Raw genomic sequence first — 44,910 nt, 5'->3', positions numbered from 1 at the left:
GATGGGTGCGCGGCGGCCCAGTGCCACGGCGAACCGCCCCGTGAAGCGGTCGCGGATCGCCGCGACCCCGCCGCTGTCCTGACCTCCGGACACGCCCAGAGCCCCCCGCAGGTCCTGCTCGTGGATGATCACATCACCGAGCGGCCGCGTGTTGCGGGCCCGCATCCAGTCCTGGAGCGGGCGGGTCAGGTCCTGCCACTCCGCCACGAGCGCCTTGACGTCGTGGGCCTTGCGGGCGGCCACCTGCCGCGCCGTCCAGGCCTCGTTGTGGTCGTCGGGTTCGTCGCCCGCGACGACGTCGGCACCGAGGCCGACCATGTGCGAGAGCAGGTCCCGGACCGTCCAGTCCGGGCAGGCGGGCACGCGCAGTGCCGCCCGCTCCGCCGACAGGTCCGTCACCAGCTCGATCACGCGCTCCTGCGCCCGTGCCCACTCCACGATCTCGTCCACGGCCCCATCTCACCACCTCCGCGCGACCCCCACCCCGACCACACGGGTGAACAGCGAAGGACGTCACCTCGCCGGTCGCTGGACGCCGGCGGGCCCGCGGAGCAGCCTGGACACCGGTCGGGGAGGACCGCGGGAGGTGGCCGATGCCGGGCCGCCTCCGTCGCGCGCTGGTGGTGCTCGTGCTGGTCACCGCCGCCTGCACCGAGGCACCGGCACCGCCGCCGCCCGCGCCGCCGCCCGCGCTGTTCGACTGGCCTACGCTGCCCGCCCCGCCGACCACCGAGCTGCCCGCCGACCACCGAGCTGCCCGCCGACCAGGCCGCGGAGCTGCAGGTCGTCCTGGACGGGGCCGTGGCGCTCGACGCCCGGTTCCCCGACGCGGGGGTGGGGGCCGCCGGCCTCACCGCCTCCGTGATCACGGACGCCGGGGTGTGGGCGGGAGCGGCCGGGCACGACGGGCGCGGCCGGCCGCTGCTGCCGTCGTCCACGGCGGGGATCGCGGACGTCACGACGACGTTCACGGCCGCGGAGGTGCTGCGGCTGGCCGGCGCCGGCCGGCTCGACCTCGACGCGCCGCTCGCCCTCTCCCTCCCGCATCCGCTCACCTCCGGGGGCGCCACGGCCCGGAGTTTCCTGGGGATGCGCAGCGGCCTCGCCGACATGGACGCGGCCGGGGAGCAGGCGCTGGTGGAGGCGATCCGGCGGGCACCGGGGCGGGCCTGGTCCCCGGACGACCTGCTCGCGCGCTACCGCGGGCCGCTCCGGGCCCCCGCCGCGTACTCCACCCTCAACGCCGTGCTGCTGGGCGAGACGGTGCAGCGGATCACCGGCCGTCCGCTCGCCGCCGTGCTGCGCGAGGACCTGGTGGTCCCGGCGGCCCTCCCGCACGTCGGGTTCTGGGACGAGCGGTCGGACGACCCGGTGGCGGACGACCTCGCCCGGGTCCGGGCCGGGGCGTGGGGCATGACCGCGGACGCCCTGAGCGTGGCGCTGTGGGGGTGGCAACTGTACGGCTCCCGCGTGCTGCCGCCCGGGACCGTCGCCGTCATGGCGACGCCGTCCGGTTCCGACCAGGTCGCCGGCGGGCTGCGCTACGGCCTGGGCACCACGCTGTTCAGCCAGACCCTGGGACTCGGCGACGCCGTCGGCCACGCGGGACGGCAGCCGGGGAGCCAGAGCCTGCTGGTGGTGGTGCCCACGAGACACGTGGCCGTCGCGCTGCTGGTGGCCGACGAGGACACGTCGGTGCGCGGCACAGCCCAGAACCTCTTCGCCGTGCTGTCCCGCCACCTGTAGCTACTCGCCGCGGTCGAGGCTCATCTGCAGCTCGTAGCGGTCGCCGCGGCACACCGAGCGGGTGCGCTCCACGACCTTCCCGCCACTGGAGGACACGCGGTCCACCACCAGCGCCGCCCGGGTGGCGGGCACCCCGAGCAGGGTGGCGAACTCCGCCCCCGTCTCCGCGGCGGCGACGGTCTGCTCGGCGTGGTCGAGCGGCAGGCCGTAGTGGTCGCGCAGGATCGCGTAGATGGAGCCGCTCAGGTCGTGGGCGTCGAGATCCGGCACCAGCTCGGCGCTGTACCAGGCGTCGTCGACGGTCATCGGCGAGCCGTCGGCCAGCAGCAGCCGCCGCACGTGCCAGGCCTGCTGACCGGCCCGCATGTCCAGCGCCGTGGCCGTGGCGGCGGGCGGCGGCACGCACTCGACGAGCAGCACGACGGTGGTCGGGGTGCGGCCCAGCCGCTGCATGTCGTCGTGGAACGACGCCAGGTGCAGCCGGGAGCGGGCCGCGCGCTGCGCCACGTAGGTGCCCTTGCCGCGCACCCGCACCAGCAGCCCCTCGCTCACGAGCTGGCCGATCGCGTCGCGGACGGTGATGCGGCTGACGCCGTGGTCCAGGCACAGCTGGCGCTCGCTGGGCAGCAGGTCGCCGGGCGCGAGCGTCTCCGAGACCAGCTCGACCAGCCGCGCACGCAGTTGCTCGTGCTTGGGCACCATCCCGGGGACGATGGGCGTCACCGTGCCCACGCCGGCTTGCGGTCGGCGGTCTCCCGGTAGAAGTCGGCGCGCTCCAGCTGCGACGCGGCCGCGTCATCGAGCACGATCGTGACGTGCGGGTGCCACTGCAGGATCGACGCCGGGCACGACGCGGTCAGGGGGCCCTCCACGGCGGCGGCGACGGCCGCGGCCTTGTGCTCGCCCGTCGCGGTGAGCAGCAGGTGCCCGGCCCGGCCGATCGTGCCCAGCCCCTGCGTGATGACGTGGCGCGGCACCTGGTCGACGTCGTCGGCGAAGAACCGGGCGTTGTCCTCGCGGGTCCGGCGGGTGAGCGTCTTCACGCGCGTGCCGGACGTGAGCGACGAGCCCGGCTCGTTGAACCCGACGTGGCCGTTGGCGCCGATCCCGAGGATCTGGACGCCGACGGACGGCAGCGAGCGCTCGTACGCGGCGGCAGCGGCGGGCGGGTCGGGGTGGGTGCCGTCGGGGGCGTGCACGCTCCTCATGTCGAGGTGGTCGGTGAGTTCGCGGCGGATCACCTCGCGGTAGAACTCCGGGTGCCCCGCGGGCAGGCCCACGTACTCGTCGAGGAGGTACGCGTCGACCGCGGCGAAGGACAGTCCCTCCTCGCGGTGGCGGCGGATCAGCTCCCGGTAGGCCAGCAGCGGGGACGAGCCGGTGGCCAGGCCCAGCACGGCGGGGCCGGACCGCACGGCCCGCTCGACGACGTCCGCGACCACCTGCGCACCCTCCGTCGCGGTGGTGTGGATCAGGACCTCCATGCCGGTACGGCCTCTCTCTCGTGAACCCACCGGCCAGCCCGCATGACGGACCGGGGACGCAGTTCGGTATCGGTGACCACCAGGTCGGCGCGGCGGCCCACCACGAGGTCGCCCACCTCATCGTCGCAGCCGAGCAGCCGGGCCGGGGTGGCCGTGGCCGCGGTGACCGCGTCCGCCAGCGGGACCCCGGCGTGCCGGACGACGCGGCGCAGGACGTCGATCAGCCGGGCGGTGCCGCCGGCGAGCGCGGGCCGGGCGCCGGACAGCCGCGCGATCCCGTCCACGACGTCGACGTCGAGCGCGCCCAGGCGGTAGCGGCCGTCGGCCATGCCGGCGGCGGCCATGGCGTCGGTGACCAGGGCGATCCGGTCCGGGCCGACGAGGTCGAACACCATCGCGACCGTCTCGTCGGCGAGGTGCACGCCGTCGGCGACGAGCTCCACCACCATCGCACCGCGGGCGGCGGCGGCCAGGCACGCGGCCGCGGGACCGGGCGCGCGGTGGTGCAGCGGCGGCATCCCGTTGAACAGGTGGGTGGCGCTGAGCGGTTCGCCCGCCTGCGCGATGGCCGCGGTCGTGGCGGCGGCGGTGGTGTCGGTGTGGCCCAGGCTCGGCAGCACGCCGTGGCGTTCCGATACGGCGAGCAGCTCGCGGTAGCGCGGGGTCTCCGGCGCCAGGGTCATGCAGCGGACGGTGCCGTCGGCCGCGTCGACCAGGCGGCTCAGCAGGTCCGGGTCCCCCGGGACGATCGCGGCGGGGTCCTGCGCGCCGCACTGCGCGGCCGCGAGGAACGGCCCCTCGAGATGGATCCCGGCCAGGTCCCCGGCCGCCACCAGCGGGGCGAGCAGCCGCACCCGCTCCAGCAGCGTCTCCCCCGGCGCCGAGACCAGGCTGGCGAGCATCGTCGTGGTGCCGTGGTCGAGGTGGTGGCGCGCCGCGGCACGCACGCCGGCGGCGCCCGCCTCGGGGAAGCCGTGGCCGGCGCCCCCGTGGCAGTGGACGTCGACGAGCCCGGGCAGCACGTAGGTGCCCGGCGCGGGCGGCCCGTCACCGTCGCGGGCGGGGCCGACGCGCACGATGCGCTCGCCCACGACCTCGACCACGCCGTCGTCGATCCGCGCACCGCCGGCGACGACGGTGCCTCTCACCAGGGTCATGTACTCGCCTCGACCCCTCGTCGCGCTTCGGCCGCCGTGCGCGACGCACGGGCGAGGTCGGCCAGATGCGCGCAGTCGGCGACGGTGTGCCGGGCCAGCCGCGCGTGGACGGCCGCGCGGGAGACGGGCGCCATCGACAGGCTCCCCACCCCCAGCCCGACGAGGACGGCGGCGAGCAGCGGATCAGCGGCCGCCTCGCCGCACACCCCCACCGGACGCCCCCGGAGCCGTCCGGCGTCGCCGACGAGCGCGACGAGGTCGAGCAGCGCGGGCTGCCACGGGTCGAGCAGGTCGCCCAGCTCGCCCGCGGTGCGGTCGGCGGCCATCGTGTACTGGCCGAGGTCGTTGGTGCCGATGCTCACGAAGTCGACCACCTCCATCACCTCGCGGGCCCGCAGCGCGGCCGCGGGCACCTCGATCATGACGCCGACGCGGGACAGCCCGTGGGCACGCGCGCGGTCGGCGAAGCGCTCGGCCTCCTCGGCCGTGGCCACCATCGGCGCCATCACGTCCACCTCCCGACCGGCCGCGGCGGCTGCCGCCGCCAGCGCGGCGAGCTGGTCGTCGAGCACGTCGGGGAACCGCCCCGCGGTGCGCAGGCCGCGCACCCCGAGTGCCGGGTTCTCCTCGTCGCCGAGCGGCAGGAACGGCACGGGCTTGTCCGAGCCGGCGTCGAGCGTGCGCACCACCACGCGGCGGTCGCCGAACGCGCGCAGGACGTCGGCGTAGGTGCGCGTCTGCTCGGCGACGTCCGGGCGGGTGCGGCGGTCCAGGAACAGGAACTCGGTGCGGAACAGGCCCACGCCCTCGGTCGGCGTGGCCGCGGCGGCCCGCGCGTCGTCGACGGTGCCGATGTTGGCGAGCAGCGCCACGCGGTGGCCGTCGGCGGTGGCACCGGGGGTGTCGGCCTCCGGCTCGAGCACACGCGCGGCGGTCCGGCACTCCGCGGGCGGGTCGGGCCGCACCTCACCGCTGGACCCGTCCACGAGCACCATCGTGCCCTCGGCGAGATCCGCGATCCCCGCACAGCCGACGACGGCGGGCAGGCCGCGCGACCGGGCCAGGATCGCCGTGTGGCTGGTGGGGCCACCCTGCTCGGTGACCAGCGCGACGACGTCGGGTCCGAGGCCCGCCGTGTCGGCCGGGGCGAGGTCGCGCGCGGCCAGCACCACCGGATGCCCGGGCGCCGGGACGCCCGGCATCGGCACGCCCGCGAGGTGCGCGGCCGCGCGGTGGCCGACGTCGCGCAGGTCGGTGACCCGCTCGGCCATGTACCCGCCCAGCGCGTCGAGCTGCGTGCAGAACCCCTCGATCGCGAGCGTCACGGCATGACCCGTCGGGACGCCGCGGGCGACGTGCTCCCCGGCGCCGGCCAGCAACGACGGGTCGAGCGCCATGGCCGCGGTCGTGGTGAGGATGTCGGCGATCTCGCCGTCGGCCTCCTCCGCACGGGCCGACAGGTCGGCGGCCACCGCGGCGAGCGCCTCGCCGACACGGACCCGCTCGTGCTCCGGGTCCGCGCCGACGGGGTCGGCCGCCGAGGTGACGACCGGGGCGCCGAGCCGCACGAGCGGCGCGCAGGCCACCCCCGGGCTGACGCCGCGGCCCTGCAACGTGATCATCAGCCGAGATCCGTCGCCAGCAGCTCGACCAGCGCGTCCAGGGCCTCGTCGGCACCCTCGCCCTCGGCCGCGAGGGTGACCTCCTGGCCGTGCTCCACGCCGAGCGTCATCACGCTCAGCATGCTGGCCGCGTTGACGGGGTCCTTCCCGGCGACGGCGATCGTCACGGGGACCCCGGCGCCGGCGGCGGCGCGGGTGAAGGTGGCGGCCGGGCGGGCGTGCAGGCCCACCGTCGACGCGACGGTGACGGTGCGGGTGCTCATGCTGCGTCCTTCGTGACGTCGACGGTCTCGGGCGTGGTCTCCGGATCCGACTCCGGGTCCCGACCGGGGGTCTTCAGGTTCCAGCGCCGGATGACGAACCGGAACACGACGTAGTAGATCGCGGCGTAGACGAGCCCGATCGGGATCAGCCACAGCGGGTTCGTCGCCTGCCCGAAGTTGATGACGTAGTCGATCAGCCCGGCGGAGAACGTGAAGCCGTCGTGGATGCCGAGCACGTTGGTCAGGGCCATCGACGTGCCGGTCAGGAACGCGTGGATGAGGTAGAGCGGCCACGCGACGTAGACGAACGCGAACTCGAGCGGCTCGGTGATGCCCGTGACGAACGAGGTGAGCGCGACCGACAGCATGATGCCGCCGACCACCTTGCGCTGCGCGGGCCGCGCCTCGTGCCAGATGGCCAGCGCGGCGGCGGGCAGGGCGAACATCATGATCGGGAAGAAGCCGGTCATGAACGTGCCGGCGGTGGGGTCGCCGGCGAAGAACCGGTTGAGGTCGCCGTGCGCGCCGCCCCAGTCCCCGAGGATGAACCAGACCACCGAGTTGAGGATGTGGTGCAGGCCCAGCGGGATCAGCAGGCGGTTGGCCACACCGAACACGCCACCGCCGACCACCGCGTTGGCCTGCACGGCGTTGCCCAGCGCGGTGAGCCCGGCGTTGAACAGCGGGTAGATCAGGCTCAGCACCACACCGAGCACCATCATCACGATGGCCACGACGATCGGCACGAACCGGCGTCCACTGAAGAAGCCGAGGTAGACGGGCAGTTTCGTGCGGTAGAGCCGCTGCCATGCGATCGCGGTGAGCAGGCCGACCACGATGCCGCCCAGCACCCCGAAGTTGACGACGGCCTGCTCGCCCTTGGAGTCGAGCTGCCCGGCCAGCACCACCGGGCTCATGGCCGTGAAGACCCCGGACAGCACGAGGTAGCCGACCACCGCGGCCAGCGCCGTCGAGCCGTCGGCCTTGCGGGCCCAACCGATCGCGATGCCGACGGCGAAGATCAGCGGGAGGTTGTCGAAGAGCGCGCCGCCCGCACCGGACAGGACGCTCGCGACGACCTTGAGGGAGTCGAAGTGGCCGAGCAGGTCGTCCTGCCCGAGGCGCAGCAGCAGCCCGGCCGCGGGCAGCGCCGCGATGGGCAGCATCAGGCTGCGGCCCAGCCGTTGCAGGCCGGCGAGGGCGGCCCGGTTCTTCGGTGGTGCGGGGGTGTCGACCGTTGCTGTCATGAACAATCCTCCGGCGCTCGGGTGACCGTTGCCGTGGAGCGTGCACCACCGGTACGGTCCGGTCATAACCAGTGGCGGAAGGATGACCGGGCGGTCCGGTCGTGTCAACCACCCCGATGCGAGGAGAGATCATGTCGAAGGCCGAGGACATCGTCGCCGGGCTCGGTGGCGCCGCCAACATCGTCGAGGTCGAGGGCTGCATCACGCGGCTGCGCACCGAGGTGAAGGACCCCGGCAGGGTGGACGAGAAGGCGCTCAGGGCCACCGGCGCGCACGGCGTGGTCGTGGCGGGCACGATCATCCAGGTCGTGGTCGGGCCCGAGGCCGACATGCTGGCCGACGACGTCAACGACCTGCTGTGATCGTCCGGTCGCCGCTCGCCGGCACCGCGCACCCCCTCGCGGCCGTTCCCGATGCCGTCTTCGCCGGGGAGATGGTGGGTGCGGGCGTGGCCGTGGAGCCCACCGGCGCGGGTCCCGTCCAGGTGGTCAGCCCCGTCGACGGCACGCTGGTCAAGCTGCACCCGCACGCCTTCGTCGTGCTCGCCGCGTCCGGCACCGGGATCCTCGTGCACCTCGGGATCGACACGGTGGGCCTGAAGGGCGAGGGGTTCACCCTGCACGCGGAGGAGGGCGCGGTGGTGGTGGCGGGCGACCCGGTGGTCACGTTCGACCCCGGCGCCGTCCGCGCCGGCGGGCTGTCGGCCATCTGCCCGGTGGTGGTCCTGGACTCCGCGCCCGGCAGCGTCCCGGCCCCGGCCGAGGGCGCCGTCGAGGCGGGCGAAGCACTCTTCACGTGGGGCTGAGCGCCGCGCTCGCCGGTGCCCGGGCCGTCCTGTTCGACATGGACGGCACGCTGGTGCGCAGCGAGCACGTGCACCGTCGGGCGTGGCAGGGCTTCTTCGATCACTGGGCCGTCACGATCGACGACGACGCCTACGACCGAACGGTGAAGGGCCGCCGGGCGCGCGACGTACTCGCCCTCATGCCCGGCCCCTGGCCGGACGTGTCCACGGCCCTCGCCGTGCTCGAAGCCCAGCCCGCCGGCGCCATCGAGATCGTCGGGGGGGCGGTGGCGGCCTTCCGCGCACTCGACGCCGCAGGGACGCCCGCCGCCATCGTGACCAGCGCGGGGTCGGCCTGGGCCCGCGAGGTGCTGGAGGACGTGCTCGACGTCCGCGCCCCGGTGCTGGTCACCGCGGAGATGGTGAGTGAGGGCAAGCCCTCCCCCGAGGGGTACCTGCTCGCCTGCAGGCGTCTCGGGATCGCGCCGGCTCACTGCGCCGCTGTCGAGGACGCGCCCTCGGGGGTACGCGCGCTGGTTGCCGCGGGGGTGGGGACGATCATCGGGATCACGACCACATCGGACGCGGCCGAACTACGGGCCGCCGGCGCACACCACACGGTCGCCGATCTCACGGCCTGATCGAAGGCGGTGATCACCGGTCCGCAACCGGGCGACGACCCGCTGTAACGACGGACACGTGTGGCGCGAACACGCTGCCGTGTGCAGTCCTCATCCGAGCGACGACGCCGGTGCGACGGAGGCCTTGGCGGATCCGAACCGCCGCGGCGTGCTGGTAGCCGGCCTGCTGGCCCTACCCGCGGTGTCGGTGGCCTGCTCGGCCCCCGCCGCCCGCGAGAGTCCCGCGCCGACGGTCCTCGCCCACACCTCCGACGTGCCGATCGGTGGGGGGTTGATCGTCCCGGAGCACCGGATCGTCGTGACACAACCGACGAGCGGCACCTTCACCGCCTTCAGCTCCGTCTGCCCGCACGACGGCTGCCTGGTCAACCTGGTCGTCGACGGCACCATCGGCTGTCCGTGCCACGGAAGCCGCTTCGCCGTCGCGGACGGCGCCGTCGTGCGTGGCCCGGCCCTCCGAGCGCTCTCCCCACGCTCGATCGCCGTCGACGGCGACTCCATCGCACTCGGCTAGTACCGGACGTTCGTACATCTCGTGATGATTCGATCTGAGTAGGGGAGAAGTTGTGACATACGGCCTCGGTGTCGACATCGGTACGACCTTCGTGGCGGCGGCCATCGCCCGCCCGACCGGGCCGGAGATGGTCACCCTCGGCGACAGGGCGCTGGTGTCGCCCGCGGTGGTCTACCTCCGCGAGGACGGCAGCATGATCACCGGAGACGCCGCCGACCGCCGTGCGGTCAGCAACCCGGACCGGGTCGGGCGGGAGTTCAAGCGGCGACTGGGCGACCCGACGCCCGTCATCCTCGGTGGCGTGTCGTGCGCGGTTCCCGACCTGCTCGGAGCCCTGCTCAACGACGTGCTCGAGAAGGTGGCCGAGTCCGAGGGCGGGCCACCCGCGCAGGTGGTGCTCACCTACCCGGCGAACTGGGGTCCCTACCGGCGTGAGCTCTTCGACGAGGTGGCCCTCGCGTCGCGCCTGACCGGGCCGCAGATGATCACCGAACCGGAGGCGGCCGCAGCCCACTACGTGACCTCGGCGCGGCTCGACGACGGCGAGATGGTGGCCGTGTACGACCTCGGCGGCGGCACGTTCGACGCCACGATCCTGCGCAAGCGCGACGGCGGTTTGGAGATCCTGGGGACTCCCGAGGGCATCGAGCGACTGGGCGGCGTCGACTTCGACGAGGCCATCCTGGCCTACGTCAACTACACGGCCGGGGGCGCGTTGTCCGAACTGGACATGAGCGATCCCACGATCGTGGTCGCGCTGGCGCGGCTGCGCCAGGACTGCGTGCTGGCCAAGGAGGCGCTGTCGGTCGACACCGAGACCGTCATCCCGGTGTTCCTGCCGGGCCGCCACTTCGAGGTGCCGCTGACGCGCGCGGGGTTCGAGGAGATGGTTCGCGCCCCGATCGAGTCCACTGTGGGCGCTCTCGCCCGAACGCTGCGCTCGGCGCAGGTCGACGCCACCGATCTCAGCGCAGTGCTGCTGGTGGGCGGATCCTCGCGCATCCCGCTGGTGGCCCGCATGGTCATGCAGGACCTGGGACGCCCGGTGGTGGTGGACACGCACCCGAAGTACGGGGTGGCACTCGGAGCCGCGTCGGTGGCGGCGACGGCTCTCCAGCATCCGGCCCCGGTGAACCGGACCCCGACGGCCACCGTCCCGGCCCCCACCCGTCCCGTGGACGACGAGACCACGGTCCACATCCCGCACCCGGTCGCGCCGGCGGTTGCCATGGCCGCCGCCAGTGGGGTGCGGTCCGCGCCGCAGCCCGAGGCACCGGCTCCGCTGCACCCGGCCATCCCGATGCCGAGCCCTCCCTCCCCCGCCGGGCCCGCCTACGCCAACCCCGCACCAGGTGGAAACCGGGCCGGGCAGCCCCACCCCCTGCTGCGGCTGCCCGCACCACCCGTTCCTTCCCCGGTGGCCGCCGGGCCTGCTCCGGCCGGTCCCCCGCCGCGGCGCGGGCGGCGACTGCCGCTCCTCGCCGCCGCGGTCGTCGTCGTGCTAGTCGTCGGCGCCGCGGCCGTGCTGGTGCCGACGTGGGCGTCGGCCAAAGATCCGGCCGCCTTGACTCCCCCACCTGCGGTGACGGCCGTCGAGCCCCGGATCACGCTGCCGACCGCCCACGCCGTCAGCATCGACCAGCCGACCGTGACCGGGCTGATCACGGTGGCCGCGGCCCCGGAGGCGGGCGCCGTGACCCACGACGGGAAGTTCGCCTACGTCACGAGCACGTCCACGAACTCGATCTCGGTGATCGACATCGCCAGCGACGCCGTCGTGGCCTCCATCGCGATCCCTGCCGGGCCACCGCAGTTCGTGATCTTCACCCCCGACGACAAGCGGGCCTACGTCAGCATCTACGACAAGGGAGCGCAGACCGGGAACTCCGTGATCGCCGTCGACACCGCCAGCCGGCAGGTGATCGCCTCGGTGCCAGCCGAGAAGTTCCCCTACGCGATCGCGATCAGCCCGAACGGCAAGCAGGTATACGTCCCCAACCACGACGCCAACCTCGTCTCCGTGATCGACACGGCGACCAACACGATCGTCAACAAGATCGCGGTCAAACCCAACCCGCACAGCGTCGCGTTCTCCAACGACGGGCGGCGCGTCTACGTCGCCGACCACGCGTCGAACATCGTCACCGTGCTCGACGCGGGCACCGGTGCCACCGTCGCGGAGATCCCCGTGGGGAGGAGCCCGCACAGCATCTCGATGTCGCCGGACGGCGCCCATCTCTACGTCGTCGACTACGACGGTGACGACATCACGGTCATCAACCCGATCACGAACACAGTGCTCGGCGCGATCCCGGTCCAGAAGAAGCCCCAGAGCGTCGCGTTCTCCGGGGACTCACGGCACGCCTACGTGGTGAACGACGAGAGCAACACCGTGTCGGTGATCGACACCGTGAAGGGCGCGGTGACGGCCACGGTCGGTGTCGGCACCTCGCCGACCAACGTCTTCGTGGCGCCGGACGGCAAGCACGCCTACGTCACCAACATCGACTCGAACGACGTCTCGGTCATGTCGATCGCCGGCTGACCACCAGCGCGGCCCGGTCAGGCGACGGAACTCAGGTTCCGGCCGGGCCGGGCGGGCGAGTCGCGACGCAGCAGCGCCGCGGCCCGCGTCCGGATGCCGGCGAGCGCGGCGAGGTCGTCGTCGATGTCGCGCAGGTCGTCGGGAGCCCGGCCGGCGGCCACGGCGGCGAGCCCGACCCGGTCGCGCTCCTCGGACACCTCGACCGAGTGCCGCGCGACCAGATCGGTCGTCCGGCGGCGCAGGTCCTGCTGCAGGACCCGCGTCGCATCGCGCAGCTGCTTGGACAGCGTCAGCTGGAAATCCTCGACCATGGCGCGCACCATCGTCATCGCTTCGGCGGCCCGCCGGTCACGTTGGCGGGCCCGCTCCCCGCTCGCCGCCGCACCGCCGAGCGCGAGCGCCCCGGCCGCCGCGCAGGTGAGGATCACCCAGGTGGGCAGGTCCAGGCCGAGGAACCGGGACACGACCAGCGCCATCATGATGCCGCCGTACCCCGGCATGAGCACCGTGAGCAGCCGCGACGGCAGCGAGCTCCCGGCCGGAACCGAACGCCGGGCGGGAAGGTCCGACACGAGCCGGCCCGCCGGGGCCGCGGGAAGCAGTGGAACCGGCTGCGCGGGCGCCAGGCCGAGATGTGTGGCGATCATGGCGGACACTCCCCGGACACCGGCGTGCACCTGCTCGTAGGCGAGGTCGGCCTCGGCTTCCAACCGGCCGCGCAGCCAGGCCTCCAACCGGTCGGCATCCCGTGTGCCCTTCCCGGTGCGGACATCGATCTCGGCGTCGGCGACGATCGCCCGCATCATCGCCCGGACGTGGAACTCGCTGTCGGAGGCGACACCCGCGAAACCCTCGCCGAACAGGTGCGGCCACTCCCTCGCCGCGTGGGCGAACCGCTCGGCGCGTGCCTCGGCGCTCAGCAGCTCGGCCTGCAGACGGGCGGCACGCCCGGGGTCACCCAGCGCCGCGCGCCGCGCCCGCAGGTCGATCTCGAGCGAGCCGACCGCGCGCAGCGTCTCGGCGGCCGCCGCGCGCACCGCCCGTTCCTGCTCCACCGGCGCGGTGGCCGCGTCGAGGATGCGGCCGGTGGCGGCGAGCCGGGTGGTGAGGTCGGGCCGGTCGTTGGCCATGGCGCCCTGCTGTGCGAGCTCCAGCAGGGACCGCACCTCGGTGGCGGGGTGCGGACCCGGCCCCTGCGTGGGGTTCATCGGGACTCCTTCTCGATCCTGCTGCAGGGGCCGGGACGCGGTCAGTGACAGACGGGGTGGCACACGGGCGGGTGCTCGTATCCACCGCAGTGCTCGTCGCGCGGCTCCCAGCAGTGGTTGTCGTCCCACCACGTCGGCTCCGGGCAGTGCGGCGGGTTCCAGTCGTAGCAGCCGTGCTCCGGCTGGTAGGGCAGGTAGTGGTGCTCACCGCCGTGGTGGTGTCCGTCGTGGTGCCCGCCATGGTGGTGGGACGGCTGGTGGTGGCTCTTGAACACAGTGGCCTCGTCTCGTCGTGGGCTCCGGATCGTCCGTCCGGCATGGCGAGAACACTGCCCGGAAACCTCGTCGGGCACGATCGAGTGAGCCCCACGCCGGTGCTGTCGAGCCCTACTTCCCGCGGGGTGTCGCCCCGCGCAGCGACGTGGGGTTTACCCCATTCCCCCGACGACCGACCTGCACGACCATGGCCCGATGACGCCGGCGCGCACACCACGCACGGAAGCGCCGCCGAGCGCCGCGCCATCGAGCGCCACCTCGTCGAACGCCACCCCATCGGGTGTTGCACTGTGCGCGGCGCTGCTGCGACTGCAGAGCGAGCAGTGGACGCGACGCCGGCTCCTGCAGCGCCAGCTGCACGACGGGGCAGCGCTGCGCATCTCGGCGCTCACACTGCAACTCGGCCTCGTACGGCACGAGGTCACCGGCCTCGAACCCGCCCTGCACGAGACGATCGTCGGGCTGCAGGACGAGCTGCACGCCGTGCTGCAGGAGCTCCGCGCGGTCGAGCACGACATCTATCCCGCGCTCCTGGACGAGGCGGGCCTCGGACCGGCCCTGACGGAGCTGGCGGAGCGGACGGGTTCGGTGCGCGTGTCGGCCACGTCGGAACGTTTCGACCCCGCGATCGAGGGTGCGGCCTACTTCGCGGTGGCGCAGTGCCTCGGATCGCGCCCACCCGGGGCCCCGTCGGTCTCGGTGGTCGTCGACCGGGCCGGCGACCGGCTCATCGTGGAGGTCGCGGGCACCGAGCTCCTTCACGTCGACACCGTGCGCGGGCTGCTCCAGCACCTCGACGGCACCGTCGACGTCGCGGGCGGACCCGAGGTCGGCACGATCACGGCGAGGCTCGCGTGCGCGTAGCACTCGCCGAGGACGGCGCCCTCTTCCGCGAGGGCCTCGTGATGCTCCTGCAGGCCGCGGGCCACGACGTCGTCGGCTGCACCGAGGACGGCGACACGCTGGTCGAGCTGCTGCGGAGCCAGCCGGCGGACGTCGCGATCCTCGACATCCGCATGCCGCCCGAACCCGACGGCGGCCTGGTGACCGCCGAGCGCCTGCGCGCGGCGCACCCGGAGATGGGGCTGCTGTTCCTCTCCCACTACGCCGAGTCGCACTACCTGATGCGGATCCTGCAGATCGGCACCGACGCGATCGGCTACCGGCTCAAGGAGAAGGTCGGCAGCGTCGACGTCCTCACCGACACCCTCGCCCGGATCGGCGACGGCGAGATCGTCATCGAACCCGTGCTGGCGAAACGTCTCGTCGAGCGGCCGCGAGGAGACAGGAAGAGCGCCATCGGGGCGCTCTCCGAGCGGGAGCTGGACGTGTTGCGCCTGATGGCCGAGGGACGATCGAACAACGGCATCGCCGGTCAGCTGTTCGTCACGGCGAAGGCCGTGGAGAAGCACATCGCCGGGATCTTCGGGAAGCTGGGCCTGCAGCCGGACGCCTCCGAACAGCACCGTCGGGTGCTCGCCGTGCTGACCTACCTCCGTTCGCAGCGCGACGAGGACTGAACCGGCACGACGATGAACCGGACGCTGGCGGCGAAGGTCCTGCGCATCCTGACGACCGCGCTCGTCGTGGCCCCAGTGTTCGCGATCGTGCTCCCCGTCGGGGCCGCGACGGTGGGCACCGGGCCGGTGTCGACGCTGGTGCCCTTCGCCGCAGCGACGGCCGCGACGCTCGTCGTGATGGTCCTGCTCCCCGGGATCGACCACCTCGTGGGGCGGGTGACGGGGCACCGGGAGGTCACTCCGTACTCGGCGCTGTCGGACGCCATGACGCGCACCCGGGCCGGCTCGCTCGAGCAGGCCCTGCCCGGCCTCGCCCAGGTGCTCGCCGGGGGCACCGGAGCGGCCCGCGCGATGCTCTGGCTCGCGGTCGACGACCGGCTCGTGCTGGCCGCGCAGTACCCGAGGCCCGCCGCCGGCTCCGCGGCACCCGGCCAGGCCGACGCGAGCGGCCGGGAGATGATCGCCGGACTCCCCTCGCTGCTGGCCAGGTCCGACGCGCACCACGTCGTTCCCGTGCTCGACGGTGCGGTCCTGCGTGCAGCCCTCGCGATCGACAAGCCCGGGGAGTCGATCACCGCGGCCGACCGGCTCCTGGTGCGGGACGTCGCGAACGGGGCCGCGCTGCTGCTGCGGGGGGTCGCGCTCAACGCCGAGCTGGCCGAGCGGGTCCGGCGGGCCGACGACCTCGCCGCGCAGCTGCGTGGCTCGCGCCAGCGGCTGACCCGGGCCCGGGACGTGGAACGCCGCCGGCTGCTGGGCGAGCTGTCGCACGTCACCGCCGACCGGCTGGCCGGGCTCCGCACGGAGATCACGCTGGCCACCGCCGATCTCGCCAAGCCGTCGCCGACCGGAGCGGTGGCCCAGGAGTCCCTGGCCCGCGCCCGGGGTGTGCTGGACGACCTGCTCGAACGCTTCCGCGTCATCGCCCGCGGCGTGTACCCCGCCGTCCTGCGCGACCACGGACCCGTCGCCGCGCTCGACGAGGTGGCCACCGACGTGCCCCGGCCGGTGCGCATCACCGGAATCCTCCGTGAGCGCCTGCCCTGGGAGATCGAGTCAGGCCTCTACTACGTGGCCGCCGCCGCCCTGCAGGAGCTCGGTACCGGGTCACTCGCCACGGAGCTGGCGGTCGCCGTCACTCGGGAGGTCGACCGCGTGGTCGTGAGCGTGGAGGATCCCGCTCCGTCCGTCACGGTGGAACGGCTCCGGGAGGCGCTCGCGGACGACGCCGAACGTCTCGCCGCGCTGGGTGGGGACATCGAGCTCATTGGCGGGACGGACGGCACGGGCCCCGTCCGGATACGGGCGTGGCTGCCCGTCCGGCTCGAGCCCGTCGTCGACGGCAGCGTCGGCGCCGAGCTGAGAGTGCCGTGACGGGTGTGACGCTCAGCCGGGGCCTCGTCGTGGTGGCGCAGGGCGCGCTGGTGGGCGCCGCCTACCTCGTCCTCCGGTCCGCAGTGGTGGCGGTGCTCGATCCGGTCACCGCGGAGGCGCTGGCCGTCGCTGCCGCGGCGCTGCTCTTCCGCCCGCTGTACGTGCGCGTCGAGCGTCTCGTGGACCGGCTGCTCTACGGGGCCCGTCCGACTCCCTACAGCGTGCTCGCCGGCATCACGGCGACGTGGCGATCCACGACGGGCGACGCCCCCGACATGATGCGGGTCGCCGAGGCCGTCGGCCGCGGCCTCGACGCGACGACGTGCCGGCTGACCGTGCGGCGTCCCGGCCTGCACGACCGGACCTACACCTGGACGACCTCCGTGCGGGCCACGGACGATCTCCTCGAGATCCCGGTCCGCCGGGGTGACGAGCAGATCGGGTCGCTCGCCGTGGACCGCGCCGCGGTCGCCGGCGTGCATGCCCAGCGGGCGACCCTGTTCGCCGACATCGCTGACAGCCTCGGTGTGGTGCTGCAGGCCAGCCGGTTCGGCGTCGAGCTGGAGCGTCAGCTCCGCGCCGCGCTGGCGCACGCCCACGAGATCGCGGTCTCGCGACGGGAGGCCGTGGCCGAGATGGACCGCGAGCGTCGTCGGATCGAGCGGAACCTCCACGACGGCGCGCAGCACCACCTCGTGTCCTTGCGGCTGACGCTCGGGCTGGTGGAGCACCAGGTCTCGACGGGTCGGCTCGACGAGGCGGCGAACCGGTTGACGCGGCTCGCGGAGCAGATCGACGTGGCCGAGTCGGTGATGGCCGAGACCGCGGCGGGCGTGTCCTCGCCCGTGCTGGCCGAGCTGGGACTCGTCCGCGCGCTGGCGAGGGAGCTCGCCGGCGGGGTCCCCTCCGTGGCGTTCGCCTTCCCCGGCCTCGATCCCGACCACCGTTTCCCGCCCGACATCGAGTCGGCCGCCTACTTCTGCTGCCTGGAGTCGGTGAACAACGCGCGCAAGCACGCGGCCGACTCCGCCGTCTCGGTGCGCGTCACCGTCCAGGACGGCCGGCTGCTGCTCACGACCACCGACGACGGACCCGGGTGGGACGCGGAACAGACCGCCGCCGGCCCCGGGCGCGGGCTGCGCAACATGACCGCCAGGATCACCGCGGTCGGCGGCCGGTTGGGCGTGCGCACCGCACCGGGGGCGGGAACGACCGTGGAGATCTCCGTGGCGGTGCCCGCGCCACCGGCGGAGCCGACCCCAGGGCCGGCGACACCCTCCGCGATGGCGCGATCCACGCTGCTCGACCAGCTGCGCGGCGCCGTCAGCGAGGCACTCAACCTCTACCACGACACCCCGCACAGCGCGGCCCTGCGCACGCTCGCGGAGCGCTTCGACGAACCGCTCCGGATCGGCGTCGCCGGGCCCGAAGGTGCCGGCACCACCACTCTCGTCGACGCTTTGGTCGGCGCCTCGAACGCGTCGTCGGGGTCCGCGGTCCGGTTCCGCCGGGCCGGCGACCCTCCGGCCTGGGGACAGGCGCACGAGACGGCGACGCTCGTCGACGTGCACGGCCTCGGGTCCGCCCTGCCGTCGGTCCGGCAGCGGGCGCGCGACCAGCTGGGGGCCTACGGTCAGGCCTCGGTCCTCTGCGACGCCTACCTGTTCCTGCTCCGCGACCGCTGCCCCGACGACCCCCGCGTGTTCTCGGTGGTCCGGCGCGGCCCGGTGCCCCACCGGCCGGCGCACGCGATCGGGGTGCTCGCCCGTGCCGACGAGCTCCCCGGGCCGCAACCGGCCGGTACGGAGCGGGCCCGGCTCGCGGCGGCCCGCTGCGCGGTGGAGACCGAGGTGCGGCAGCTGTGCCGGACGGTGGTGCCGGTCTCGGTTCTCCCGCGACGGACCGCCCCGGACACGGACGGAGGTGGCCTGCCGACGCTCGTCAACGCGATGGCCGTCCGGTTCCTCGCGCGGGCCACCACGTTGCGGGCCCGCTCCACGATGCGGGCGCTCGAGACGCTGGCCCTGACCGATCCTCCACCCGGCGGAGCGGGCCCCCTGCTGTACCGCCTCGACCGGATCCGGTCGGGTGCGCACGAGCTGACCGAGATCGACATGATCGACGGGCTGCGGGACGGTGACCTCGACATCCCCGACCACCTGCGGTCGGAGGCCGAGCGGCTGCTCGGGGCGCACGGCACGGATCCTTCGGTCCGCCTGTCGCTGCCTTCGGGGGCCACCGACCACGACGTCGCACGGGCGGCGGAGGAGTTCCTCCTGCGGTGGCGCACGAGGGAGTCGCATCCCGCGTCGACGCGCGACGTCCGCACGCTGGCCGCGGCACTCGTCCGGACGTGCGAACAGTTCCTGACCGCCGGCCCGGAGTCGAGTGTCAACTTTCCGCACAGCCACGCGGACGTGACGCGGGTCATGCTCGAGACATGAGCAGACTCCGCTTCGGCACGTTCCTCGCCCCCTTCCACACCCCCGGCCAGAACCCGACGCTGGCGATGCAGCGGGACCTGAGGTTCGTCGAGCACCTCGACGCGCTGGGCTACGACGAGGCCTGGATCGGCGAGCACCACTCGGCGGGCAGCGAGATCATCGCGTCGCCGGAGATCTTCATCGCGGCCGCCGCCGAGCGGACCCGCAACATCCGCTTCGGCACCGGCGTCACGTCGGTCAGCTACCACAACCCGCTGTGGGTGGCCGACCGCATGGTGATGCTCGACCACCTCACCCGCGGCCGCACGATGCTGGGCATGGGGCCGGGCTCGCTGCCCACCGACTCGTCGATGATCGGGCTCAACCCCACCGACACCCGCGAGCTGCTCGAGGTGAACCTCGACATCATCGTGCGGCTGCTGCGCGGCGAGTCGGTCACCCAGCAGACCAAGACCCACAACCTGGTCGACGCCCAGCTGCAGCTGCGGCCCTACACCGACCCGTGCTTCGACATGGCCGTCGCCGCCGTGGCCTCGCCGACGGGACCGCGGATGGCCGGCCAGCACGGCATCGGGCTGCTCTCCATCGGCGCCACCCTCACCCAGGACGGCTTCGACGCGCTCGCCCACCACTGGGGCGTCGTCGAGGAGCGGGCGGCGCACTACGGCCAGCCCACGCCGGACCGATCGGGCTGGCGGCTCGTCGGCCTCATGCACATCGCGGAGACCAGGGAGCAGGCCTACCGCGACGTCGAGTACGGCATCGCGCACTGGTTCAGCTACTTCCAGAAGATCGCCGCGTTCCCGCAGATGGCGGTGGGTGACAGCGAGGACGTCAAGGGCATGATCGACTTCGTCAACGAGGCCGGGATCGGCGCGATCGGTACCGTCGAGGACGCGAAGGCGCAGGTCCAGCGGCTGTGGGACCAGTCCAACGGCGGCTTCGGGGCGATGCTGCTCATGGGCCACGACTGGGCCAACCCGGAGGCCACGCGACGCTCCTACGAGCTGATCGCCCAGCACGTGTTCCCCGAGTTCCAGGGCCAGGCCGCCAGCACGGTGGCCGCCGCGCAGCGGGCCGGCGCCACCCGGGAGAGCCACTCGGCCGACCAGCTCAGCGCCGTCGAGCACATGGCGGCCAAGTACGAGAAGGAGCTCGCGGACAAGAAGGGCTGACGCGGACCCCTTCGCCGTGCGAGTGTCGGAGGTCGGCGGCGAAGGGGCCATCGGATGAGCACGGGGATCAGCACCGCGTGGGAGCAGTTCCAGGCCGGCCAGGAGCCGGGCGACGTCCGCGGCGAGGTGCTCACCTCGTGGCGGCGCTCGCGGTTCAGCGGCGTCGATCCCGAGTACGTCGACCCGCCCTACGTCGAGACCGACCTCGACACCCACCTCGTCCGGGTCGCGGTCCCGATCATGGAACGGATGGCGGACCTCCTGGTCGGGGACCGCTCCTGCCTGGCCCTGGCGGACGCCCGGGGCAGCGTCGTGTGGCGGTGGGTCTCCGAGCCGATGCTGCGGACCACGCTCGACCGGCTCTCCGTGGTCAAGGGCCACTGCTTCGACGAGGAGTTCGTCGGCACCAACGGGCTGGGCACCGCACTGGAGACCGGCTCGATCGCCGTCGTGCGGGGGCCGGAGCACTTCGTGCAGCGGTTCCACGACGTCACGTGCGTCGCGGCGCCGGTGCGGCACCCGATCACCCGGCGCACGGTGGGCGCCGTCAACGTCACCTGCCGCGCGGAGCACACCAACCCGCTGCTGACGGTGGTGGTGCGCAAGCTCGTCGAGGAGATCCGGGCCGGGCTGCTGCACGCGGCGAGCACGCGCGAGCGACGGCTGCTCGACGCGTTCCTCGTCGCCCAGCGCGGGGCCACCGGGCCCGTGCTCACCCTCGGCGACGACGTCGTGATCGCCAACGCGGCGGCGCTCGACCTCGGGCTCGACCGCGACCAGATCTGGGAGGGGATCCGCGACCGGGCCGACGGCTCGCTCGTCGGGCTGCCCTCCCACCTGACGGCGCGGCTGCAGCTCGTCAGGGACGGTTCGGCGACCACCGGGGCGGTGCTGACCGTGACCGGCGACCGACCCGAGGTCGCGCCGCGGCGTGCCGCGCCCGATCGCTGGACGCGGCTGCTGGCCGAGACACGGACGCTCGCCGCCCGCGGCCCCGTCGTCGTACGGGGTGAGCCGGGCACCGGCCGGGCCACGCTGCTCACGTCGGCGTTCGAGGACGCGGTGGTGCTGGACGCGGCCACGTGCGTCGTCGACGGGGTGGCGCCCTGGGCCCGCGAGCTGGCCCGGCACGTGCGGGGCGGCACGCCGGTCGTCCTGCGGCACGCGGAGGTGCTGACCGGCGACGCCGCGACGGTCGTCGCCGGCGTGCTCGACGGCCACCCGGCGCTCGGGCTGACCGCCCCCGAACGGCGCGAGGGCCCGGAACCGCTGCTCGACCGGGTCGGCGCCGCCACCGTCACGATGCCCCCGCTGCGCCGCCGCACCGACGAGATCGCCGACATGGCCCGCCGCGAGCTCCGCCGTCACGACACGGCGCTGGCCTTCGCCCCCGACGCGCTCGCGGCCCTGCGCCGCTACGGCTGGCCGGGCAACGGGCGCGAGCTCGCCCGGGTGGTCCGCGAGGCGGCGCGACGGGCCCGGGGCGGGGTGGTGGGGCTCGAGGCGCTGCCGCAGGAGGTCCGCGCCTCGGCCACTCGCCGGGCCCTGACCCCGCTCGAACGCGCCGAGTCCACCGTGATCGCAGCGGTGCTGCAGGAGTGCGGCGGCAACAAGTCGGCGGCGGCGAAGGAGCTGGGCATCTCGCGCACCGCCCTCTACGCGAAGCTCCGCAGCTACCGCCTCTAGAAGTTGCCGACGGACCCGCGAGTCGGGGTCTGCGTGCGACCGAGTCGGGGCCCGGGTGCGCAACAGGTCCGCGACTCGCGCACATCCAGACCCCGACTCGCGGGCGGTGGCTGAGAAGACCGGTCGCGCGGGTGGCTCAGAGCCGTCGGCCATCCGGGGGAACCGGGCACCTCCCGGCGCGTGGAGCGGTACTTCGGGCGTGACCGCGCAACCCGCTTTCTCAGAAGTCTGATTCGTCCCCCGGCCCCGTCCCTACCGTTCCTCCCACGCGCCGACGCGCCCGCTCGACCGGCTGATCGCTCCCCCCTGATCCCGCCGCCCGCCGTCGGCGCCCGGGTCGCGACAGGAGACACAGGACCATGACCACCGAACAACGACATCCCGCGCGGCGACGCCGGGTCACCGTGGCCGCGACGGCCGCCATCGCCGCGGCGATGATCGTGGGGCTCTCCGGCTGCCAGATACCGCTGGTAGGGGTGGCCGACGCGAGCACGCCGACCACCGCGCAGCGGGCCGCCGGCGCCACCACCACGGCCACCGCGGGCAAGGAGCACGGGAAGCACAAGGGACCCGGCACCCGACCCACCGGTGCCCCCACGCCGCCGGCCGACCCGGCGGATCCCGACCCCAACTGCTCGCTCGAGGTGCCGCCCGCGCCGTTGACGGCCGCCGGACTCGCCACGCCCTACCTGCTCTCGGCCACCGACCGCCGGGCCGGAGCGTGCCACGAGGCGAACACGAACCAGTCGGCGTTCGTCGAGGCCACGATCCTCGACCCGGCGACCGGCGCGCTGTCGGTCTACCGGCCCCTGGTGATCGACGCCGGCACCACGCCGGCGGTCGCCCCCGTGCCCCCGAAGCTCCCCGCGAACGCGGTGGTCGGCGTGTGGTTCGGCTACCAGGGCGACACCCTGACGCTGCGCAACGCCGGGAGCTGCGTCAACGGCACGCCGCGGTCGCCCTTCGGCCAGTTCGGCTACTGCAACGCGCCCGCCTTCTTCGCCGCGGCGAACGCGGCCGTGCGGGCGAAGAAGATCACGGTGCCGCCCCTGGGCACCGGGGTCGACGGGCTGCCGTGCCCGACCACGCGCGACTTCGGCGTGGTCGGCCAGGACCAGAGCGACAACCTCACCACCGCCTACGTCGCGCTGCCCGACGGGCGCACGGCGCAGTCGACGCCCGCCGCGAAGGCATTGCCCGGTGCGACGACGCTCACCAACGCCTCCGACAACGGGCTGCTCGCCAACCGGCTCGACCCGGCGATCGGGTGCCACCCGTTCACCGCGCCCGACCTGACCTCGGGCGGGACGCCGTCCCCGGCGCTCGCGCTCAACGAGCTGCAGGCCGCCGCGTTCCAGGGTGCCCCCGTCGCCACCGTCCCGCCGAACGACCCGATGGCGCTGGTGGGTGACCGGCCGAGCGTCGCGAAGACGGACCTCTACCGCGTCGGGGTGGACATGGGGCCGATGAACCCGCAGGTCGACACGGGCGCCGCCTACTGCACGAACCTCGCGGCGGTCGCCCCGAAGCGGCTCGCCCTCGACCGGCCGTTCACCGCCGTGGCATCGTCGCCGGATCCCGGCACGTCGTCGAGCCTGTTCGGGTTCCTCACCAACCGGCTGACGGAGTCCTGGACGAACCTGGGCTGCGAGGCGCTGGTCCACCGGGGGGCACCGGTCGTCGACGGAGCCCCCGCGACCGCCGACCCCGCCGCACCCACCACGACCGCGGCGCCCGCCCCGCCGCCGACCACGCCGCCGACCACGCCGACCACCACGCCGACCACCACCCCGGAGCGGACCCGCACGCCCGCGCCCACCCCGGCCGGCACGGGAACGGGACAGACCGGGCCCTGACCGACGAACCACCCCCACCGCCGGTCGCCGGGAGTGCCCGATCCCGGCGACCGGCCTACGGTGCGGGCATGCCCATCGCGCACCCGCCGTCGGAGACGAACGGCCACCGGCCGGAGCTCTCGGTCAACCCCGTGTTCACCAGCGAGCCGGTCCGGATCCCCCGCTTCGAGCTGCCCGCGGACGAGCTGGACCCCGACGTCGCCTACCAGGTGGTGCACGACGAGCTGATGCTCGACGGCAACGCGCGGCTCAACCTGGCCACGTTCGTCACGACCTGGGCGGAGCCGCAGGCCCGGCAGCTGATGGCCGACTCGTTCGACAAGAACATGATCGACAAGGACGAGTACCCCCGCACCGCCGACCTCGAGGCGCGCTGCGTGCGGATGCTCGCCGACCTGTGGCACGCGCCCGACCCCGCCACGGCCATCGGCTGCTCCACCACCGGTTCCAGCGAGGCGTGCATGCTCGGCGGGCTCGCGCTCAAGCGCCGCTGGCAGCTCGCGCGCCGGGCGGCCGGGAAGCCCACCGACCGGCCGAACATCGTCATGGGGATCAACGTCCAGGTCTGCTGGGACAAGTTCGCCAACTTCTTCGAGGTGGAGCCGCGGCTGGTCCCGATGGAGGGCGACCGGCTGCACCTGGGCGCCGAGGCGGCCCTCGCGCAGTGTGACGAGAACACCATCGGCGTGGTCGCGATCCTCGGCTCCACGTTCGACGGCAGCTACGAGCCGGTCGCGGAGATCTGCGCGGCCCTCGACGACCTGCAGGAGCGCACCGGCCTCGACATCCCCGTGCACGTCGACGGCGCGTCGGGCGCGATGATCGCGCCGTTCTGCGATCCCGAGCTCGCGTGGGACTTCCGGCTGCCCCGCGTCGCGTCGATCAACACCTCCGGCCACAAGTACGGGCTCGTCTACCCGGGCGTCGGCTGGGCGGTCTGGCGCGACACCGCGGCGCTGCCCGAGGAGCTCGTGTTCAAGGTCAACTACCTCGGCGGGGAGATGCCGACGTTCGCGCTGAACTTCTCCCGGCCCGGGGGGCAGGTCGTGGCGCAGTACTACAACTTCCTGCGGCTGGGCCGCGAGGGGTTCCGGCGGGTGCAGCAGGGCTGCCGCGACGTGGCCACCTCGCTGTCGGCACAGATCGCCGAGCTCGGCCCGTTCCGGCTGCTCACCGACGGTTCGCAGCTGCCGGTGTTCGCGTTCGTCGTGGCGGACGGCCAGCCGTTCTCGGTGTTCGACGTGTCGGCGGGGCTGCGCGAGGAGGGCTGGCTGGTGCCCGCGTACACGTTCCCGGCGCACCGCGAGGACATCGCGGCGCTGCGCATCGTGGTGCGCAACGGGTTCTCCCACGACCTCGCCGAGCTGCTGCTCGACGACCTGAGGCGGGTCGTCGACCGGCTCGCGAAGCAGACCTCACCGCAACGGGGCACGGAGTCGGCGTCGTTCTCGCACGGGGCATCTCGCAGCGCGGATCACCGCTGAACGAGCAACTCCCCCAGCGGCCGCGGCCGGCCCAGGTGATAGCCCTGCCCGTCGTCGACACCGAGGTCGCGCAGCAGGTCGACCAGCACCGGCCGGTCGACCTGCTCGGCCACGGTCCGCATCCCGAGCTGCCGCGCGACGCCCACCACCGCGGTGACGAGCGCGGCGTCGACCGGGTCGGTGTCGAGCTGCGACACGAACTCACCGGCGATCTTGACGGCGGTGAACGGCAGGTTCTTGAGGTAGGAGAAGGAGCCGAAGCCGGCGCCGAAGTCGTCGAGGGCGAACCCGCAGCCGGCCCGGGTGAGCCGGGTGGCCAGTCCGACCGCGTCGTCGAGGCTCCCGATCGCGGCCGTCTCGGTGATCTCCAGCCCGAGCCGGCCCGGGTCGACCTCGTCGTCCTTGAGCCGCTGCAGGATCCAGCTGCCCAGCTCGACGTCCTCCAGCGACCGCGCCGAGACGTTGACCTCCAGCCGCAGGTCCGTCGCCCGGGCGTGCGGCGCGGCCAGAGCGCGGATCGCCCGCTCCAGCACCCAGCGGTCCAGGCGCAGTACCAGGTCGGTCCGCTCGGCCTCGGGCAGGAAGTCGGCAGGGCCGAGCGCGGGCTCGAGACCGTCGGCCAGCCGGATGAGCACCTCGTGCCGGGTGGTCCCGCCCGTCCCGAGGCAGACGATGGGCTGCGCGACGAGCTGCATGGTGTCGGCGTCGAGCGCCGCCCCGACCCGGTGCAGCAGCGACACCCGCCGCACCGCCTGGTGGTAGTGGTCGGGTGAGTACAGGCGGGCCCGGTTGCGCCCGGCGTCCTTGGCCTCGTAGAGGGCGAGGTCGGCCTGCGCCAGGCTGGTCTCGGCGTCCTGGCCTCCGGGGATCGTCGCCACGCCCACGCTGATCGTGACGCGCAGGGTCGCCGCCTCGGCCACCATCGGGGCGACGGCGACGACGGCGCACAGCTGCTCGGCGAGCGCGACCGCCTCGCTCGCCCCGCACCGCGGCACCACCAGCGCGAACTCGTCGCCGCCGAGGCGGCCGAGCAGGGCGTCGGGCCCGACGCGGGCCACGATGGTGCGCGCGACCCGGCGGATCACGCGGTCCCCCACGGCGTGGCCCCGCAGGTCGTTGATGTCCTTGAAGTTGTCGATGTCGATCAGCAGCAAGGCGCCGCCGAGCGGGTCGTAGGCGCAGTCGACGAGCATCCCGCTGATCCGGCGGCGGTTCGCGATGCCCGTGAGCGGGTCGTTCTCGGCGAGGAAGGCCAGCTCCTGCAGCACCTTGTGCTGTTCGGTGACGTCGCGGACCGTGCACATCACGCGGCTCGGCACGCCCGCGGCGTCGGCGAACACCTCGCCGAAGCACTCGACGACCCGCTCGGTCGTGCGGTCGCCGAGCAACATGCGGTGCGAGACGGAGAACGTCTCCAGCGTCTGCAGCGACGCGGCGAGGGTGGCTTCGAGCCTGGCCACGTCGTCGGGATGGACGAGGCGCAGGTACAGGTCGAGGTCGAGCGGGATCCCGGGCTCGACGCCGATAAGGACCTGCAGCGCCTCGCTCCATTCCATGGAGTCGTCGCGGGTGTTCCACACCCACGACCCCATGCCGGCGACGGCCTCCAGCCGGGCGAGCCGCCACTGCGCGGTGGGCGGGCCGGTGTCGCGACCGTCGGCCTCGTACCGGTCGGTGTCGTCGGTGATCTCGATCAGGTGCGCGTCGCTCGGCAGGCGGCTGCTCGTGACCCCCCACCAGCGGGTGCCGCCGGTCGGCGAGGGCCAGCGCACGGCGACGCGCCGGGACCCGGGACGCAGCTCGGCCAGCGGCCCCAGCGGCGATCCGGGGCCGGTCCACCGGCCGCCGTGCGCCTCGACCAGCGCGCGGGCGGCGTCGTTGAGCCAGGTCACCGCCCCGTCCCGGACCACGACCATGCCCACCGTGGCGTGCCGCGCGACCTCGTCCGCTGTCATCGGAAGAGTCTGGCGCACTGGTGATCGGCGGGCCCGCCAACGCCCTTACACAACCCGAACCTCGCCCGGATCGGGGGCTGAACGGGCCCCGGCATCGTCGTCGGTGTCCGGCCCACCCGGCCGGCCCGGAGATCGAGGAAGAGGACGACGATGCGCACGTCTCAGTGGATCGGCGGAGTCGCGGCCACGGCCGCGACGGTGGGTGCACTGGTCGTGGGCGGCGGGACGGCGTTCGCCGACACCCCCGCGCCCACCCCTGCACCCGCGGCGGGATCGAACCAGCAGGTCTGCACGGTCCGGATCCCGAAGCTGCTCACGAAGATCGACTCACTCACGGCGACGATCAACGGGCCCGCGACCACCAAGGGCTCGACCGCCTGGCTGCAGGCCCGGGAGGACAAGGCCCGCGCCGCCGGCCACACCGCCGCGGCCGACCTGCTCCAGGACCGGATCACCGACCGGGCCCAGCGGCTCACCGAGCTGGCCGGGGTGAAGAGCCAGGTGCTGGCGGTGCAGAGCAAGGACTGCGGATCGTGAGGAAGCTCGCGGTCGTGGTGCTCACCGGCCTCGCCCTGACCGCGTGCAGCCACACGTCCCCGTCGTCCCCGTCGTCCCCGTCGTCCCCGTCGTCCCTGTCGTCCCTGTCGTCCCCGTCGTCCCCGTCGGCCGACCAGCTGGGCAGCCTCGAGGCCAGTGTCGACGCCATCGCCGGTCAGGTGGACTCCGATAGCTCCGGCTGACACCCGCGGTGGGACGATCCGCGACGTGCACCCGCCCGACGCTCGCGGGCTCGTCCTCGTGGTGGAGGACGACCGCGCCATCGCCGACCTCGTAGGCCTCTACCTGCGCCGCGACGGCTTCGGTGTGCAGGTCGAGTCCGACGGGGTGGCCGCGCTCGCGGCCGTCCGCAAGCTGGCGCCGGTGGCGGTGGTGCTCGACGTCGGGCTGCCCGGCATGGACGGCATCGAGGTGTGCCGGCGGATGCGCGCCGAGCAGGACTGGACGCCCGTGCTGTTCGTGACCGCCCGCGACGACGAGGTCGACCGCATCCTCGGCCTGGAGATGGGCGCCGACGACTACGTGACCAAGCCGTTCAGCCCCCGCGAGCTGGTGGCGCGGGTGCGCACGGTGCTGCGCCGGGCCGCCGGGACGCCCGGGCGGGACGAGGTGTTCGCGGTCGGCGGTGTGCAGGTCGACGTCACCCGACGCCGCGTCCGCGTCGGCGCGGCCGAGGTGGCGCTCACGTCCACCGAGTTCGACCTGCTCACCCACCTCGTCCGCGCGCCCGGGCGCGTGTTCTCCCGCGAGCAGCTGCTCTCGGCCGTGTGGGGGTACACGGCGTCGGCGGGTACCCGGACCGTCGACGTGCACGTGGCCCAGCTGCGGGCGAAGCTCGGGGCGGCGAGTCCCATCAGGACCGTCCGTGGTGTGGGCTACGCGGCGGACGCATGAGATCCCTGGCCTGGCGGGTCACGGCGAGCTGTCTGCTCGTGGCGCTCGTGGCCGTCGGGGTGGCGGCGCTGGTGTCGTTGCGACTCGTCACCGCCACCGCCCGGCAGGTGACCCACGACGTCCTCGCCCAGCAGGCCGATGTCGTCGCCGCCCAGCTCGATGACTCCGGCGGGGCCGTCCGCAGCGTCCTCGGCCTGGGCAAGGTCGTGCAGGTGATCCAGGGCCAGGGCGTCGCCGTGGTCCCGCTGACCGGGCGCCGCGTCGGGAGCGCCGACGCCGGGGTCGCCGAGGCGATCACCCGCTCGGGAGCGGCCCGGGCCCTGACCGGCACGCCCGTCTCGGCCACCGTCGACGTCGGCGGCACGGTCTACCTCGTCGAGGCCCGGCCCAGCCTGTCGGGCGCGTTCGCGCTGGTCCGGACGTCGGAGGACGGTCCGCTCGGCAGCGGCCTGCTGCGCCGCAACATCGGGTTCGCCCTGCTGGCCGGTGTGGGCGTCGCGGTGCTGGTGGGGGTGGTCGTCGGCACGCTGCTGGCCCGGCCGCTGCGCCGCACCGCCGCCGCGGCCCACCTGCTGCGCACCGGCCGTCGGGACGTCCGGGTGCCGGTGCGCGGGCCCACCGAGGTGGCCGAGGTGGCGGGGGCCGTCAACGATCTCGCCGACGCGCTGGCGCGCAGCGAGGCCCGGCAGCGGGAGTTCCTGCTGTCGGTCTCGCACGAGCTGCGCACGCCGTTGACGGCGGTGAAGGGGTTCGCGGAGTCGATCATCGACGGGGTGGGCGGCGATGACGCCGCCCCGGTGATCCTGCACGAGGCCGAGCGCCTCGACCGGCTCGTCACCGACCTCATGGAGCTGGCGCGGCTGGAGGCCGACGACTTCCCCCTCGACCTCCTCCCCGTCGATCTCACGGCCCTGGCCGCCGAAGCCGCGCAGGTCTGGCGGGCCCGCAGCCGCGATGCGGGCGTGGAGTTCCGCCTGGTCGTCCCCGACGGGCCGGTACGGGTCACCGCCGATCCCCGGCGGCTGCGCCAGGTGCTCGACGGGCTGGCCGAGAACGCGTTGCGGGTGACGCCGGCCGGCGCGCCGCTGGTGTTCGCCGTGCTCGCCGGCGGCGCGCTGCAGATCCGTGACGGCGGGCCCGGGCTCGCCCCCGAGGACTACGCCGTGGTGTTCGAGCGCGGCGCCCTGCACGACCGCTACCGCGGGCACCGGCCCGTGGGCGTCGGGGGAATCGGTCTGGCGCTGGTGCACGGGCTCGTCATGCGGATGGGCGGAACGGTCCACGCCGGGCCCGCGGACGAGGGCGGCGCGTGCTTCACCGTCTTCCTTCCCCTGCGGCCGGTCGTTGCGCGTTGAACAATATCTGTTCATGGACGTACGGCAGCGCATCCTCACGGCGGCGGTCGACCGGTTGAGCACCAGCGGTTACAGCGGGATGACCATCAGCGCCGTGGCCGCACGCGCCGGGTTGTCGCGCCCCACCGTCTACGCGCACTTCGGCAGCCGGGAGAAGCTGGCGTCCGAGGCCCTCACGCTGGTGTCGTCGCGGATGCTGGCCTCCGTCGTCGAGCAGGTCGGTGAGACGACGTCGGCCGCGGAGTACCTCGTCGAGACGATGGTGTCGGCGTGCGCCGCGTTCCGCGCCCACCCGGCGCTGGCGCCGCTGGTCCAGCCGCAGCTGGGCACCGTCATCGTCGACGGCTACCTGGTCGACGCCGACTCGGTCGGCATGGCCCGCCGGTTCCTCTCCCCGCTCGTGGCGTTCCGGCCGGACCTGGAGCCGGACATGGACGAGATCGCCGAGACCTGCATCCGTTTCCTCGTCTCGATCGTGCAGTTCGACAGCTCGAACACCCGCACCTGCGACGACCTGCGCCGCTACCTGCACCGGAGGCTCGTACCGGCCGTCGGTCTCCCACCTGCGCCGTGACCGCCGCCCTCCTGCCGACCGCCGGCGTCGTGGCGGCGTCGGTCGGCAGCGCGGCGGGATCACCTCGCTGATCTCCTGTCCGGCGCCCTGGTCGGGGCGGGCTGCTGCTGATCACCCCCGCACCCGGCGCCGGCGGCGGTCGGCGTGTTCGGAGTGTCGGTGTATGGCGGCTGCTTCGGCGAGCCGTGACCGCCCTGGGCGGGCGGGCGATGTCGACCGGATTCCGTTCGGTCGGATCTGATGATTGCTTTGCAGCGCAACACTTCTGGACCGATATCGACACCGAGCCGGCCCTGCGACGATCGTTCGACGCCCGGATGAACCGGCGGTGGACGAGCTGGTCGGGCTGGCGGCCGACAGTCGGCTCGAGCTCCGCGGCTCGGGGCCGGCGTCGCGCGACGCGGCGGGTGACGGGGAATCACCGGGTGACGAGCCCCTGGTCTCCGGCGCGCAGGAGCGCTGCCGCGAGCGGGGTCTGCCCGTAGAGCACCTCCCGACCCCGGCGCCGGGCGGTGACGAGCCCGGCGTCGCGGAGCACCGCGAGGTGCTGGGAGACCGTGGCCGGGGCCAGGCCCACCCGCCGCGCGAGGCCGCCGGTGGCGCTGGGGACCGCCGTCTCGGCCAGCACCGACGCGCGTCCGGACCCCAGCAGGCGCGCGACCGCCGGTGGCCGCTCGGCCGGTTCCCAGACCACGGCGGCGCCGAGCATCGGATAGACCAGCGCCGGGGACGCCGGCGTGTCGCCGGTGGGGCCGATCCCCAGCGTCGGCCACCCGAATGCGGTGGGGACGAGGATCATCCCGCGCCCGCGCAGGTCGAGGGTCTGCCGGGGGAACCCCAGCAGGTGCAGGTCGCCGTCGCGCCATGACGCGCGGCGGTGCAGGTTCGCCACGAGGGCCTCGAGGCCGCCGTCGGCCAGCTGCCGCGCGCGGGTGGTGATGTCGGCGTCGAGCATGCCGCGCATCCGGTCCCAGAACGGCGCGACGAGGGACCGCCAGGCCAGCCACTGTTGGGCGACCAGCTCGTCCCGCACGCGGGCCGGGTCGTCGGCGACGGCGCGGCGCACGTCCGCGGGGAGCGCGCTGCAGACGGCGACCTGCACGGCGACCACGTCCGGATCCGTAGCCTGCACGACGGCGAGGTCGTCCTCGATCGTCGTGAGCGGGGTGGCCGGGCTCGGCCACAGGAAGTCCGGCCCGTACCCGCGCACCGGCATGACGGCGTTCAGCAGGGCCAGGTCGAGCCCTGCCGCGACCGGCTGTACCTCTCTCAACCACGGCAGGTACCAGCCGTGGCGCGCCGGGTCCTTGAGCACCAGCAGTGCCGACATCGTCTCCTGCAGCGGCGAGATCGCGAACCGGCACCGCGCCGCGTCACCGGGTCCGAACCACAGCACCATCGTCACGGGCCGAGAATGGCACGACCGATTCGGTCCCTGCCGAATCCGCGGGATCTCCGCACCGCCGGGGACAGGCTGCGGCCGTGAGCCCGGCATTCCGCGCGCTGTGCGCCTCCCGAGCGGTCTCGTACGTCGGCGACGGGATCACCACCACGGTGCTGGTCCTGCTCGCCGCGCACCGCGACGGGCCCGCCGGGGTGAGCGTACTGCTGCTCGCGAACGCCCTGCCCCGGTTCGGCGGGCCGCTGGCCGGGGTGCTCGCCGACCGCCTCACCGCGCGATGGCTGATGACGAGGTGCGAGCTGGCGTCGGCGCTGGTGATCGCGGTGATCGCCGCCACGGTGCCGCCGCTCCCGGTGCTCGTCGGGCTCGTGGCGGTGGCCGGGGCGCTGGCCACCGTCCGCGGCCCGGCCGGGCGCAGCCTCGTGCCCGTGCTGGTCGAGCCGGCCGACCGGGCCCCGGCCAACGCGCTGTTCGGACTGGCGCTGACCCTGAAGGTCGCCGTCGGCCCCGGCCTGGGCGGCCTGCTCGCGGCCGGGCCCGGCGGGATCCGGACCGCGCTGGCCGTCGACGCCGCGACGTTCGTGGTCTCGGCGCTGCTGCTCGCGCGGCTCCCCCCGGTCGCGCCGGGCCACGACGGCACCGCCGGCGTGTGGGCCGAGGCGGGGGCGGGTCTGCGTGTCGTCGCCACCCATCGGCGGCTCCGGACCCTGGTGATCGCCCTGTTCCTCGTCGTCGCCTTCGCCGCCGTGGACAACGTGGCGCTGGTGTTCCTCACCGGTGACCAGCTCGACGCCGGCCCGGCCGGGTACGGCGTCGCGGCCAGCGCGTTCGGCGTCGGGATGCTGCTGGCGTCGGTGGCGTGCACCCGGCTCGCCCGTGGCCGGTCGCCGTCGACGCTGCTGGTCCTGGCGGTCGTCGCGACCGGCGCCGGGACCCTCGCCACCGGCCTGGCCCCGGTGCTCGTCGTGGTCGTCGCGGCGCAGGTGGTGGCCGGGGCCGGCAACGCGGTCGAGAACATCGGCTTCGACACGCTCGTGCAGGATCTCGTGCCGCGGCCGTTGCTGGGCCGCGTGTTCGGCATCGTCGGCACGGCCGCCCAGCTGGGAGCGGCGCTGGCCTACGCCGCGGGCGGCGTTCTCGTCGACGTCGTGGGCGCCCGCGCCACGTTCGTCGGGGCCGGCGCCGCGACACTCGTGATCGCAGTCCTGCTCGGCGCGCGCCGTCCGTGAACGGTGCGTGAACAACCGTTTCACGTTGCCACAAACTATGAACGATCTGTTCGTGCTGGTCTATGGTGTGCGACGTGCTTCCCACGCTGGTTCTCGACTTCGACGGCACGGTGTGCGTCGGCGACGCGCCCGTGCGGCGCTACGCCGACGAGGTGCTGCGCCACGTCGAGCCGGGGCTGGCCGGGGAGCTCGCCGAGGAACTGCTCCGCAACCTGGACGGCGGCACGATCTACGCCGACGGGTACGGGGCGGTCGCCCGGATCGCCGGGCCGCACGTGGTCCCGGAGGTCCTGCACACGGCCTATCAGGCCAGCAGGGGCGCGCTGGCCGGGAGGGCGCTCGACATCGCCACTCCGGCCGGCCTTCCCGGTTTCCTCGCCTCGCTGCACGGCCGCGCCCGCCGGGTGCTGGTCACGAACGCCCCCGACACGGGCATCGCCGAGTCGCTCGACGTCCTGGATCTCACCGACGTCATCGACGAGGTGCGCACGAACGCCGGCAAGCCCGGCGGGTTCGACGTCCTGCTCCCCGAGCTGCTCGGGGGCGCCCCGCCCGCGTCGCTGCTGTCGGTCGGCGACATCTGGGTCAACGACATCGCGCCGCCCCTGCACGCGGGCTGCGCCACCGCCTACATCTCCCGCACGCCGCACGACGGGCGGCCCGCACACCTGCGCGCGGAGCACCTGCCCGACCTCTACGCCGGCATCGCCGCCTGGGTCGACGACCCGGCGAGCCTCCCCCACCTCTCGACCGTCTCCCTGGAGAACCAGACATGAAGGCTCGTTTCCTCGTCGCCGCGGCGGCGCTCTCGCTGCTCGCGGCCGGCTGCGGTGTCTCGGAGAACACCGCCTCCGGCCCCGCGGCCGCCAACCCGAACGGCTGCACCGGCAAGAGCGACGCCACCGCCACCGCCCCCACCGGACTCACGCTGGCGCTCGTGCCGTCCGGTGACGCCAACAAGCTGGTCCAGTCGGTGAAGCCGCTGGAGGCCGCGCTCACCCAGCGCCTCGGCATCCCGGTCAAGGGCGTCATCACGCAGGACTACCAGGCCGCCGTCGAGGCGATCGGCGCCGACCAGGCCCAGATCGGCTTCCTGCCGTCGCTGCAGATGATCCAGGCCTGCACGCGCTACGGCGCCGACTCGGTGCTGCAGACCCAGCGCAACAAGAAGATCAGCTACGCGGCCCAGTTCTTCACGAACAACCCGTCGAAGTACTGCGCCGACACGCCCACGCCCGACGCCAAGGGCAACCTGTTCTGCAACGGCACCACCGCCGGCAACGGCCCGGCCGGGCTCGACGAGCTGCCCAAGATCAAGGGCTCCACGATGGCCCTGCTGCAGGCCGCCTCCCCGGCCGGCTACATCTTCCCGGCCGCCGCGCTGAAGAAGGCCGGCGTCGACGTGACCAAGGACGTGAAGCCGGTGCAGGTCACGGCGAACGACGCGTCCGTGCTCGCGGTCTACCGCGGCGACGCCGAGGTCGGCGTCTCCTACTGGGACGCGCGCACCGTCGTCCAGAAGGACACTCCCGACGTCGGCAAGAAGGTCGTGACCTTCGCGCTCACCGACGAGATCCCCAACGACGGCGTCTCGCTGTCGGGCAAGCTCAGCCCGGAGTGGCAGCAGAAGATCACCACGGCACTCACGGACTACGCCGGCACGCCCGACGGGGTCGCCGCGCTGACCGCGATCTACCAGATCACCGGACTCGCCCCGGCCGATCTCGCTGCGCTGCAGCGCACGCAGGAAGCCGCCGCCTCCATCGGGCTCGGCTGACATGACCAGCACCGGCGACCGCGCTGCCGACATCACCTTTCGTGGGGTGGGCGTCAGCTACCCGGGCGGCGTCAGGGGGCTGCAGGACATCGACCTGCGGATACCGGCCGGGGAGATGGTGGCCGTGGTGGGCCTGTCGGGGGCGGGCAAGTCGACGCTGGTGCGCACCATCAACGGGCTGGTGCCGATCACCGAGGGCGAGATCGTCGTCGGTGACCGGCACCTCCCGGCCTCGCGCGGACGCGAGCTGCGGGAGCTGCGCAGCGAGATCGGGATGGTGTTCCAGAGCTTCAACCTCGCCCGCCGTGCGAGGGTGATCGACAACGTCCTCATGGGACGGCTGCACACGGCCCCCACCTGGCGCACGCTGCTCGGCGCGTGGAGCAGGGACGACGTGGAGCTGGCGATGCAGGCCCTGGAGCGCGTCGGGATCGTGGACAAGGCCTACGTCAAGGCGGGCAACCTCTCGGGCGGGCAGCAGCAGCGCGTCGCGATCGCCCGGACGCTGGCCCAGCAGCCGAAGATCGTGCTCGCGGACGAGCCCGTGGCCTCGCTCGACCCCCCCACGTCGCACACCGTGATGCGCGACCTGGAGCGGATCAACGCCGAGCTGGGCATCACAGTGGTGATCAACCTGCACTTCCTCGACCTCGCCCGCCGCTACGGACGGCGGCTGATCGGGCTGCGCGGCGGGAGGATCGTCTTCGACGGCACCGGCGAGGAGGCCGACGAGCAGGTGTTCGCCGACATCTACGGCCGGTCCCTGACGGGCGAGGACGTGCTGGAAGCGCGGGCACAGCTGTGAGACCGGTCAGACCCCGCACCGCGTGGAAGGGGCTCCTCGTCCTCGCGGTCGTCGCCGTGATCACGGTGTGGGCCGGGTTCGGCGTCCAGGTGGACGTCGGAGCCTTGATCAAGAACTTCTCCAACGCCGCCGACAAGGTCGTGCTGCTCGCCCAGCCCGACTACGGGTTCTTCCCCGAGACGCTGTCCGCGCTGGCTCAGACGCTGCAGATGGCCGTGATCGCCACCGCGGCGGGCGCGGCGATCGGGCTGCCGCTGTCGTTCCTGGCCTCGCGCGTCACCGACCCGAGCCGGCCGCTCGTGGCCGTGGTCCGTTCGGTGCTGAACGTGGTGCGCTCCGTGCCGGACCTGCTCTACGCCGCGATCCTCGTGACGATCGTCGGCACCGGCGCGCTGTCGGGCGTGATCGCGCTGGTGCTGTTCAACGTCGGCATCGTCGTGAAGCTGATCTCCGAGGCCATCGACGCGGTGGACCGCGGCCCACTGGAGGCCGCGCTGGCCACCGGCGCCACCTGGGTGCGGGCCGACCGGGCCGCGGTGCTGCCGCAGATCCTGCCGGTCTACGCGTCGCAGACGCTGTACGTGCTCGAGCTGAACGTCCGCGCGTCGACGGTGATCGGGCTGGTCGGGGGCGGCGGGCTGGGCATCCTCATCGACCAGGTGCGCACGTTCTACCGGTACCACCAGCTGTCACTGATCATCCTGGAGATCCTCGTCGTCGTGGTGCTCCTCGAAGCGGCCTCCTCGTGGTTGCGTAAGCGACTCGTCTCATGAGTGCGGCTGCGCCGCCCGTGCGCGGAAAACAGGGCCCTGACACCGATATCCGCGCACGACCGGTCCTGGTCCGGCCGGCCCGGCCGCGGCGACCGGGTGCGCGGCTCGTCTTCCTCGCCGTCACCGCCGTCGTCGTGCTCGCGTTCTGGAGCGTCGACATCGACTGGTCGCAGCTGGCCGGGTTCCCCGCGAACCTGCTGCGCTACCTCGGCCTGATGTTCCTGCCGCCCGATCTGTCGACGCTGCCGTCGGCGTTCGAGGCGACCGTCCTGTCGGTGCAGATGGCGTGGCTGGGCACCGTGCTCGGGATCGTGATCTCGCTGCCGCTGAGCTTCCTCGCCACCGCCGGCGTCGGGCCCGCGTGGGTGCGCTGGCCGTTGCGCGGGCTGTTCTCGCTGCTCCGCGCCGTGCCGGAGGTGGTGATCGCGGTGCTGATCCTCTCGGTCACCGGGCTCACCGCGTTCACCGGCGCGCTGGCCATCGCCGTCGGCTCCGTCGGCACGCTGGGCAAGTGGGGCTACGAGGCGATGGAGGGGGCCGAGCGCGGGCCGAGCGAGGCCGTGCGCGCCGCCGGCGGCTCCACCGCCCAGATGCTGCGCTGGGGGATGTGGCCGAGCGTGCAGCCCGAGGTGCTGGCGTTCTGGCTCTACCGCTTCGAGATCAACGTCCGCGCGTCGGCGATCCTCGGGCTGATCGGCGCGGGCGGCATCGGCAAGGTGCTCGCCGACAACGTCCAGTTCCGCATCTGGGACGCGGTGGGCACACTGCTCATCGTGGTGGTCGTCGTGACGGTCGTGATCGACCTGGTGTCCGGGGCGCTGCGCCGGAAGATCATCACCGGGGCGTGGCGGTGACGGCCCCCGGAGGGGTGCTCGCCCACATCCGCTCGCTGCTGCCGTCGCTGCTGCCCACCGAGCGAGCCGTCGCGGCGGTGTTCCTCGACCGTGCCGGCGACGTCGTCGAGATGTCGTCGCAGCAGGTGGCCGAGGTGGCCGGGGCGTCGCGCGCGACCGTCGTCCGGACGGCGCAGAGCCTCGGCTTCTCCGGCTACCAGCAGCTGCGGGTGCTGCTCGCCCGCGACGCCGGGCCCGCGGCCGTGCCGCACGCGGCCCCCGACACCCCCGGCGCCATGGTGGCCTCCACGTTCGCGCACGTCGGCGCGTCGGTGCCCGCGATGGTGGCACTGCTCGACCACGTCGACGTCGCCCGCGTCGTCGACCTGCTCGCCACCGCGGGTCGCGTGCTGGTGGTCGGCAACGGGCTCTCGGCCCCGCTGGCCGTGGACGCCGCGGCGCGGATGGTCGGCATCGGCCGGCACGCCGAGGCCCCGCTCGACGTGATCAGCCAGCAGGTGTCGGCGCGGCAACTGGGCGCAGGCGACGCGCTGCTGGTGATCAGCGGGAGCGGCGCCAACCAGTCGTCCGTACGGGCTGCGGAGGCCGCCCGGCAGAGCGGGGCGACGGTCGTGCTGGTCACGGCGTTCGGGCGCTCCCCCCTGGTCGCGCACGCCGACATCGCGCTGGTGGTGGGCATGCCCGACCTCACCTTCCGCGACGAGCTGACGCTCACCAGCCGTGTGCCGCAGGTGATCCTGCTGGAGGGGCTGCTGGCCGCGCTCACCGAACGCCTCGGCGCGCCCGCGGCCACGGCCGCGGCGCTCACGCTGGAAGTGATCAGCGCGAACCTGGCGGACTGACGAACCCGTCCGCGACCCGGGCCGCCAGCAGCAGGAACGCGTCGATCGTCGCGGGCGCAGGGCGGGCAGCAGCGCCCGGCCGCCGATGGCGAGGTGCGGGTCGAACGGGATCTCGACGACCCCGCGGCACCGCGCCCCGAACTACGCGCGGATGCGGCCGCGGTCGATCTCCGGGCTCCACCGGTCGCAGCTGAGCACCACCAGGGCCCGGACGGCCTGCTCCGCGTGGCCGTGGGAGGCGAGCCGGTCCAGCGTCGTGGCCGCGCGACCCGCGCCGTCGACAGTGGGCGCGCCGACCACGACGAGGCTGTCGGCCCGTGCGAGCGGGCCCTTCATCGCCGAGTGCACCAGGCCGGTGCCCGAGTCGGTGACGACGATGTTGGCGAAGCGGGAGGCCGGGGTCACCGACCTCTGGGCCGCGCCGTCGGCGAACCCGCCACCGTCGGATCGTTCACCGTGCCGTGCCACGTTCGGGCTACCAGACCTCGACAGCAGCGCATCGGGGCCGACTTGCCGATCTCTTGGTGAGCTGTTGGACACGGCTTGGCCGGCGTCACGGGCAGCTACCGTCAGCTCGTGAGAACCACCGTGGTGCGCTCGGCGGTGGCCGCCGTCTCCGCTCTGGTGCTGGCCGTCACCGGTGTCGCGTGGGACCAGTACACGAACCTGTCCGACGGGCTGCACCGCTCGGCCGCGCTCGGTTCGGGCTCGGGGACCTCCACCGGGACCGACACCAACATCCTGGTCATGGGCCTGGACAGCCGCCTCGACGAGAACGGCGACCCGCTCCCCGCCGCGGTCTACGACGCGATGCACACCGGCGCGTCCGACGTCGGCGGTTACAACGCCAACGTGCTGATCCTGCTGCACGTCCCGGGCGACGGCAGCCGGGCCACGGCCATGTCGATACCCCGCGACGACTACGTGTCGCTGGCCGGCGTCCCCGACGGCCAGTCGAAGGGCAAGATCAAGCAGGCCTACGGGCTCGCGTTCGACCAGGAGCACAAGCAACTGGTGGCCCAGGGCGTCACCGACGCCGCCACGCTGGAGCAGCGCAGCCGCGACGCCGGGCGCACCTCCGAGATCGCCACCGTCCGGCAGTTCCTCGGCGGCGTGCCGGTGGATCATTTCGTCGAAGTGACGATGGTGGCGTTCTACCAGCTCGCGCAGGTGGTCGCGCCGATCACGGTGTGCCTGGCCGAGAACACCCAGGACAGCTACTCCGGCGCGAACTTCCACCAGGGCTACCAGCAGCTCGACGCGGCCCAGGCCCTCGCGTTCGTGCGGCAGCGCCGCGACACCGTCCACCCGTCGCTGAACTTCACCGACCTCGACCGCGAACGCCGCCAGCAGGCGTTCATCGCGTCGCTGGCGTTCCAGCTCAAACAGGCCGGCACGATCACCGACCCCACGAAGCTGCAGGGCCTGATCGACGTGGCCAAGCAGAACATCGCGGTCGACGACGGGCTGGACCTGCTGCAGTTCGCCCAGCAGGCCTCGGGGCTGGCGGGTGGCAACGTCACCTTCACGACGCTGCCGATCGAGAAGTTCGGCAAGGACCCGCTCGGCGAGGACGTCAACATCGTGGACGTGGCGCAGGTGCAGGCGACGGTCGCGCGGCTGCTGAACCCGGCGGCGCCGACGAGCGCCCCCGCGGCACCGGCCGCTCCCCTGGGCACCGTCGACGTCCTCAACGCCACCGGGCGCACCGGGCTGGCCGCGACCGTCTCCCAGACCCTCGCCGGTGACGGCTACACCGCAGGCAGCACTGGCAACACCGCGCGGCGGGCGAGCACCGTCGTCCACTTCCCGGCCGGGGCCGGCGCCGCCGCGGCCGCGCTCGCCGGCACGCTCGGCACATCGCACACCACGGAGGACGGCACCGTCGCCCCCGGGCACCTGGAGGTGGTCCTGGGCGCCGGGTTCACCCTGCCCGCCACCTCCTCCGCGACGCCGACCCCCGCCGCGGCCCCGACGTCGGCGCTCGACGGCATCTCCGGCGGCGGCATCCCGTGCGTGAAATGACCCGATTGGGCTTTCCAGACCATTTCGGTTAAGCGGCGGTAAAGCATTCCGGGCGGTGTCACCGGTGAATTCCACCGCCGTTAGTCTGCATTCCGATGAGCAACCTCTCGTGGCTGGAAGCGATCGTCATCGGCGGTCTGCAGGGCGTGGCCGAGCTGTTCCCGGTGTCGAGCCTCGGGCACAGCATCCTGATCCCGGCGGTGGTCGGCGGCAGCTGGGCGACCGACCTCGACGTCACGTCGAAGCAGTCTCCCTACCTGGCGTTCGTCGTGGGTCTGCACGTGGCCACCGCGATCGCCCTGATCATCTACTTCCGACGCGACTGGGTGCGGATCGTGCGCGGCCTCGTCACCAGCGTCGCGCGGCGCGAGGTGGTCGACCCCGACCAGCGCCTGGCCTGGATGCTCGTGCTGGCCACCATTCCCGTGGGGCTCGCGGGCCTGCTGCTGGAGAAGGTGTTCCGTACCTATCTGAGCAACCCGATCCCGACCGCGGCGTTCCTCGCCCTCAACGGCGTGCTGCTGCTGGTCGGCGACCAGCTCCGGCGCCGGTCCGAGGCGCAGGAACCCGTCACCGACGTCATCCCGGCCGTGCCGTCGGGGCACCGCCGGGTCGCCGCAGCGACGGCCGAGGAGCTCGCCGACCGCAGGCTCGCCACGATCCCGATGGGCCGGGCCGTGCTCATCGGCGCCGCCCAGATCGCGGCGCTGTGCCCCGGGATCAGCCGCTCGGGCGCCACGATGGTGGCCGGGCTGACGAAGGGCCTCTCCCACGCCGACGCGGCCCGCTTCTCGTTCCTGCTGGCCACGCCGGTGATCCTGGCGGCCGGACTGCTCAAGATCGGCGACCTCGCCGGGCCGCTCGGCGACGGCATCCGGCCCCAGATCCTGGTGGGCAGCCTGCTCTCGGGCCTCGGCGCGTACGTGTCGGTGCGGTACCTGACCACCTACTTCGAGACCCGCTCCCTGCGCCCGTTCGGCATCTACTGCATCGCGGCGGGCGTGGCCTGCATCGTGTGGTTCCTGGTGCGCTGAGAGCGGCACCAGAGTGGTTCGGTCGTGGGGAAACCACGCTGAGGTCGGGCGCGCCACCTCCACTGCCTCTCCCGGGCGGCCCCAGCGTCATCCGTTGCCACGTTCCGGACGCCGACCGCAAGATCGGACCACTCGGGTGTCGCGCTCAGCCGCCGAGCAGGCGGTCCAGGGCTGCGCGGGCTGTCGCGTTCTCGTGTGCAGTGCTGGTGAGGACTTCTGCCAGCGCCACCAGCCACTCGTCCACCCCCACCGTGCGGCGGCTGATCACGATGCCGCGCACGATCTGGCGGATCTGGGCCTCCACCCCGCCGCGGGCGCCTTCGCTGAGGCCGAGCTCGCGGTCCTCCCCGTGCACCGTGACGGCGACGGCCCGGCCCTCGCGGCCGGCCATCCGGTCGGCGAGCCCGCGCTTGTACTCCACCTCGACCATCCCCGACGGCAGGGCGTCGGCCAGCGCGCCCGACAGCACGCGGGCGTAGGACTCGACGTCGGCGCGGTCCGAGCGCAGGGTGGCGGCCAGTAGCTGGACGTCGCCCATCGGGCCCAGGCCGCTGGGTTCCATCGTCATGGGCGTCAGTCTGTCAGCGGGAGGACCAGTTGGGGCGTCGGGATGTGGTGGTCCGCACGCAGCGGGCGCACGGCCGTGCCGATCGCGAAGAACTCCGTGGTGTGCCCGCCCCAGCGGTGCCCGTGGCTGCGCAGGTCCACCCCGACGATGCCCTCGGCGTGGTACTGCTCGGCCTCGGCCTGCATCCGGCTCATCGCGAGCTCGCGGGCGTCGTAGAGGGCCTCGGTGAACTGCGGGAGCTCCACGTTCTGCCCGATGTTGCCCATCGCCTGCCAGAACCGCTGGTGGGCGATGTGGTAGACGCACGTTCCCATCACCATGGCCAGCGGCGCGTAGCCGGCCTGGATGAGCGTCCAGAAGTCCTGGCCCGACAGGTCGGAGGTGAACGGCTGGTTCCTGTTGTTGCGCCAGGAGCCGCCCTCGGGCGTCGGGTGGTCGGACTTGACCGCCGTGCCGACGGCGATGAACTCAGCCAGGTCGGTGCCGAACTCCTTGAACTCGATCTCCAGCCGCACGCCGACGATGCCGTCGGCGCCGAGCTGGTCGGCCTCGGCCTCCATGCGGCTCATCGCCAGCTCGCGGGCGTGGTACATCGCCTGCGAGAGCGTGGTGAGCTCCTGGTTCTTGTTCCAGCGGCCCATCTGGAACCCGACGTGGTAGATCGAGCTGCCCAGCACCAGCCCGAGCGGGCGGAACCCCGCCTCGCGCACGAGCAGGAACTCGTTGACCGACAGGTCCGAGGTGAACAGGCTCGTGGCCTGACCGGGCCGCATCTCGGCGAGACGCCGCATCGCGTCCTCGGGGATGTGCAGTTCTCCTGCAGTCACAGGTGCTCCTAACGCAGCGGCAGGTAGGTCAGTGATCGCGTCGGCGCCGCGGTCGAGGTGTGGAACCGCACCAGCGAGGTGCCGAAGATGGTGGCCTCCGCGACGTGGTCGCGGTGGTTCTCGCCCGGCTCGATCTCCCACGCGCGCAGGTCCATCGACGAGACGATCGCCCCGTCGGCCCCGGACTCGCGGACGTGGCGGCCGAAGCGGTTGCGGGCGTCGGCGCGGGTGTGGGTGATCAGCTCGGTGTACCCGGAGACCTCGACGTTGCCCGACCCCCAGGACGCCTGCTGGCGGGTGCGCCAGTCGTCGTGGCGGATGGCGACGGAGATGCCGAAGACCAGGTCGGTGGGCATCCAGCCGGCCTGGACGAGCTTGGCGACGTCCTGGCCGGGGAGGTGGGTGAGGAACAGCCGGTGGGGCCTCGACGTGGAGCGTGCCCGCACCGCCGTGCCCAGCGCGGTGAACTCGCGCGTGCCGCCGTCGATGTGGGTGGTGGTGAGGTTCACACCGACGATGCCGTCCGCGCCGATGGTGCTGGCCTCCTGAGCCATGCGCCCGAGTGCGGTGCGGTAGCCGAGGTTCAGGGCGTCGACGTAGGGGCCGAAACCGCTGTAGCGCGAACGGTCCGACGACGTGACGGTCATGCCGCCGCCGAAGTTGCCGTAGACGCCGCAGCCCCGGTAGCCCGCCCAGCCGATCTTCTGGACCATGGACCCCATGACCTCACCGACGGGGTCGAACCCGGCCCCGTCGATCCCGGCCGCGGCCGGCACCGTCAGCAGCGACGTCCACGCGCCGCCCTGCGCCGCCCGGCGCGCCCGCTCGGCGGCCACCGGTGGCAGTCCCCGCCCGTCCCAGTCGGCCACGTGATCGACCCTAGACCCGGAGGCGGTGCGCCGCCCATGATCGAAACCGCACGTCAGGGACGGTTGGGACGAGTCGCCCCAACGACCCACCGGACGTGGTGCGGAACAGGTACGAGCCGTCCGCGGGCCGGAACGGCGCGGAGCCGTCGAGGAGCACGCGACGCACCGCGTGCTCGCCGACGGCGCCGATGTCGCCGGCCGGGAGCAGGCCGCGCAGCGGCGTCTCCCCGTCCGGCGGGGCGTGGGGAACGGCGACGTCACCCGCCGCGCCGGGCATCAGGCCGGCCAGCACGCGGGTGCCCGGCCCGATCGCGGTGACATCGGCGACCGCGTCCCAGGCCGGGCGCGTCATGCCCGCGTCGTGCTCGGCCCGCACCGCGGCGACCGCGCCCCGGCGGTCGGCCGCAGGTCTGTGCGACGGTCTCGTCCACCCCGTCAGGCCGCCACGACCAGCGCCACCGTCGCCGCGGTCGTGGCCAGCGCGCGGACGTGGTTCCACGCCGTCCAGCGCGACAGGTACCGCGACCAGACCCGTTCCCCGTCGGCGTCGAGGGTGTTGTTCAGCGGAATGTCGGCGACGACCGTCAGCCCGATCGATCCCAGCACGTACAGCACCGCCCCGACGACGGCCCGCGTGTCGAGGACCGCCGCGACCACCGCGAGCACGCCGGTCCCGGCGAACAGCAGCACGAACACCGGGTTGACGATCACCCGGTTCACCTCCTGCATCAGCGCCGCGCCCTCCGCCGCGGGTCGGCGCCGCAACGCCGGCATCACCACCACCGAGAACGCGGTGTAGACGCCCGCCACCAGCCCTGCCCCGACCCCGCCACCTCGGTGAACATGAGACCGATGCTGGTCGCGGCGGGAGACCGGCGGAATGCCCGCGCGTCCGCGGTACCTGCTCGACCGTCCTCGTAGGGTCGGGGCGCGTGCCGCTCGCCGCCTGTAGGGACCTCTGCATCGACGCCACCGACGCCGCGGCCACCGCACGATTCCGGTCGATCGCGCTCCGGCTCGCCGAACCGCGGCTACACGGTGCGCATCGCCGGGCCGACGCCGCAGCACGCGGTGTGGGTCGACCCGGTACCCGGACCCCGCGTCGCGAAGAACCGCCTGCACCCCGACGTCCACACCGCCTCGCCGGACGGTGCTGGCCGATCCCGAGGGCAACGAGTTCCGCGTGTCCGTACCCTGACCCGCTGCGCCGGTGGCCCGGCGGAAGTGCCGCTCGTCGCTCCCGGCGGCGCGGTCGTCCGGTTCGACCCCCTTGTTCCCGGCGTCCGGGCCGGAGGTTGCCTAGCGTCGCTTCCGGATCGATGACGGCACGGTCACGAGAAGGCCACGGGGCTCCCCACCCGTCCTGCCGCGCCGTCGGTCCGGAAGGCAGGCTGTGGCTCGGCATCGCTCCCCCCGGGGCCGACGCGCACACCATCTTCCGGCGCCAGCGGCTCCCCGCCGCGCGGCGACCGGCGGCGGTGCGCACCGGTCCGTCCCCGTCCCCGTCCGACGCGGCACCGCCGCCGTCGCCGTCGCCGGCGGT

Annotated in this window: 45 protein-coding genes; 28 read left to right on the top strand and 17 right to left on the bottom strand. The window is 73.6% G+C overall.

Translation table 11 applies throughout. The annotated features are described in order from the left end of the window. A partial coding sequence (locus BGP03_RS10225; RefSeq protein ID WP_299736169.1) for a maleylpyruvate isomerase family mycothiol-dependent enzyme occupies positions 1-450 on the bottom strand: 450 nt, incomplete at its 3' end. A 351-nt stretch (positions 451-801) separates the two neighbouring features. Here BGP03_RS10225 and BGP03_RS10220 point away from each other — a divergent pair. Further along, positions 802-1,746: a serine hydrolase domain-containing protein gene (locus tag BGP03_RS10220; protein ID WP_298796908.1), complete on the top strand. Its 945-nt coding sequence runs from the start codon at positions 802-804 to the stop codon at positions 1,744-1,746. On the opposite strand, the gene BGP03_RS10215 is transcribed toward BGP03_RS10220, so the two are convergent. From BGP03_RS10215 to BGP03_RS10190, 6 genes are read right to left on the bottom strand one after another with little or no spacing between them, the layout of a single operon-like run. Next, positions 1,747-2,469, bottom strand: coding sequence for a GntR family transcriptional regulator (locus BGP03_RS10215; RefSeq protein WP_296367750.1), 723 nt, complete (start codon positions 2,467-2,469; stop codon positions 1,747-1,749). Beyond that, complete coding sequence (locus BGP03_RS10210; protein ID WP_296367748.1) at positions 2,466-3,230, bottom strand: glucosamine-6-phosphate deaminase; 765 nt, start codon at positions 3,228-3,230, stop codon at positions 2,466-2,468. The genes BGP03_RS10215 and BGP03_RS10210 overlap by 4 nt, the downstream gene beginning before the upstream one ends. Then, a complete protein-coding gene (locus BGP03_RS10205; protein ID WP_296367746.1) occupies positions 3,218-4,387 on the bottom strand; it encodes an amidohydrolase family protein in 1,170 nt (389 codons plus the stop codon). The genes BGP03_RS10210 and BGP03_RS10205 overlap by 13 nt, the downstream gene beginning before the upstream one ends. Next, positions 4,384-6,009, bottom strand: coding sequence for a phosphoenolpyruvate--protein phosphotransferase (gene ptsP / locus BGP03_RS10200; protein ID WP_296367745.1), 1,626 nt, complete (start codon positions 6,007-6,009; stop codon positions 4,384-4,386). The genes BGP03_RS10205 and ptsP overlap by 4 nt, the downstream gene beginning before the upstream one ends. After that, complete coding sequence (locus BGP03_RS10195) at positions 6,009-6,272, bottom strand: HPr family phosphocarrier protein (protein ID WP_296367744.1); 264 nt, start codon at positions 6,270-6,272, stop codon at positions 6,009-6,011. The genes ptsP and BGP03_RS10195 overlap by 1 nt, the downstream gene beginning before the upstream one ends. Further along, entirely contained in the window at positions 6,269-7,519 is a 1,251-nt protein-coding gene (locus BGP03_RS10190; protein ID WP_298796905.1) for a PTS transporter subunit EIIC, read from the bottom strand. Before BGP03_RS10190 ends, BGP03_RS10195 begins: the two co-directional genes overlap by 4 nt. Positions 7,520-7,647: 128 nt before the next feature. Between BGP03_RS10190 and BGP03_RS10185 the strand changes: the two genes are divergently transcribed. The 5 genes from BGP03_RS10185 to BGP03_RS10165 all read left to right on the top strand — a co-directional run bounded on the left by BGP03_RS10185 (position 7,648) and on the right by BGP03_RS10165 (position 12,003). Continuing rightward, the gene (locus BGP03_RS10185; protein WP_363093544.1) at positions 7,648-7,881 is read left to right on the top strand and encodes a PTS glucose/sucrose transporter subunit IIB; all 234 of its coding nucleotides are present in this window, start codon (positions 7,648-7,650) and stop codon (positions 7,879-7,881) included. After that, positions 7,878-8,324, top strand: a complete 447-nt coding sequence (locus tag BGP03_RS10180) for a glucose PTS transporter subunit IIA (RefSeq protein WP_298796903.1) — start codon at positions 7,878-7,880, stop codon at positions 8,322-8,324. The genes BGP03_RS10185 and BGP03_RS10180 overlap by 4 nt, the downstream gene beginning before the upstream one ends. Continuing rightward, positions 8,315-8,944 (top strand): HAD-IA family hydrolase, encoded by a 630-nt coding sequence (locus BGP03_RS10175; RefSeq protein ID WP_298796902.1) that lies wholly within the window; start codon positions 8,315-8,317, stop codon positions 8,942-8,944. The genes BGP03_RS10180 and BGP03_RS10175 overlap by 10 nt, the downstream gene beginning before the upstream one ends. A 124-nt stretch (positions 8,945-9,068) precedes the next feature. Continuing rightward, on the top strand, positions 9,069-9,458 hold the full coding sequence (locus BGP03_RS10170; protein ID WP_298796901.1) for a Rieske (2Fe-2S) protein: 390 nt from the start codon (positions 9,069-9,071) through the stop codon (positions 9,456-9,458). A 52-nt stretch (positions 9,459-9,510) separates the two neighbouring features. Continuing rightward, positions 9,511-12,003: an Hsp70 family protein gene (locus BGP03_RS10165; RefSeq protein WP_298796900.1), complete on the top strand. Its 2,493-nt coding sequence runs from the start codon at positions 9,511-9,513 to the stop codon at positions 12,001-12,003. Positions 12,004-12,020: 17 nt separating this feature from the next. Here the strand turns inward: BGP03_RS10165 and BGP03_RS10160 are convergent, their stop codons facing one another. Both BGP03_RS10160 and BGP03_RS10155 read right to left on the bottom strand, forming a co-directional pair. Next, complete coding sequence (locus tag BGP03_RS10160) at positions 12,021-13,211, bottom strand: hypothetical protein (RefSeq protein WP_298796899.1); 1,191 nt, start codon at positions 13,209-13,211, stop codon at positions 12,021-12,023. Between the two features lie 41 nt (positions 13,212-13,252). Continuing rightward, on the bottom strand, positions 13,253-13,486 hold the full coding sequence (locus BGP03_RS10155) for a hypothetical protein (protein ID WP_298796898.1): 234 nt from the start codon (positions 13,484-13,486) through the stop codon (positions 13,253-13,255). Positions 13,487-13,682: 196 nt separating this feature from the next. Here BGP03_RS10155 and BGP03_RS10150 point away from each other — a divergent pair, with 196 nt between their 5' ends. From BGP03_RS10150 to BGP03_RS10115, 8 genes are all read left to right on the top strand, one after another. Next, the gene (locus BGP03_RS10150) at positions 13,683-14,351 is read left to right on the top strand and encodes a histidine kinase (RefSeq protein ID WP_298796897.1); all 669 of its coding nucleotides are present in this window, start codon (positions 13,683-13,685) and stop codon (positions 14,349-14,351) included. Further along, positions 14,342-15,007 carry a response regulator transcription factor gene (locus BGP03_RS10145; protein WP_298796896.1) on the top strand — a complete coding sequence of 222 codons (666 nt, stop codon included), beginning with the start codon at positions 14,342-14,344 and terminating at the stop codon, positions 15,005-15,007. Before BGP03_RS10150 ends, BGP03_RS10145 begins: the two co-directional genes overlap by 10 nt. Before the next feature lie 12 nt (positions 15,008-15,019). Continuing rightward, a complete protein-coding gene (locus BGP03_RS10140) occupies positions 15,020-16,381 on the top strand; it encodes a hypothetical protein (RefSeq protein WP_298796895.1) in 1,362 nt (453 codons plus the stop codon). Positions 16,382-16,386: 5 nt separating this feature from the next. Beyond that, positions 16,387-18,825 (top strand): ATP-binding protein, encoded by a 2,439-nt coding sequence (locus BGP03_RS10135; protein WP_298796894.1) that lies wholly within the window; start codon positions 16,387-16,389, stop codon positions 18,823-18,825. Then, positions 18,822-20,000, top strand: coding sequence for an LLM class flavin-dependent oxidoreductase (locus BGP03_RS10130; RefSeq protein WP_298796893.1), 1,179 nt, complete (start codon positions 18,822-18,824; stop codon positions 19,998-20,000). The genes BGP03_RS10135 and BGP03_RS10130 overlap by 4 nt, the downstream gene beginning before the upstream one ends. A gap of 54 nt (positions 20,001-20,054) precedes the next feature. Continuing rightward, positions 20,055-21,686: a helix-turn-helix domain-containing protein gene (locus tag BGP03_RS10125; protein WP_298796892.1), complete on the top strand. Its 1,632-nt coding sequence runs from the start codon at positions 20,055-20,057 to the stop codon at positions 21,684-21,686. 359 nt (positions 21,687-22,045) lie between these two features. Next, complete coding sequence (locus tag BGP03_RS10120) at positions 22,046-23,542, top strand: hypothetical protein (protein ID WP_298796891.1); 1,497 nt, start codon at positions 22,046-22,048, stop codon at positions 23,540-23,542. 68 nt (positions 23,543-23,610) lie between these two features. After that, entirely contained in the window at positions 23,611-25,026 is a 1,416-nt protein-coding gene (locus BGP03_RS10115) for a glutamate decarboxylase (protein ID WP_296367730.1), read from the top strand. Here BGP03_RS10115 and BGP03_RS10110 read toward each other — a convergent pair. Then, positions 25,017-26,981, bottom strand: a complete 1,965-nt coding sequence (locus tag BGP03_RS10110) for a bifunctional diguanylate cyclase/phosphodiesterase (protein ID WP_296367729.1) — start codon at positions 26,979-26,981, stop codon at positions 25,017-25,019. The two genes, BGP03_RS10115 and BGP03_RS10110, sit on opposite strands and share 10 nt — an antisense overlap. Positions 26,982-27,131: 150 nt before the next feature. Here BGP03_RS10110 and BGP03_RS10105 point away from each other — a divergent pair, with 150 nt between their 5' ends. The 5 genes from BGP03_RS10105 to BGP03_RS10085 are packed head-to-tail and all read left to right on the top strand — an operon-like array spanning position 27,132 to position 30,362. Then, complete coding sequence (locus tag BGP03_RS10105; RefSeq protein ID WP_298796890.1) at positions 27,132-27,518, top strand: hypothetical protein; 387 nt, start codon at positions 27,132-27,134, stop codon at positions 27,516-27,518. Then, positions 27,515-27,721, top strand: a complete 207-nt coding sequence (locus BGP03_RS10100) for a hypothetical protein (RefSeq protein WP_298796888.1) — start codon at positions 27,515-27,517, stop codon at positions 27,719-27,721. The genes BGP03_RS10105 and BGP03_RS10100 overlap by 4 nt, the downstream gene beginning before the upstream one ends. Before the next feature lie 25 nt (positions 27,722-27,746). Beyond that, positions 27,747-28,433 carry a response regulator transcription factor gene (locus BGP03_RS10095; RefSeq protein WP_296367724.1) on the top strand — a complete coding sequence of 229 codons (687 nt, stop codon included), beginning with the start codon at positions 27,747-27,749 and terminating at the stop codon, positions 28,431-28,433. Further along, the gene (locus BGP03_RS10090; RefSeq protein ID WP_298796887.1) at positions 28,430-29,788 is read left to right on the top strand and encodes a HAMP domain-containing sensor histidine kinase; all 1,359 of its coding nucleotides are present in this window, start codon (positions 28,430-28,432) and stop codon (positions 29,786-29,788) included. The genes BGP03_RS10095 and BGP03_RS10090 overlap by 4 nt, the downstream gene beginning before the upstream one ends. 13 nt (positions 29,789-29,801) lie before the next feature. Next, positions 29,802-30,362, top strand: coding sequence for a TetR/AcrR family transcriptional regulator (locus BGP03_RS10085; protein ID WP_296367720.1), 561 nt, complete (start codon positions 29,802-29,804; stop codon positions 30,360-30,362). A gap of 418 nt (positions 30,363-30,780) precedes the next feature. Here the strand turns inward: BGP03_RS10085 and BGP03_RS10080 are convergent, their stop codons facing one another. Beyond that, entirely contained in the window at positions 30,781-31,761 is a 981-nt protein-coding gene (locus BGP03_RS10080) for a DUF5937 family protein (RefSeq protein WP_298796928.1), read from the bottom strand. Positions 31,762-31,844: 83 nt separating this feature from the next. Here BGP03_RS10080 and BGP03_RS10075 point away from each other — a divergent pair, with 83 nt between their 5' ends. The 7 genes from BGP03_RS10075 to BGP03_RS10045 all read left to right on the top strand — a co-directional run bounded on the left by BGP03_RS10075 (position 31,845) and on the right by BGP03_RS10045 (position 38,044). Beyond that, positions 31,845-32,993: an MFS transporter gene (locus BGP03_RS10075; protein WP_298796885.1), complete on the top strand. Its 1,149-nt coding sequence runs from the start codon at positions 31,845-31,847 to the stop codon at positions 32,991-32,993. A 74-nt stretch (positions 32,994-33,067) separates the two neighbouring features. Continuing rightward, positions 33,068-33,769 carry a hypothetical protein gene (locus BGP03_RS10070; protein ID WP_296367716.1) on the top strand — a complete coding sequence of 234 codons (702 nt, stop codon included), beginning with the start codon at positions 33,068-33,070 and terminating at the stop codon, positions 33,767-33,769. Beyond that, positions 33,766-34,770, top strand: coding sequence for a phosphate/phosphite/phosphonate ABC transporter substrate-binding protein (gene phnD / locus BGP03_RS10065; protein WP_296367715.1), 1,005 nt, complete (start codon positions 33,766-33,768; stop codon positions 34,768-34,770). The genes BGP03_RS10070 and phnD overlap by 4 nt, the downstream gene beginning before the upstream one ends. Position 34,771: 1 nt before the next feature. Beyond that, complete coding sequence (gene phnC / locus BGP03_RS10060) at positions 34,772-35,575, top strand: phosphonate ABC transporter ATP-binding protein (RefSeq protein WP_298796882.1); 804 nt, start codon at positions 34,772-34,774, stop codon at positions 35,573-35,575. Then, positions 35,572-36,348: a phosphonate ABC transporter, permease protein PhnE gene (phnE, locus tag BGP03_RS10055; protein ID WP_298796880.1), complete on the top strand. Its 777-nt coding sequence runs from the start codon at positions 35,572-35,574 to the stop codon at positions 36,346-36,348. The genes phnC and phnE (BGP03_RS10055) overlap by 4 nt, the downstream gene beginning before the upstream one ends. A gap of 17 nt (positions 36,349-36,365) precedes the next feature. After that, positions 36,366-37,202 carry a phosphonate ABC transporter, permease protein PhnE gene (gene phnE / locus BGP03_RS10050; protein ID WP_299736156.1) on the top strand — a complete coding sequence of 279 codons (837 nt, stop codon included), beginning with the start codon at positions 36,366-36,368 and terminating at the stop codon, positions 37,200-37,202. Then, complete coding sequence (locus BGP03_RS10045) at positions 37,193-38,044, top strand: MurR/RpiR family transcriptional regulator (protein WP_298796877.1); 852 nt, start codon at positions 37,193-37,195, stop codon at positions 38,042-38,044. The genes phnE (BGP03_RS10050) and BGP03_RS10045 overlap by 10 nt, the downstream gene beginning before the upstream one ends. 141 nt (positions 38,045-38,185) lie before the next feature. Here BGP03_RS10045 and BGP03_RS10040 read toward each other — a convergent pair whose 3' ends face one another. Further along, positions 38,186-38,512, bottom strand: a complete 327-nt coding sequence (locus BGP03_RS10040) for a hypothetical protein (protein WP_296367706.1) — start codon at positions 38,510-38,512, stop codon at positions 38,186-38,188. Positions 38,513-38,620: 108 nt separating this feature from the next. Between BGP03_RS10040 and BGP03_RS10035 the strand changes: the two genes are divergently transcribed. After that, positions 38,621-40,069 (top strand): LCP family protein, encoded by a 1,449-nt coding sequence (locus BGP03_RS10035; protein WP_298796875.1) that lies wholly within the window; start codon positions 38,621-38,623, stop codon positions 40,067-40,069. Positions 40,070-40,164: 95 nt separating this feature from the next. Further along, the gene (locus tag BGP03_RS10030) at positions 40,165-41,103 is read left to right on the top strand and encodes an undecaprenyl-diphosphate phosphatase (protein ID WP_296367700.1); all 939 of its coding nucleotides are present in this window, start codon (positions 40,165-40,167) and stop codon (positions 41,101-41,103) included. Positions 41,104-41,248: 145 nt separating this feature from the next. Here the strand turns inward: BGP03_RS10030 and BGP03_RS10025 are convergent, their stop codons facing one another. From BGP03_RS10025 to BGP03_RS10005, 5 genes are all read right to left on the bottom strand, one after another. Beyond that, entirely contained in the window at positions 41,249-41,671 is a 423-nt protein-coding gene (locus tag BGP03_RS10025) for a hypothetical protein (protein ID WP_296367698.1), read from the bottom strand. A 5-nt stretch (positions 41,672-41,676) separates the two neighbouring features. After that, entirely contained in the window at positions 41,677-42,498 is an 822-nt protein-coding gene (locus BGP03_RS10020; RefSeq protein WP_298796872.1) for a heavy metal-binding domain-containing protein, read from the bottom strand. Between the two features lie 8 nt (positions 42,499-42,506). Beyond that, positions 42,507-43,367, bottom strand: a complete 861-nt coding sequence (locus BGP03_RS10015) for a heavy metal-binding domain-containing protein (protein ID WP_296367694.1) — start codon at positions 43,365-43,367, stop codon at positions 42,507-42,509. Between the two features lie 10 nt (positions 43,368-43,377). Beyond that, positions 43,378-43,719 carry a hypothetical protein gene (locus BGP03_RS10010; protein ID WP_298796870.1) on the bottom strand — a complete coding sequence of 114 codons (342 nt, stop codon included), beginning with the start codon at positions 43,717-43,719 and terminating at the stop codon, positions 43,378-43,380. An 83-nt stretch (positions 43,720-43,802) separates the two neighbouring features. Then, positions 43,803-44,177 carry an anthrone oxygenase family protein gene (locus BGP03_RS10005; protein WP_298796868.1) on the bottom strand — a complete coding sequence of 125 codons (375 nt, stop codon included), beginning with the start codon at positions 44,175-44,177 and terminating at the stop codon, positions 43,803-43,805. Positions 44,178-44,910: the final 733 nt, after the last annotated feature.

This window comes from Pseudonocardia sp. 73-21, assembly GCF_001899645.1.
GTDB lineage: Bacteria > Actinomycetota > Actinomycetes > Mycobacteriales > Pseudonocardiaceae > Pseudonocardia.
Note: the sequence above shows the minus strand (reverse complement) of the source record. Positions and strands in the feature narration are given on the sequence as shown.

Bases quoted from the DNA above. Each gene is read 5' to 3' on its own strand.
- BGP03_RS10210 (WP_296367748.1), bottom strand. From the start codon at position 3,230: ATGGAGGTCCTGATCCACACCACCGCGACGGAGGGTGCGCAGGTGGTC.
- BGP03_RS10205 (WP_296367746.1), bottom strand. From the start codon at position 4,387: ATGACCCTGGTGAGAGGCACCGTCGTCGCCGGCGGTGCGCGGATCGAC.
- ptsP (WP_296367745.1), bottom strand. From the start codon at position 6,009: ATGATCACGTTGCAGGGCCGCGGCGTCAGCCCGGGGGTGGCCTGCGCG.
- BGP03_RS10195 (WP_296367744.1), bottom strand. From the start codon at position 6,272: ATGAGCACCCGCACCGTCACCGTCGCGTCGACGGTGGGCCTGCACGCC.
- BGP03_RS10190 (WP_298796905.1), bottom strand. From the start codon at position 7,519: ATGACAGCAACGGTCGACACCCCCGCACCACCGAAGAACCGGGCCGCC.
- BGP03_RS10160 (WP_298796899.1), bottom strand. From the start codon at position 13,211: ATGAACCCCACGCAGGGGCCGGGTCCGCACCCCGCCACCGAGGTGCGG.
- BGP03_RS10150 (WP_298796897.1), top strand. From the start codon at position 13,683: ATGACGCCGGCGCGCACACCACGCACGGAAGCGCCGCCGAGCGCCGCG.
- BGP03_RS10140 (WP_298796895.1), top strand. From the start codon at position 15,020: ATGAACCGGACGCTGGCGGCGAAGGTCCTGCGCATCCTGACGACCGCG.
- BGP03_RS10130 (WP_298796893.1), top strand. From the start codon at position 18,822: ATGAGCAGACTCCGCTTCGGCACGTTCCTCGCCCCCTTCCACACCCCC.
- BGP03_RS10125 (WP_298796892.1), top strand. From the start codon at position 20,055: ATGAGCACGGGGATCAGCACCGCGTGGGAGCAGTTCCAGGCCGGCCAG.
- BGP03_RS10120 (WP_298796891.1), top strand. From the start codon at position 22,046: ATGACCACCGAACAACGACATCCCGCGCGGCGACGCCGGGTCACCGTG.
- BGP03_RS10115 (WP_296367730.1), top strand. From the start codon at position 23,611: ATGCCCATCGCGCACCCGCCGTCGGAGACGAACGGCCACCGGCCGGAG.
- BGP03_RS10110 (WP_296367729.1), bottom strand. From the start codon at position 26,981: ATGACAGCGGACGAGGTCGCGCGGCACGCCACGGTGGGCATGGTCGTG.
- BGP03_RS10105 (WP_298796890.1), top strand. From the start codon at position 27,132: ATGCGCACGTCTCAGTGGATCGGCGGAGTCGCGGCCACGGCCGCGACG.
- BGP03_RS10090 (WP_298796887.1), top strand. From the start codon at position 28,430: ATGAGATCCCTGGCCTGGCGGGTCACGGCGAGCTGTCTGCTCGTGGCG.
- BGP03_RS10085 (WP_296367720.1), top strand. From the start codon at position 29,802: ATGGACGTACGGCAGCGCATCCTCACGGCGGCGGTCGACCGGTTGAGC.
- BGP03_RS10080 (WP_298796928.1), bottom strand. From the start codon at position 31,761: ATGGTGCTGTGGTTCGGACCCGGTGACGCGGCGCGGTGCCGGTTCGCG.
- phnD (WP_296367715.1), top strand. From the start codon at position 33,766: ATGAAGGCTCGTTTCCTCGTCGCCGCGGCGGCGCTCTCGCTGCTCGCG.
- phnC (WP_298796882.1), top strand. From the start codon at position 34,772: ATGACCAGCACCGGCGACCGCGCTGCCGACATCACCTTTCGTGGGGTG.
- BGP03_RS10030 (WP_296367700.1), top strand. From the start codon at position 40,165: ATGAGCAACCTCTCGTGGCTGGAAGCGATCGTCATCGGCGGTCTGCAG.
- BGP03_RS10025 (WP_296367698.1), bottom strand. From the start codon at position 41,671: ATGACGATGGAACCCAGCGGCCTGGGCCCGATGGGCGACGTCCAGCTA.
- BGP03_RS10010 (WP_298796870.1), bottom strand. From the start codon at position 43,719: ATGACGCGCCCGGCCTGGGACGCGGTCGCCGATGTCACCGCGATCGGG.